Origin of the sequence: Jeotgalibacillus alimentarius (genome assembly GCF_000829445.1) — a bacterium.
Classification (GTDB): Bacteria; Bacillota; Bacilli; order Bacillales; family Jeotgalibacillaceae; genus Jeotgalibacillus; species Jeotgalibacillus alimentarius.
In genome coordinates, this window is sequence record NZ_JXRQ01000018.1 from 1 (window position 1) to 56074 (window position 56074).

Consider the following 56074-nt stretch of genomic DNA (forward strand, 5'->3'; position numbering starts at 1 on the left):
CTAAAATTTACGTTCATTATAAAAAAATGTCCGTGGGAAGGTTGCACCTTCCCGCGGACATTTTCAATTATTCACTGGTTTTGTCCCAGCCTCTTTTTTAAAACCAATATTACTTGTAACCCATCAGAATAGTATGATACGATCAAAAACGTGTTTTCAAAAGCTTGTTGAGGGTATATATGTATAGTCCCTAGTTACCAGGCAACTATTTCCCTATTTTTTGTAAATACATGTACAGGGACAATAAAAAAATGGAAGGAGAGTAAAATGAAAAAGATATCGAGTGTTTTTTGGATTACATTAGCAATTGTATTAGCAGCAGTCATTTATGCAATCGCAGCACCATCAAGTTTTGAAGAGGCTACTGCTAATTTACAGGCATTTATTTCATCAACCTTTGGTTGGTACTACTTAATTATCGTTACTGGTATGGTTATATTTTGCATTATTTTAGCTGTTACACCAATTGGACAGATCAGACTTGGGAAACCTGATGAGCGTCCTGAATATTCAACAGGTACATGGTTTGCAATGTTATTTAGTGCAGGAATGGGGATTGGACTTGTTTTCTGGGGGGCAGCTGAACCAATGCTGCACTTTGCAGGAAACCCTCCATTAGCAGAAGCTGGCAGTGACCAGGCGCTTAAAGATTCAATGCAGTACACATTCTTTCACTGGGGATTGCATGCATGGGCTATTTACGCTGTAGTGGCGCTTGCTCTTGCATACTTTAAATTCCGTAAAGGTGAACCAGGGCTGGTTTCAGCAACTCTGGTACCGCTATTTGGTGATAAAATGCGTGGTGGCTGGGGTACTGTCGTTGATGTTCTTGCCGTGTTTGCTACCGTAGTTGGTGTGGCGACAACATTAGGGTTCGGAGCCATTCAAATTAATGGCGGTCTGGCTTATTTAACAGGTATTGAAATCAGTTTCCCGGTACAAGTAGCAATCATTGCGGTTGTTACAGTTCTGTTTATGATTTCAGCATGGAGCGGTATCAGTAAAGGGATCAGATACTTATCTAACACAAATATGGTTTTGGCACTCGCGTTAATGATCATTATGTTAATCATTGGTCCAACAATGCTGATTTTGAATTTATTTACTAATTCTCTTGGGGCATATGCCCAAAATTTACTTGAAATGAGCTTTAGAATTGCACCACTTGACCAGGGGAATCGTGACTGGATTAATGCCTGGACAATTTTTTATTGGGCATGGTGGATTTCATGGTCACCATTCGTAGGTATCTTTATCGCCCGGGTATCCCGTGGACGTACAATCAGAGAATTTATGGCAGGTGTTCTTGTACTGCCATCGCTCGTAAGTTTCTTCTGGTTTGCTGTGTTTGGTTCAAGTTCGATCAATGTTCAGCAACAGGGTAATGTTGACCTCACAGGACTGCTGACAGAAGAAGTATTGTTTGCGGTATTTAATGAATACCAGCTTGGAATTGTTTTATCAGTAATTGCGATTTTACTGATCAGCACTTTCTTTATTACTTCAGCCGACTCAGCTACTTTTGTATTAGGAATGCAGACAACAAATGGTTCATTAACTCCTCCTAATACTGTTAAGCTTACATGGGGGCTTGCCCAGTCAGCTGTGGCAGTTATTCTATTATCAGCGGATGGCCTGCAGGCACTTCAAAACGCATTAATTGTAGCAGCCTTTCCATTCTCCTTTATTATGATATTAATGATGATTTCAACCTATAAAGCGTTGAATCAGGAGAGAAAAGAGCTTGGATTAATGATTAAACCGAAGAGACAGAAAAAAGAAGAAAAACAAGTGAATGAATAAGCGAAAATCCCCCTTTGCGATATTACGCAAAGGGGATTTTTCATTTTTAGCACAGCTGTAAATAGTAGCAAAAGCGAATGAGTCCGTTTAAGGAAGCAGGACAGGTGAGACACGCAGAAAAAAGGGCGAGGAGGTGGGCTGGAGCCTTAACTAAGCGACCCAATGCAAATAACGTTTATTTGGTGCGGATACTATCAGGAGAGTGTAACTGTGGGATCTAGTTTACATTTATTTTAGTTATAATCAGACATAGCATCAGAAATTATGTTTGAAAATAGATAAATTTGTCGCTATAGTTAAGTTAAGTTCACTTAACTATTTAGGAGAATTCCATGACAACTACACACTTTGATATAAAAAGACTACATGCAACAATTGACGAAATGAGCGACTTGCTTTCAAGGGAATTGGACACGTTGGAACAGTTTAACCTTACAGATCAGCAGGAAAACTACTTAATGTATTGTGTTACAAATGCACCCTTAACAGCTAAAGAACTGGTAGAGGAATTTCAGGTTTCAAAAAGCGCAATCAGTCAGGTAGTAGCAAAGTTAGAAAAAGAAAGATTTATTGAGAGAGAAAAAAACCCTGAAAATTTAAGAGAAACTTTAATATATCTTGGACCAAAAGGCAGAATGTTTGCAAGAAGACTGGAAGAGTTTAATAGTAAAATCCAAAATGAATATTACGTTCATCTGACAAGTGATGAGATCAAACAGATGATTTCTTCAATTGAAAAGCTGAACAAAGTGATAAAAGAAAATCAATCCGGCTCATGATTCATTACAGTCGCTTGTAATTTCTGTTCAGCAAGAGTCCGATCCGTTACAATAGAGAAGTGACTGAAGATGAAAGAGGTTAACAGGTTGAGTACAAAAAAGAAAAGAAAAGTTTTGAAGTGGAAAAGAGTTGCTGCTTTATTTTTTGCAGTATGTTCGATTATTATATTTTCCGCTGCTTTTGTATTGTTGAGTGATGACAGCTATATGGGAAAGACACTGGATCTTTTAGAAGAAAATGGAATGCCGATGGAACTTGAAATACCAGATGAAAATATTAGTATTTATAAAAAAGCCGGTGAGGAGTACAACATGGATTGGAGGCTTTTAGCTGCACATCATCGTGTGGAAACTCGTTTTTCAACTATGGATACACTCGTTTCACCAGTTGGTGCAGAAGGGCATATGCAGTTTATGCCATGTACGTTTATCGGATGGACACACCCGAGTTGTGAAGGACTCGGAGAAGGAAATATTCCACAGGAGGAATTAACCGATCCGGCAGCTATCGAAATGTACGGCGGTTATGGTGTGGATGCAAACAATGACGGTGTGGCAGACCCTTACGATCTTGAAGATGCCGTTTTTAGTGCAGCTAATTACCTCTCACAGAATGGGGCTTCAGATGGTGAGCTAGAAAAAGCAATATTTCTATATAACCGGAGTGACGAATATGTAGAGGATGTACTCGGTTTTTATGAGGATTATAAAAATAAACACCCTTAAGCAGGAGGCACTATGAAAAGGTTTATTTTTTTAGTCATGATTCTGCTGTTATCCGGGTGTCAGGAAAGCAGTCTCACAGGAGAAATTATTTACGTTGTTGATGGGGACACGCTCGACGTTCAGTTTGAAGATGGCACTGAAGAGAGAATCAGACTTCTGCTAATTGACACACCCGAGACCAAACACCCGACCATTGGAGTTGAACCCTTCGGACCTGAGGCTTCTGAGTTTACTTCACAATTTGAAGGTGACCAGGTGGAGCTTGAACTTGATGTGTCCGAAAGAGATCGATATGGCAGATTACTAGCTTATGTGTGGCTTGATGATCAAATGCTGAATGAAATGATATTAAAAGAAGGTCTGGCAAGAGTGTCTGTTTATCCGCCTAATACAAAATACGTTGATGAATTCAGGGATATCGAGCGCAAAGCAAAGACTGATGAAAAAGGTATATGGTCAGTTGAAAATTATCAACATGCAGACAAAGGTTCATCTGAAAAATCTGATGAAAGCTGTAATATAAAAGGAAATATTAATTCGCGCGGAGATAAAATTTACCACACCGAATCTTCTGCATACTATGAGCAGACAATACCTGAAGAATGGTTTTGTACTGAAGCAGATGCAATAGAGGCAGGATTCAGAGCGCCAAGATAGGAGTGAAACCTTCTTATGAAACCTAAAGAGTATACCCGCTTAGATGCAAGTGAACTTGCAGGTTTAATTAAATCAGGTGAAATAACCTCAACAGAAGCTGTTGAAGCAGCTGTAAAGATCATTGAAAAAACAAACCCGGACCTGAATGCTATTACAAACCTAAGAATTGAAAAGGCTTTTGAAGAAGCAAAAAATCCGGATCTCGACGCACCATTCAGCGGAGTCCCAATCTTACTAAAGGATATGTCGCAGCAAGTGAAAGGTTCTCCTGCAACCGCCGGGTCAAAGCTGCTTAAAAATGTTGTTGCACAACGTGACAGCTTTTTTACTGAGTCTGTAAGAAAATCCGGTTTTATCATTCTGGGACATACGAATGCTCCGGAATTCGGTTTGAAGAATATTACTGAACCGGAATTGCATGGACCATCAAGGAATCCTCATCATAAAGATTTTTCTCCCGGCGGTTCGAGTGGAGGAGCAGCTTCAGCAGTTGGATCCGGTATGGTTCCACTGGGCGGGGCAAGTGATGGCGGAGGTTCTATTAGAATACCTGCCTCATTTACAGGATTGATCGGGTTAAAACCTACCAGAGGCAGAATGCCGGTTGGACCAGGCACAGGCAGGCAATGGCAGGGAGCTGCTATAGACTTTTTTCTAACAAAGTCTATTAGAGATACTGCTGAATTACTTGAAAGTATGCAGGTTTATCAAAGGGAAGCTGCTTTTCATACACCTTTATATGAAGAAGGATACATAAAATCACTTAACTCTAAGCATTCATTTACAATTGCCTATTCCACTGTTTCGCCTGTTGGTACGCCGGTAAGTCCCGAGGCTGAGCAGGCGGTCATGAAAACTGTTGCAGCGCTTGAAGCGATGGGGTTTTCATGTGAAGAAGCAAAGCCTGATATTGATGGCATTGAGCTTATGAGACAATATTATCTGATGAACTCAGGTGAAATGGCATCTATGATTTACCAGCTCGAAAGGTCATTGGAGAGGGAACTGACAGTTTACGATATGGAAATTGAATCCTGGGCGCTGTATCAGGCCGGATTAAAGTGTTCAGCAGGTGAGTTCAGCAGAAGCCTCAGTGTATGGGATCAGGCTTCTGCAATGATGCATCATTTTCATCAGAAATATGATTTGTATATCACACCGGCAACAGCACACACAGCTCCTGAAATAGGTGCGCTTGCACACGACGGCGAGATGGTGAAACAGCTTGAAGGAATAGGAAGTTATTCTGCTGAAAAACAGCAGGAGCTGATCTACCAGATGTTTGAGCCGAGCTTAACGTTGACGCCTTTTACTCAGCTGGCTAATTTAACAGGGCAACCGGCGATCAGTCTACCGGTGTACAATGCAGGTATGCCGATTGGTGTACAGATCATGGCCCCTAAAGGCTGTGAACACTGGCTGCTTAATATCAGTCATTTATTAATGGAAGCTCGCTGATAACATTATGCTGATAAAGCACTTATTTGACATGTGAACAATTAAATAAAAATATAATCCGCTTAAAATCAGGTTTTTTTAACAGAACGAATCGTAAAGTTATTTATTGATAAGTTTTAGTTATCAAACAACATAACTTTATTGATATTTACTTATGAAGCCAGTTGTATTAAGATTGAATTGTGCGAAAAAAGTTACATAACGTCGCTTTACTAATTATTCAGAGGGGGAAAAAAGATGGCTAATCAGGATATTTTTCAATCGAAAAAATCTTTTGAACTTGAAGGTAAACGCTATCATTATTATGAATTAAAAGCACTTGAACAAGAGGGTCTGACAAACATCTCCAAGCTGCCATATTCGATTCGTGTACTTTTAGAATCTGTATTACGTCAGTATGATGGCCGCGTAATTAAAGAAGATCATATTAAAAACCTAGCAAACTGGGGATCAGAGGACGTAAAGGATTCTGAAGTTCCTTTTAAACCGTCCCGCGTTATTCTTCAGGACTTTACCGGTGTGCCGGCGGTTGTTGACCTTGCTTCACTGCGAGATGCTATGTCTAAAATGGGTGGTTCTCCGGATAAAATCAATCCTGAAATCCCGGTGGATCTTGTTATTGACCACTCTGTACAGGTAGATAAGTACGGTACACCTGATGCTCTTCAGGTAAATATGGATCTTGAATTTGAAAGAAACGCTGAGCGTTACCAGTTCCTTTCATGGGCACAGAAAGCATTTGATAATTATCGTGCTGTACCACCTGCAACAGGTATCGTTCACCAGGTTAACCTTGAGTACCTTGCCAATGTAGTTCATGCAATTGAAAACGCTGAAGGCGAGACAATCGCTTTCCCTGATACGCTTGTTGGTACTGATTCTCATACAACAATGATCAACGGTATTGGCGTACTTGGCTGGGGTGTTGGCGGAATTGAAGCTGAAGCAGGAATGCTTGGCCAGCCTTCATATTTCCCGATTCCTGAAGTAATTGGCGTACGTTTGACGAATGAGTTGCCTCAAGGTGCTACAGCAACTGACCTTGCACTGAAAGTAACTCAGGTGCTACGTCAAAAAGGTGTTGTTGGTAAATTTGTTGAATTCTTTGGCGACGGGGTTGCGAACCTTCCGCTTGCTGACCGAGCAACAATTGCCAATATGGCACCTGAATACGGCGCAACTTGCGGATTCTTCCCGGTAGATGAAGAATCTCTTAACTACATGCGCCTGACTGGCCGCGACGATCGTGATATTGCAGTCGTAAAAGAATACCTTCAGTTAAACGATATGTTCTTTACGACTGATAAAGAAGATCCGACTTATACAGACGTTGTTGAGCTTGATTTATCTAAAGTTGAACCGAATCTTTCAGGACCTAAGCGTCCTCAGGATTTGATTCCATTATCAGCAATGCAAAAAGAATTCCATAAAGCGCTGACAGCTAAAGAAGGCGTTCAGGGATTCGGACTTGAAAAAGAAGAAATCAATAAAGAAGCAGTTGTTGAATTCAGCAATGGTGATGTTGCACCTATGAAGACAGGTGCAATTGCAATCGCTGCAATTACAAGCTGTACGAATACATCAAACCCTTATGTTATGCTGGGTGCAGGTTTAGTTGCGCAAAAAGCAGTTGAGCTTGGCATGGAGGTTCCTAAATATGTGAAAACTTCATTAGCACCTGGATCTAAAGTTGTATCAGGATATCTGCGCGATGCGAACCTTCTTGACCCACTGGCTAGTCTTGGCTTTGACCTGGTAGGTTACGGATGTACAACGTGTATCGGTAACTCGGGTCCGCTTCTCCCTGAAATTGAAAAAACAATTTCAGAAAGTGACCTTCTTGTGTCATCAGTCCTGTCAGGTAACCGTAACTTTGAAGGACGTATCCACCCATTAGTACGTGCTAACTACCTGGCATCTCCACCGCTGGTTGTTGCTTATGCACTTGCAGGTACAGTAGATATCGATCTTCAGAAAGATCCGATCGGTAAGGGTAAAGACGGACAGGACATCTTCCTGAAAGATATCTGGCCGACTACTGAAGAAGTAAATGAAATTGTTAAATCAACTGTAACACCTGAACTCTTCCGTGAAGAGTATGAGCGTGTGTTTGATAATAACGAAAGATGGAATGAAATTGAGACAAATGATGATGCACTGTATGCATTCTCAAATGACTCTACTTATATTCAGAATCCTCCTTTCTTTGAAGGGTTGACTGAACACCCATCTGCAATTGAAAAGCTTGCCGGTCTGCGTGTAGTGGGTAAATTTGGAGACTCAGTAACAACGGACCATATTTCTCCGGCAGGTGCAATTGGTAAAGACACACCGGCAGGAAAATACCTTCGTGAAAACGGAGTTGAAATCCGTGACTTCAACTCATATGGTTCACGACGCGGTAACCATGAAGTGATGATGCGTGGTACGTTTGCCAATATTCGTATTCGTAATCAGATTGCTCCTGGAACTGAGGGCGGTTACACGACGTACTGGCCAACAGGCGAAGTCATGGCGATCTATGATGCATGTATGAAATATCAGGAAGATAATACCGGACTGGTCGTACTTGCAGGAAAAGACTATGGAATGGGTTCATCCCGTGACTGGGCTGCAAAAGGTACTAACCTTCTTGGAATTAAGACTGTTATCGCAGAAAGCTATGAGCGTATTCACCGTTCAAACCTTGTGTTTATGGGCGTTCTTCCGCTTCAATTCAAAAAGGGTGATAGTGCTGAATCACTTGGATTGACTGGTAAAGAAACAATTTCTGTTAACATTACCGATGACGTTAAACCACGTGATATTCTGACAGTTACTGCAACTGATGAAAATGGAAAAGTAACTGAATTTGAAGTGCTTGCACGTTTTGATTCAGATGTAGAAGTTGATTATTACCGTCACGGTGGAATCCTGAGAATGGTTCTTCGTGATAAGTTAACTGTATAAAAACGCAATCCGACAGTGTAACAGCTGTCGGATTTTTTTAATGCGAAATAATTATAAAATTTAAATAATTCAGTTTAAACACAGTCATATTGTGACATACTGATAATAGGAGGTGAAGATGAATGAGAGTAAAAGGAAAGTCCTTTCAGGAATTGCTGGCAGAGAATCGATCTGACATTAAAAGAGATCCGGTAAAAATGGATCGGATTGAGGAAAGACTGGAGAAAAGGTGGATTACATGGACTGAAAAAAGTTAATCAGATCGCATTCTGTCCAGTTAGGATAGGGTGCTTTTATTTTTGATCTACTCATTTTTTCGTTATAATATAAGAACATTCAGATGAAATGAGGGTTATACATGCTCGTTGCACAAAAAGATATAGAAGTACGCTATGCTGAAACAGATCAAATGGGTGTCGTCTATCATGCAAATTATTTAGTGTGGATGGAAATTGGACGGACATCGTTAATTGAAGAAATGGGTTTTAAATACACTGATATGGAAGAAGAAGGGATTCTGGCCCCCGTGATGGATATCAATATTTCCTACAAGAGTCCTGCAAAATATGGTGATGCTGTCACTGTACATACATGGATTGATCATTATGATGGATTGCGGACACATTACGGATATGAAATTCTGCTGGCAGATGGAAAAATTGCTGCTACCGGATTGAGTAAACACGTCTGTGTTAAAAAAGATAATTTCAGACCCGTATTGATTAGAAAACATTTTCCTGAGTGGCATGAAGCATGTGAAAAATATAAAAAACTGTCTGATATGCAGGAGACCAGATCTTAATGGCATTCGGGCTTAAAAGACAGGAGCTTCTTCAATGGAAGAGGGATATTGATAGGGGTAAGGTTGCTTTCATTACACACTACTGGCTGGATGAACGTTTTGATGAGATGAAGACAGTAACAAAGGTTGGAGCTAAAGATCTCGGTAAACTCTATGATTGGGGCAGGCAGTATGGTCTGAAAAAGGATTGGATCCACATGCGGGAAGATGGCTACTCCCATTATGACCTGATTGGCAGCGTGCAAGTTGAGATATTAAAGGCTGAAGGGATGCAGGAGCAGATGGATCGGTTTAATATAAAATAAAAACCGCATTTCTGCGGTTTAGGACTTTTTATACTCATATTCAGGCCCATCAAGCTTTGCATTATAAGATACATGAAGATCATGACCGTCAAAATACCATAAGTCGCTTTCTTCAACAAAAAAATGTATACCGTCTTTTTCAGCTTCGGCAGCAGGTTCGCCAGGTTCATCTTTGGATACGCCCAGTGAGAACCCTTCCTGTACAGCGCTGGATCCGCCGTATTTTGCGAAGAACCTGACATGTGCACCTTCTTCAATCAGCATTTCATTTTTAAACCATTCAAGTGCATCATCTGTTACGATTATATTCATCAGAAAATTCTCCTTTCGATGCTGTTAACACTCAACAGCTGTTAGGTTAGTCCCTATTATAGATCAGAAAATTTACTGTGACAAAGAAAGGGTGTTATCGTGGAAAAAAAACTTTTTACGTGGATTGGATTGTTTATCTTTGGAGGGCTCTTATTACAGGTTTTTATTCAGCTTGAAACCAAATATTATATGGAGGCCCTAATTTCCATTGCTGCAGGTGCTATTATTTACACCGGACTTATCATATTAAGTCGAAAGAATCGCAATGCCTGGTTATTGAGTACAGGGGTACTTGCCGGAGCAGCAATCGTCATGATTTTCTTATCTCCTCATTTATTTGCGCATTAATAAAACCGCGACAGGATTGTCGCGGTTTTTATTACATCCACTTTATTTTAGGTTCAGTTTTATTTTTGATCCGTGCAATATTGTCTTTATGTCTTATAACAATAAAAATCGACATAACGCCAACAATGAGGGTTAAAAATAGGTCATTAGTAAAGATCAGACAATAAATAATTCCAAATAATGCAGCTGACATGGATGAAAGTGAAACGTATTTTGAAAGCTTCAGGACGACTAAAAATACGAGTACTACCAGTACAAACAAAATTGGGGCATATCCAAGGACCACACCTGAAGAAGTAGCTACAGCTTTACCGCCTTTAAAACCGGCGAATATGGGAAAGATATGACCAATGACTGCAGCAACCCCGGCAATCAGCATCAAATCCGGCATGTCTGCTAATAGAGGAATAAGAGTGGCTGCTGTTCCTTTTAAAATGTCAATCACTGTGACCACAATACCGGCTTTTTTACCTAATGTTCTGAAAGTATTGGTTGCACCAAGGTTTCCACTGCCGTAGTTTCTGATATCTTTTTTATAAAACATTTTCCCAATCCACAGACCGGACGGAATAGAACCGAGTATGTAAGCAGCAATAAGTATAAGACCAATTTCCATAATAAATTCTCCTTATAATATGTATGAATACTATTATATTATCATGAAAAGACATTGAGAAAATAAACTTTTCGTCATTCTCAGATTTTGACTGCAAATAATTCGACATATCCTGACGCAAATGTGTTTATGAAATTTGGACCAGGGAATGTAATAATAGATATAGGAAGGGGTAGATCTATGATAGTTTTTAAGAATGTATCTAAAACATTTCCGGACGGAACGGAAGCAATTAAAGACATGAACTTACATATTAAAGAAGGTCAGCTCGTTGCACTTATCGGTCCAAGCGGATGCGGTAAGACAACAACGATGAAAATGATTAACAGACTGATCAGCATCACATCAGGTACGATTGAGATAGATGGTAAAGATACGGCTGGTGTAAAGGAAGTTGAACTCAGAAGAAACATAGGTTATGTCATACAGCGCATCGGGTTGTTTCCGCATATGACAATTGAAGAAAACGTAGGGCTGATCCCAAAGCTGAAAGGTAAAAAGAAAGCTGAATATCAGGACAGAGTCAATGAGCTGTTAAACCTTGTAGGGCTGGATCCGGATACTTATAAGAAGAGATATCCACTTGAGTTAAGCGGAGGCCAGCAGCAGCGTGTAGGAGTTGTCAGGGCACTTGCTGACGAACCGCCGATTATCCTGATGGATGAACCATTCAGTGCACTCGACCCGATCAGCCGTGAGCAGCTGCAGGATGAATTAAAACAGCTTCAGATGAAAATCAAAAAGACCATTGTTTTTGTTACACATGATATGGATGAGGCGCTTAAAATCGCTGATGAAATTGTTTTATTAAAAGACGGTGTGATTCAGCAGATTGCTTCACCCGAACAACTGCTGCGTGAACCTGCAAACGATTTTGTCAGATCATTCATCGGGGAAGAACGGATACAGACATACCTCAACGATCATTCCAGACAAAGTATCCACGCTTACATTGATAAGGCTGCAAAACCTCACCATAATGAGTATACGATTGATGCTTCTACATCGATTAAAGAAACTGTCAGATATCTGATTGCCAATAAAACAGATTCAGCTGTTGTTATTGAAAACGATAAAGTTACCGGTTCTGTTCATAAAGATCGATTGCTTGCTGTACTCGCCGGAATCGATGAAGAGGAGGCGCTGAAGTGAATTTCTTTCAGACATTTATTGACACAGTGACTTCACGCCAGGATTTGATTGTAGAAGCAACGCTTGAGCATTTATATTTATCGTTTACCGCGATTTTCATAGCAATTATTATTAGTCTTCCACTTGGAATATTTATTTCGAGAAAGCAGAAAGTTGCAGAATTCTATATTGGGGTAACAGCAGTATTTCAAACCATACCTAGTCTGGCATTGTTTGGATTTTTAGTGCCAATTATGGGGATTGGATTTGAAACGGCTCTGATTGCACTGATTATTTACGCTTTATTACCGATCCTGCGGAATACTTATACAGGCATTACAGGAGTAGATCAGGCAATCATAGAAGCAGGCAAAGGAATGGGAATGACGGACCGTCAGATACTATTTAAAATAGAACTGCCATTGTCATTACCATTTCTGATGGCTGGTATCAGAACTGCAACGGTTCTTACTGTTGGTGTGGCTACACTCGCAACTTTCGTTGGTGCTGGCGGACTTGGTGATGTAATTTGGAGAGGCCTTCAGTCATATAACAACAGCCTTGTACTGGCTGGTGCGATACCGGTAGCACTGCTGGCACTGCTTTTTGACTTTATTTTAAAAATGTTAGAGAAAAAAACTACACCTAAAGGATTAAAATCATAATGAGGAGTGACAAAATGAGACAGAAAAAAATAATCGCAGGAGCATCATTCATTGCCCTGTCAGGAATACTTGGTGCATGTGGAAGCGACAGTGGTTCAGGAGACAGCAGCGACCCGATTATCGTTGCCGGAAAACCCTGGACAGAACAATATATACTTCCACACATTATGGAACTTTATATTGAGGGGAATTCTGATTATGAGGTTGAACTTGAAGAAGGGCTCGGGGAAGTATCAATTCTTACACCATCATTAGAAAATGGTGACATCGATATGTACGTTGAATATACTGGTACCGGGCTTGAAGCGGTATTAAACGAAAAAGCTGAGCAGGGGGAAAGCAGTGACTCTGTTCTTGAACGGGTAAGAGAAGGATATGAAGAACGTTTTGATGTAACTTGGCTTGAGCCATTGGGGTTTGAAAACAGTTACACAATGGCATACAGAAAGAACGAGGGTATAGATGCATCGACATACAGTGAATTAGCTGAAATCAGCAGTGACCTGACTTTTGGAGCTCCCCACCCATTTTATGAAAGAGAAGCTGACGGTTACGATGCGCTCGTAGAAGCATACGGCTTTGAATTTGAATCTGCTGAAAGTTTTGATCCAAGTATCATGTATGATGCTGTCAGAACAGGTGAAATTGATGTTATTCCGGCATTTACTACTGATGGCCGTATTGAACGATTTGATCTGGCCACTACAGAAGATGATAAAGGCTTCTTCCCTAAATATGATGCTGTACCGGTTGTACGACAGGAAATTCTTGATAATTACCCTGAACTTGAAGAGGTACTAAGTGGACTATATGGACAAATTTCTGCAGTAGAAATGCAGGAAATGAATGCAAAAGTGGACATTGATGGAGAAGATTACAGAACTGTAGCAGAAGAATTCCTAACAGAAAAAGGACTTATTGAAGAATAAGGAGTGTTTATAATGGAAAATCCTGATCGCAATGAAATCAGATCGATTTTGCAGCAGTCAAAAAAGATTGCTGTCGTAGGTCTCAGTGATAATCCGGCAAGAACGTCATATAGCGTGTCAAAAGCAATGCAGGATGCTGGCTATGAAATTATCCCTGTAAATCCTATGATCAAAGAAGCATTAGGTGTTCAGGCTGTTCCAAGCCTTAAAGATTTGCCTGAGTCAGTGGATATTGTTAATGTATTCAGACGTTCAGAATTTCTAAAAGAGCTCGCCGATGATTATCTTGAGACAGATGCACCGGTATTCTGGACACAGCTTGATGTGATTGATGAGGAAGTTTATCAGAAGTTGACTGATAAAGGTAGAAAAGTGATTATGGACCGCTGTATTAAAGTAGAACATAGCATTACCCGTCCCTGATGATGGAAAGCACTGCTTAGTTGCAGTGCTTTTTTCTGTTTTTTAACAAATAAATTTAAAAATAATACGGGTTGACACAATGAATTTATCTGATTGCATTTGAAAAGCCTGATAAAATAAGTATAGAATATGATGGGTACAGTATTTATATGATATAATAAAGAAAAACGAACACCTGTTTGTATAGTTGGAAGGGGAATTTTAGTGGCTAAAAAAGCAATGATGGAATATAACGATGATGCCATCCAGGTGTTAGAGGGCTTAGAAGCAGTCCGGAAAAGACCTGGTATGTACATTGGCTCTACTGATGCACGTGGTCTTCATCACCTTGTTTATGAAATTGTCGATAACTCTGTAGATGAAGCGCTTGGCGGATATGGCAGACGGATCGATGTGAAAATACATGAAGATGACAGTATTTCTGTGCGCGATTACGGACGGGGTATGCCTACAGGGATGCACAGATCCGGTAAGCCTACACCTGAAGTGATCTTTACAGTCCTGCATGCCGGCGGTAAATTCGGTCAGGGAGGCTATAAGACGAGTGGAGGCCTGCACGGCGTTGGGGCATCTGTTGTCAATGCACTGTCACAGTGGCTTGATGTAACCATTTACCGTGATGGCTCTGTTTTCAAACAGCGCTTTGAAAATGGAGGCAAACCGGTAACAACGCTTGAAAAGGAAGGGTCAACAAGAGAAACAGGGACACTGATTCATTTCAAACCGGATCCTTCTATATTTAGCACAACTCATTTTAATTATGAGACATTGAGCGAAAGGCTGAGAGAAAGTGCTTTTTTATTAAAAGGCTTTGCGATTGAAATCGCAGATCTCCGTGATGATAAAAAAGAAGTGTTTCAATTTGACACAGGCATTGAAGCCTTTGTTTCGTACTTAAACGAAGAAAAAGATACTCTTCATCCGGTCGTATCATTTGAAGGGGAACAGTCTGATATAGAAGTCGAGTTTGCATTCCAATTTAATGACGGATTCTCTGAAACCATTCTTTCTTTTGTTAATAACGTCAGAACGAAAGATGGCGGCACGCATGAGGCAGGGGCAAAATCCGCTGTAACCCGTGTTTTTAATGAGTATGCAAGAAAAGTCAGTCTGTTAAAAGATAAAGATAAAAACCTTGAAGGCAGCGATATCCGGGAAGGTTTTGCAAGTATTGTTTCCATCAGGGTTCCTGAACAGATCCTTCAGTTTGAAGGACAGACAAAAGGGAAACTTGGTACATCGGAAGCACGTTCTGCTGTTGATGCAGTCGTTACAGGAAAACTGCTCTATTTCTTAGAAGAGAACCCTGATATCAGCTCAATGCTGATAAAAAAAGCGATCAGAGCACAACAGGCAAGAGAAGCAGCAAGAAAAGCAAGGGAAGATGCCAGAAACGGAAAGAAGAGAAAAAAATCTGATACGATTCTGTCAGGAAAACTGACCCCTGCCCAATCAAAAAATGCTGCAAAAAATGAACTCTACCTTGTTGAGGGAGATTCAGCAGGTGGTTCAGCCAAGCAGGGACGTGACCGTAAATTCCAGGCAGTTTTGCCGCTGAGGGGTAAAGTTGTTAACACTGAAAAAGCTAAACTTGCGGATATCTTTAAAAATGAAGAGATCAATACAATCATTCACGCAATTGGTGCAGGAGTGGGACCAGACTTTAATCTTGATGATGTACAATATGACAAAATCGTGATTATGACTGATGCTGATACTGATGGAGCGCACATACAGGTACTTCTGCTGACTTTCTTTTACCGTTATATGAAGCCGCTTGTCGAGGCAGGCAGAGTGTATATTGCACTTCCTCCACTGTATAAAGTGAGTAAAGGCTCAGGGAAGAAGGAAGTCATTGAATACGCCTGGACTGATGATGAGCTGGGCAGTGTAACCAAAAAAGTGGGCAAAGGATATACGCTTCAGCGTTACAAAGGTTTGGGTGAGATGAATCCTTCACAACTCTGGGAAACAACAATGGACCCTGAAACCAGAACATTAATCAGAGTCCGGATTGATGACGGGGCACGAGCGGAACGAAGAGTAACTACACTGATGGGTGATAAGGTAGAGCCCAGAAGAAAATGGATTGAAACTCACGTACAGTTTGGCCTTGAAGAGAATGAAAATATTCTTGAAAATGAACAAATGATGACATCAGAGGAGGAATAATTAATGACAGCGACAGAACGCTTTCAGGATCTTCCTCTTGAAGAAGTGTTAGGGGACAGATTTGGCCGTTACAGTAAGTATATTATTCAGGAAAGAGCATTGCCTGATGCGCGGGACGGTCTAAAACCCGTTCAGCGCAGAATTCTTTATGCGATGCATATGGAAGGTAATACACATTTAAAAGGTTTTAGAAAATCTGCAAAAACAGTCGGTAATGTGATTGGTAACTACCACCCTCATGGAGATTCCTCCGTTTATGAAGCCATGGTGAGAATGAGTCAGAGCTGGAAAGTAAGAAATCTTCTTGTTGAGATGCATGGTAATAATGGAAGTATTGATGGTGACCCGGCTGCAGCAATGAGATATACAGAGGCGAGACTTTCAGCAATATCAACTGAACTGTTAAGAGACATTGAATCAGATACAGTAGATCATATCCCAAACTTCGATGATACTTCTGAGGAGCCGGTTGTGCTTCCTGCAAGATATCCGAATCTGCTTGTAAACGGCTCTACTGGTATCTCAGCCGGTTATGCGACTGAAATCCCTCCACACCATCTGGGTGAAGTGATTGATGCTGCTGTGATGAGAATTGAAAAGCCTGAGTCGACAGTTGAAGAACTTATGACAGTCATCAAAGGTCCGGATTTCCCTGGAGGAGGTATTATTCAGGGTGTTGATGGAATTAAAAACGCCTATGAGACTGGCAAGGGTAAAATTGTTATTCGGGGAAAAGTAGATGTGGAAGACATCCGTGGTGCCAAGCAGCAGCTGGTGATTACAGAATTGCCTTATGAAGTAAATAAAGCTGTTCTTGTAAAGAAAATGGATGAATACCGTGCTGATAAAAAGGTGGAAGGTATTGCTGAAGTAAGAGATGAAACAGATCGCACAGGTCTTAGAATTGTAGTTGAGTTAAAAAAAGAAGCAGATTCAAATGGTGTCCTTAATTTTCTTTATAAAAATACAGATCTTCAGGTTCACTATAATTTCAATATGGTCGCTATCCACAAGAAACGTCCAATGTTAATGGGCCTTCGTGATCTCCTTGATGCATACATTGGACATCAGAAAGAAGTAGTTACGAGAAGAACGAAGTATGACTATGACAAAGCGATGAAGCGCAAGCATATTGTAGAGGGGCTAATTAAAGCACTTTCGATTCTTGATCAGGTGATCGATACGATCCGCGGTTCGAAAGATAAAAAAGATGCAAAAAATAATCTTGAACAGCAATATGCTTTTACTGAAGCGCAGGCAGAAGCGATCGTATCACTCCAGCTTTACCGTCTGACAAATACTGATGTGACTGCACTTCAAAAAGAATCAGATGAACTTGATAAAATGATCAGTCAGCTTGATGCCATTCTTACCAGTGACTCGAAACTGATGTCAGTCATCAAAAAAGAGCTTAAGGGTATCAAAAAGCAGTACGAAGATAACAGACGCTCTGTGATTGAAGACAAGATTGAAGAACTGAAAATTAATATGGAAGTCCTGGTTGCGAGTGAAGACGTAGTAGTCTCAGTCACAAAAGACGGTTATATTAAGCGTACTTCACAACGATCCTACGCAGCGTCTAACGGGCAGGACCTTGCAATGAAAGAAACTGACAAGCTTCTGTCACTGCTGAACATTAACACGACTGATTCGCTTCTTTTATTCACTAATAAAGGAAACTATATTCATTTTCCAGTGCATATGCTGCCTGAAATCAGGTGGAAAGATCTCGGTCAGCATTTCTCTTCAATTGTTTCTTCAGATAAGGATGAAGAAATTGTTCATGCTGAAGGCGTTAAAAGCTTTGAGCATGATTCACTGATTTTTATTACCAAAAAAGGTATGGTGAAAAAGTCAGAATTGAAACTGTACAATGCGCAAAGAACAGCGAGAGCACTTGTTGGTCTGAATGTGAAAAAAGACGATGAACTCATCGCCGTACACAGAACTGATGGGAATCGTACTTTGATGCTTGCCACGCATTTTGGTTACGGACTGCGCTTTAAGGAAGAAGAAGTGAGCATGGTTGGTCAGCGTGCTGCAGGCGTAAAGGGTATCAAACTAAAAGATGGTGATTATGTAGTATCGGCTTTTATTGCAGAAGTCGATGATCACCTTCTTGCGGTAACCCAGCGCGGAGCAGTAAAAAAGATGTCAGCTAAAGAGTTTGAGCTGGGATCTAGAGCAAACAGAGGACTGATAATGCTGAGAGAGCTGAAAAAAAATCCTCACCGACTTGTGCAGCTGTTTAAAATCGAGGCTGATGACGAATATATTCTTGAGACTGACAAGGAGATACGCACGTCTGTCACGCCAGTTAAGCTGCGTCCAAACGACAGATATTCAAATGGTTCATTTATTATTGATGAGGCAGAAAAGGGAACTGTGATAAAAGCATGGAAAACAGCCGCTGCCAAAGAGGTTTAGTATACGGTTAATATTGGGAATGGAAGAGGGAACTGCCTTCTTCCATTCCATTTTCATTTGTAATACTTTAGCTGTGTTAGAGGTAAAAGTTGTTTTCGCACAGCCTTAGCGGAATCAACAGCCTAATTTAATACAGGAACACTAAATTAAAGGGGGAATCCATTTGGTGACGCTTCAATTTGTTTCGATGATTGACAATGCAGCGACAGCGGTTAACGGCATTTTATGGGATTACATATTAATTATTGTATTGATTGGCTGTGGACTTTACTTTACGATCAGAGGGGGCTTCTTACAATTCACCTCCTTTGGTGACATGCTGAAATTGTTAACTGAAAAAACTACGATTTCATCTAAAGGAAGGAAAGGGATATCTTCCTTTAAAGCATTTACAATTTCGACTGCATCCCGTGTAGGTACAGGAAACCTGGCCGGGGTTGCAACTGCTATTGCTCTTGGAGGACCGGGAGCAGTGTTCTGGATGTGGATCATTGCCCTGGTTGGTTCCGCTACAGCATTTGTGGAATCGACTTTAGCTCAGGTTTACAAAGTCGATGATGAGAAGGACGGTTTTCGTGGCGGTCCGGCTTATTACATGGAAAAAGGACTCAATGCAAGATGGTTAGGTATTATATTTGCAATTATTATTTCCATCACATTCGGTCTGGTATTTAATTCAGTTCAGTCCAACACGATTTCGCTGGCTTTAGAAGGCTCATTTGGATGGGACAGACAGATCGTAGGACTTGTGCTTGTTGTACTAACTGCGGTTGTTATTTTCGGTGGTGTCAAACGTGTCGCTGCTGTAACAAGCATCGTTGTACCGGTTATGGCCATTCTTTATATATTATTGGCATTATTTGTCCTTGTTACTAACCTGGATCTTGTATTCCCGATGTTTCAGATTATTTTCAGTAATGCTTTTGGTTTTACTGAAATTGTCTCCGGTGGTATTGGTGCTGCAATTCTAAACGGAGTAAAGAGAGGACTTTTCTCTAATGAAGCAGGTATGGGTAGTGCGCCGAACGCTGCTGCTACAGCAGGGGTTACACATCCTGCCAAGCAGGGACTGATTCAGGCACTTGGTGTGTTTGTTGATACAATTATCATTTGTACAGCTACAGCTTTAATTATCATTATGTCCAACGAATATCTGAATGGAAGTGATGGGATCCAGTTAACTCAGGATGCACTTGCTTACCATGTAGGGGACTGGGCGGCTGGATTCATTAGTATTGCAATTTTCCTTTTTGCGTTCAGTTCAATTGTAGGGAACTATTATTACGGTGAAACAAATATTGAATTTATCCGTAATAATATGCTTTACGTTAATATCTATCGATTCATCGTGGTCGGTATGGTCTATTTTGGAGCGGTTCAGGAGTTTGGGGTTGTATGGAATCTTGCTGACGTATCGATGGGTACGATGGCGCTGATTAACTTAATCGCGATTTCACTTATGGCACCGCTGGCTTTCAAAGTATTGCAGGATTATAAAAAGCAAAAGAAACAGGGGCTCGATCCGGTATTTTATAAAAACAGCATTCCTAATTTGAAAAATACTGAATGCTGGGATGACGGTCCTGAAAAAGAATAAGGCTAAATCGGCCCGACCTTCGCTTGAGATGAAGGTCGGGCCGATTTTATAGCTATAAAAGTAAAGTATTAATGAATTAAAATTTACTTGATTCCTGATTTATCGTAAACTCATCTGCAAGAGCTTCATTGACTGAGTGTTCAAAGCTCTGAAGGTCACTGCGGTCTACAACAGGATCAAGTTGATTCCAATCAACATATCTTACAAAATATTTTTTGCGGATTCGTGAGAGGTACACGACGGAGTGAGGAAATTCTTCAAAATATGCTCTTACTCTTCCGCGCCCCGCATAACTCCAGCGTATTAGATTCATTATCATCACCATTCATAGTGTAGCACGAACAAGTGTGCGAATGAAGTGGAAATGTAAAGGAGCGTTTTTTATGAGTGAATTATTTTTTGTGTATGGTACGTTAAGAAAACACGGAAGCAGAGATATTGTTTTGAAAGATGAACAGATGATTGCTTCCCAGGCATGGACGAAAGGAAAATTGTTTTTAGCCGGTAATCTCGATCCAATTTTGAAGTTGGAAGAAGATGAACGGTCTTATGGGGAATTATATGAAGTCAGCTCACAAAAGAGTGAAGAATTAAAAAAATTATTCTCACTGAATGGTGATCTGATGAAAATTACAGTATATACTGACCACCTAGGTGAGCAGACTGCATATGCCCATATAGCAAATGATCAGACTGAACTGAAAGACGAAATCCGTTTTAATGACTGGCTGATACACATGGAGATGGACCGTCCGATTCAGTATTATTTTGCCTATGGCTCATGCATGGATGATGAACGGTTCCGGCTTGCGAAGGTAGATCACCTGTTTTTAAATAAAATAGGAGGCGGGAAAGTAGACAGACTCGAAATGAATTATTCATTAAGTGTTCATGATGGCGGCAGAGCAAACATTATTGAAACAGGCGGCCAGGGTGAAGGTGTCTTATATAAAGTAAACCAGAATGCTGTTGAATATTTATTTGAACGTGAGGGAGTCGACAGTGGCATGTACCGTCCTGCGATGGTTGATGTAACTGTAGATGGCATACACTATCACAAATGTATTACCTTTATTGTGCTCGATCCTGTTGATGAGTCTGCACCGCCGCTACATTACGCGACTGAAATTATTAGAGGTTCAAAAGGTGTAGTCAGTGATGAATATCATAGTAAGCTGATGAAAGACCTGATGGAAAAGTTTAATCTTGAAATTGACTTAGATAAAAATTAAGCCTAACCCCCTGTGTATGCTTATCACATACAAAGGGGGTTTAATTATAGTTCTCATATATGTAGGAACTTAACACTTAAAATTAAATATCCCGATATTCAGTGTTCTGCTGCGTTGAGAAGGCAAAATTCGGATTTATACGAAATCTCACCCCTTTGATAACGCTTTCACTCCCTTTATCTGCTTCTAACTCACTACCTTCAAGTTTTGCCTTGCGTGTATCTCTCTACGTGTTACGATAATACCCGTGATTAAAAAAGCGAACAAAAAACCGAACAATACATTTGAAAATAAACGTGAAAACAAAGGAGATGGGCATATTGAGTAAAGATTTAAGAGTCGCATTTATTGGAGCAGGAAATATGGCAGAGGCAATGATTTCAGGGATTGTTAAAACTGGAACATTAGAGCCGCGTCAGGTAACTGCAACAAATAGAAGTAATGCTGACCGTTTACTTGAACTCCATAATGAATACGGTATTCAGGGAATTATGAGAGATAAATTACAGCTTTCTTCATATGATTTGATCTTTATGGCTATGAAACCAAAGGATGCAGAAACTTCATTAAGAGCAATTAAAGATCATATTAGACCTGATCAGGTTGTAATGAGTGTACTTGCCGGTATCTCTACTGAATTTATGGAAGAGAATCTGAACGAGGGGCAGCAGGTCATCCGCGTTATGCCGAATACGTCAAGTATGCTGAGAGAATCTGCTACAGCGATCTCACCGGGACAAAATGTAACGATGAAAAACGTAAAGCTGGCTAAAAGCTTACTTTCAGCAATCGGTGAAGTATATGTGATTGAAGAAGATCAGATGGATCTGTTCACAGGAATCGCAGGTAGCGGACCGGCTTATTTCTATTATCTTATGGAGCATATCGAAAAAACTGCTGAAGAGAACGGAATGGATGTAAAGCAGGCCCGTGAAATTGGTGCACAGACGATTCTTGGTGCAGCAAAAATGATGATTGAACGCGAAGAAACACCAACACAACTAAGACAAAATGTAACATCTCCAAACGGTACAACTGCTGCTGGCCTGGATGCACTGAATGAAAATGGCGGTGGCAATGCGATTAAAGCGGCAATCGAAGGTGCAATGAACCGTTCAAAAGAAATAACAGAACAAATGGCTAAAGTAACAGTACAGTAAATATATAAACCAAATAGACAGAGATCGAAATCTTTAAATCAGGAGTGATAGCATGACATCGGATAATCAAAAGAGAGTCGTAATTAAAATTGGAAGCAGTTCATTGACAAGTTCATCAGGTGATATCAGCCGCAGAAAGATTCAGCGTATTACAGATCAGGTGGCTGAACTGAAAGATGACGGGCATGAAGTTGTATTAGTATCTTCAGGTGCAGTCGCAGCGGGATACAGAACACTTGGATTTGTAAACCGCCCATCATCATTACCTGAAAAACAAGCAGCGGCAGCAATCGGACAGGGCCGTCTGATTGAAACGTATTCTGAGTTGTTTACTTCTCATGGATACGCAGCTTCACAAATCTTAATTACACGCAGTGATTTCTCCGATGAAACACGCTATAACAATGTCAGAAACACCATTAACGTTCTGCTCGAGCGTGGTATTGTACCGATTGTAAATGAAAATGACACTGTGACAACTGACAGATTAAGATTTGGAGATAATGATACGTTATCGGCAAAAGTTGCAGGTCTTGTGGATTCAGATCAGTTAGTGATTTTATCTGATATTGACGGACTTTATAACGATGATCCACGTAAAAATCCTGATGCTGAATTGCTGAAAGAAGTAACTGAAATCACACCTCAAATTGAGGATATGGCTGGTGAACCAGGTTCAGCTGTCGGTACTGGCGGTATGCGATCTAAAATTGACGCATTTAAAATCTCTATGGCTTCAGGAATTCCATCATTCCTGGGTAAAGCCGGTGTGAAAAACATCATCGTGGAAGCAGTTAATGAAACTGCACGCGGAACGTATTTTGAACTTGAAAAGATCGATATCAATCTTGACCGTAAACGCCAGTGGATTGCATTTAATTCAGGGCCTGAAGGTGAAATTCTGATTGACAAAAATGCTAAGGATGTAATTGTGAATGAAAAAGGCAATCTGCAGCCTAGTCAGATCTATCAGATCAACGGATATTTTAAAAAGGGAAGCGTCGTACGCATCCTTGATACTGACAATAATAAACTTGGTCTTGGAGTAGTAAATTATTCATCGAAAGACCTTGAACAATTCCAGCTTGAACAGACGAATCAAAACGCTGAAGCAGCTATTAACAGTGAATCCTTTGTATGTGAACTTGATGTAGCGATTCCACTTGGCGTCTAAAATGAATCAGATAAATCGAAATAAAAACTCACAAGGAGTGGTTAGATGACTACAATGACAAAAGTGAATGTAAAACAACAGGCACAGGCAGCTCAGAAAGCATCTAAGGAACTTGGATTACTATCTACTGAAACAAAAAATAAAGCGATTCTCACTATTGCAGACCATCTTGAAAATCATACAGCTGCAATTCTAGAAGCAAATGAAAAAGATCTTTCTAACGGTCGTGAAGCCGGATATGATGCAGCTTACATGGACCGTCTCGCACTTGATAAGGATCGTGTGAAAGACTTTGCTGAAGGGCTGCGCCAGGTAGCGAAGCTTGAAGACCCTTCAGGTGAAGTGACAGATGAGTGGACGCTTGAAAACGGTCTGAACGTACAGACAATACGCGTACCCCTTGGTGTGATTGGAATGATTTATGAAGCTCGCCCAAATGTAACTGCTGATGCCACTGGTCTGGCACTTAAATCAGGTAATGCTATCGTGTTAAAAGGTGGTTCTTCTGCAATCAATTCAAACCGTCAGATCGTCAGTGTAATGAAAAAAGCACTTGAAGAAACTGAGATTTCTTCTGATGCTGTTCAATTTATCGATAGCACTGACCGCTCTGCTACAGAAGAATTGTTTACAATGAAAGAACACATTGATGTATTAATCCCACGCGGAGGCGGGAAACTGATCTCAGCAGTAGTCAATAATGCGACAGTACCTGTACTTGAAACAGGCGTAGGTAACTGCCACATTTATATTGATAAGGATGCAGATGCTGATAAAGCTATGGCCATTCTGGTGAATGCGAAAACTGACCGCCCTGCAGTATGTAATGCAGCAGAAACAGTCATTATTCATGAAGCATTCTTAAAAGCTAATCAAAATTTAATTGTTGATACGTTAAACGAAAATCAAATCAGTGTATATGGTGATGATGCAGCTGTTGCAGCTGTACCAGGCGCTAAAAAAGCTGAGCATGACCAGTGGGCGAATGAATTTTTAAGTCTTGATATCGCGATGAAAATCGTTTCAGATGTAGATGGGGCAATTGCTCATATCGATGAATACGGCACAAAGCATTCTGAAGCCATTGTCACTGAGAATGAGGAAACAGCTAAGCGATTTAAAGGCATGGTGGATGCTGCAGCAATTTATCAAAATGCATCTACACGTTTTACTGATGGAAGTGCACTTGGATTTGGTGCAGAAATCGGTATATCAACTCAGAAGCTTCACGCGCGCGGACCAATGGGACTGCCTGCATTAACAACGATAAAATATGTTATGACTGGTAACGGTCAAATCCGATAATACTAATAAAAAAGCAGCCATAGCGGCTGCTTTTTTTAATGCTCGTATTGTTCTTCCTGTTTACCGGAATTCGTCAATTTGTATTTCAGTTCGAACAGCTTTTTCGTCAGCTTAGGAACCGGGCCATCAAATAACTTTTCTCTCCAGTAGACGTCAGCTGCTTTTTGAACTGCGCCGGCTTTAACAGGGTAGGTATAGACCATTCTGGATAAAGTACCGACTTTCATCTTATTCTTCTTCGCAAATACAGCGAGCTGCATCCATTCACCAGCATCTGTACCAGCAGCGTGGGCTCCTAAAATATACCCCTTTTTATCAGTAATGAACTTTACAAATCCTCTAGTTTCGTGCGCTGTTATAAAACGGTCAACTTCATTCAGGTGAGCTCTGAACACTTTATAATCAATATTCTGCTCGTTTGCTTCCTGTTCTGTTATACCCAGATGAAATACTTCCGGAACAGTAAAGGTTACCCATGGTGTATTGCTGTGATCAAGTTTATTCCGCAGACCAAACAGTACGTTAGATACAACTGTTTTAGCTTCTTCACCTGCAGCATGAGTGAATGGAAGTGTATTAATCGTGTCTCCAACTGCAAAAATATGCGGTCTGGAAGTTCTGAAGGTAGCATCGGTCTGAATGAATCCTTTTACTTTTTCAACTCCCGCGTTTTCCAGGTTAAGAGAATCAATCGCAGGTTTTCTGCCGGCAGCAACCAGGATCACATCAAATTCGTAATCTGTATTCTGACCTTTTTGTTCTACTGTAAGAACAGATTTTTCATTCTGGTAAGCTGCAGTAACAACTTTCGCATTTAATTTGATTTCAAGTTCTTTTGATATTTCATTTTCCATGAACCTCGAAATATCCTGATCTTCCTTTGAAAACAGCTTATCTGCTCCTTCAAAGACAGTGACCTCAGAACCAAGTCTTGAGAATGCCTGAGCCATTTCAAGTCCAACTGTACCGCCGCCAATAACGCCAAGTTTACGTGGCAGGGAGGGTAACTCAAAAATCGATTCATTTGTGACATAAGGAATAGTCTCAATCCCATCGATAGGGGGAATAACTGGTTTTGATCCAGTAGCGATGACTACTTTATCTGCGTAAATAGATGTTTCTCCAGCAACATTAATAATATGATCTGACTCAAAAGAAGCCTCTCCGAAATATACGTCAGCTCCAAGTTCAGTAAAACGGTCACTGCTGTCATGAGACTGTATGGTGTCTCTGGCGTCATTAATACGCTTCTTTACTTTTTCGAAGCTTAGCTCTCCGCTGATTGACAGTCCTAGCAGATCAGCTGCTTCATACATATCGTGACTCATGTTGGCTGTTTTAATTAATGCTTTTGACGGGACACAGCCAAAGTGTAGACAGTCTCCTCCTAGTGAATCTCTTTTTTCAATTAATGCTACTTTTGCACCGAGTGATGCCATACCGGAAGCTGCAGTCATTCCTGCAGATCCTCCTCCTATAATAACTGCCTGATATCTTTCCATTAAATCTCCTCCATATACAATTCACGAATTGTGTTCATCCGCTTTTTATTTACACCCATATCAGAATAGCCCACACGTGAAGCTGAGCGGTAGTGAATGACCTGTTCTTCATCAGAAAACAGAAAATCAATATCATCCTTAAACTTAAAAAATGATGAAGTGGCGATCGCATAGACCATTTGATCATTTTCGTTTTTAATTACGATATTGTTCATTGACTCAAGTATGGATTTGATTCTCTTTTTTGATTCTTCTTTAGAGCCTCTGTAAGGAAAGGGCTCCATGCGTTTGTCGTCATGATCTGTCTGTGTTGATACATTGTTTGGTTTGTCTTTCAGGGGTAAAAGCTTCCCGTTTTCTAATCTTTCATTCAGGTTCATTTGTCTCTCTCCTTGTACGATGATTTTGACCTAAAAAGAAGTAGCCTCTCTGATGAACAATCGGCAGGTCATAGATTGAAAATGCGGCCCCGTTTAATTGTTTTGGAATCTGAAAATGTAAAAGCTCTTTTCGATTACCACTTGTAATTTCAAATGTATAGGTTAAATCCCCTATAAATCCGTTTTTCGGGACATGTTCAATTTCCACTACATACTTAGGGTTTAATTCTCCCAATGTTCTGGTCTCCTCAGCTGATATGGGCTGGTTATAAGCTTCTATCTGTCCTGAGACAGTATAAGAAAGCTGGTCAATTTTAATATCAGACTGATTGATAAAGCAGACGCTGTAACGATATCCTTCATAGTTGCTCGGCCTTGTGTCGAGTACAGCCATGAACCATGGCTCATTGACCATTATTATGTCCTCCTTGCGTGCGCTCCTAACCTGCTATACCCTGTAAGAATCAAACAAAAACAGCACATTAGGTAATGTGCTGTTTTTATCATATTAAATATTCGTAGTATGCAGCAAATATAGTTGCAAGTGAAAGTGCAGTATAGACAAGACTGGTCCCTTCGATCAATTTTGGATAAAGATATTTTGTCTTATCTCCAAACTGAACAGTCGATAAAGATGACTGAGTAGGCTGCCGGTTCGCCTTGGCGTAATTACCGGGTGAAGTAAAGAACCTGATCACAACGATACTCACTATTCCTGCGAAAAATGATACTTCAATAAAACCGGCGTTTAAAATAAACATAAAGACTACATTCACTAATATGATACTGATAGCTGTAATAGCCAGGTTTAAAAATTTGATCAACTTGTTCACTCCCAGACAATTCTAGTATTAGTTTCTCATATTAAACTGCTATCTTCCACAGTAATATGACAGATGTAAGCGTTTGCTTTTCAGATAAGTGAAAAAGTTCAGATTAATGGGTTGTCAGCTACTGATCTCACAGCTATAATTGTCCGTATATCAAAAACAAATGTCTTTTTATCTCGTACAATGTATTGAAAGCAGGTGCTTATTTATGGAGAAACAAATTAATGTAGGAATGCTTGGATTCGGAACAGTCGGCAGCGGAGTTGCAACGATTATTAAAGAAAACGAAAAACAGCTGTCTCAGAAACTTGGAGCTGACGTTAGAATAAAGACAATTGCAGTGAGAGATACGGAAAAATACCGTGATATCGATACAAATGGCAGTGAACTGACCACAGTAGTAGATGACGTGATCAATGATGAATCAATTAAAGTCATTGTAGAAGTAATGGGTGGGATTGAAGAAGCGCATCAGGCAATCGAGCAATCACTCAGAGCAGGTAAAGCGGTCATCACTGCCAATAAGGATCTGATGGCACTGCACGGTCATTCTTTATTGAAGTTAGCGGAAAAACATCATGCTGACCTTTATTATGAAGCAAGTGTAGCCGGCGGGATTCCAATTATTCGTACACTTGAAGACGGACTGGCGTCGGATCGCATTTCTACTATTATGGGTATCGTAAATGGCACAACGAACTATATTCTCACAAAAATGAAAGAAGAAGGCTGGAGTTATGAAGATGCACTAACAGAAGCGCAGGCGCTCGGGTTTGCTGAAAGTGATCCTACTTCAGATGTGGAAGGGCTCGATGCTGCACGGAAAATGGCTATTCTTGCAACGCTTGCTTTCTCCATGGAAGTTTATCTGGATGATGTCGAAGTGACCGGTATGACGAATATTACAGCTGAAGATATGTCACTTGCTGAACAATTCGGATACAGCGTAAAAATGCTTGGATTCGCAGAGAAGGATGAAGAAGGCGTTGACGTTGCAGTAGAACCGGTATTCCTGAAATCCTCACACCCGCTTGCTGCTGTTAGAAACGAATATAATGCGGTATATGTATATGGAGATGCAGTAGGAGAGACGATGTTTTATGGACCGGGTGCCGGATCAATGCCTACCGCTACATCAGTCGTGTCAGATGTCATTGCTGCATGCCGTAACATTTTACTGGGTGTTGCAGGAGCTCGGCATATCGATTATGTAAATGAACGGAAAATTAAACAGGAAGATCAGCAGCATGCACAATTCTTCCACCGCTTACTTGTAAAAGATAAGATAGGTGTATTTTCAGCCCTGACTGATATTTACGGTAAGTACGAAGCGAGCTTAAGTTCTATCATTCAGCGTCCAGGAGAACAGGAAGGAGAAGCTGAAGTCATTTTAATCACTCATCCTGTCTCAAGAAAAAATCACCATAAGATAGTAGAAGAATTGAAACAGTCTGATGTCGTGAAAAATATCATCAGTCAATATAGAGTGGAAGGGGGAGACCGTTAATGAGATGGCTTGGATTAATTGAACAATATAAAGAATGGCTCCCTGTAACAGATCAAACACCAAAGCTGAGCCTGAATGAAGGTAATACACCACTGATCTTTATGGAAAATCTTTCTGAAGAATGGGGTATTAACTTATACGTAAAGACTGAAGGAACAAATCCTACAGGTTCTTTTAAAGACCGTGGCATGGTGATGGCTGTAGCTAAAGCAAAGGAAGAAGGAAGCAAAGCGATCATCTGTGCTTCTACAGGTAATACCTCAGCAGCTGCAGCAGCGTATGGAGCGAGAGCGGGTCTGAGAACAATTGTTGTTATACCTGAAGGGAAAATCGCTCTTGGAAAACTGGCTCAGGCACGTATGTACGGTGCTGAAATTATTTCGATAGAAGGAAATTTTGATGAAGCATTGAATCTTGTGAGAAGAATCAGTGAAGAAGAGGACATTACGTTAGTTAACTCAGTAAATCCATATAGACTTGAAGGGCAAAAAACAGCTGCGCTTGAACTCATTGATCAGTTAGGACAGGCTCCGGATATTCTTGCACTGCCGGTTGGGAATGCAGGTAATATCTCCGCTTACTGGAAAGGATTCAGTGAGTATCATGAAAAGCACGGTGGTAACAAACCAAAACTTCTTGGTGCCCAGGCTTCAGGAGCGGCACCGATCGTGCATGGCCGCGTGTTTGACAAGCCTGAAACTGTTGCTACAGCAATCCGTATCGGACATCCGGCAAGCTGGAAACTCGCTCTGAATGCATTAGAAGAGTCTAATGGTCATATTTTAGAGGTTACAGATGAAGAAATTCTGGAGGCTTATCAATTAATTGCAAAACGTGAGGGTGTATTTGCTGAACCTGCATCCTGCGCGCCAATTGCTGCAATCATCAAGCGTCTAAAAGCTGGAGAAATTAAGAAAGGATCAACTGTCACTGCTGTACTGACAGGCAACGGTTTAAAAGATCCCGAAACAGCCATTAATGTCTCTGACCTTGAACCACTTGTGATTAAGCCTGACATTGAAGCGCTTCGAAGTGAATTGAAGGGGGAAGTGAAGTTGTGACTTTCTCGCCTTTTACTGTAAAAACACCAGCTTCGACTGCAAACCTTGGACCGGGTTTTGATTCTATCGGTCTTGCGCTCCCGATCTATCAGAAAATTGATGTACAACCATATCAGCAATGGAAAGTTTCATATGAGCATGAGGACTTTCAGGACCTTCCAACTGACCAGTCAAACCTGATTTTACAGACGATTAATAAAGTAGCAGCAGCTGCCGGGACCGAGTGTCCCTGTGCTGCTTTAACTGTCAGTTCTGAAATTCCACTTTCTAAGGGATTAGGAAGCAGTGCAGCCGCTATATCAGCAGGCGTATCGATAGCGAACAGACTGATGGATCTCGGCTTAACAGAAGATGAACAGATCAGGCTTGCTTCAGATATAGAAGGACACCCTGATAATGTCTCTGCTTCGATCGCAGGAGGGCTGACTGTTTCCCGGTATGCTGATCGTGAAGTGACAACAGTTTCTATTCCTGTTGGAGGATTTTCTGTTGTGATTATGGCTCCCGAAGCTGAGCTTGCCACCAAGAAGTCACGTGGTGTACTTCCTGATCAGCTTCCATATAGAGATGCTGTATTATCAAGTGCAGCGGCTAATGTGATGGTTGCCGCTTTTGCTGCGAAAGACTTCTATAAAGCCGGTCAGGTCATGATGAAAGACAGTTTCCATGAACCTTTCAGAGAAAACTTTTTTCCGGATCTTACTGATATTAAAAAAGATGCGTGTCACGCAGGGGCTTTTGCTGTAACAATCAGTGGAGCAGGTCCGTGTATATCAATTTTCACAGAGGATACTCACATATCTACAGTAGTTGATCGATTATCAGAAAAATATAGCAGCTATCAATTACTAACATTAAAACCCGTTAATCAGGGAACACTTATAACTGAACATCAATCAAACCGCCTGTCAGTATAGCAGGCGGTTTTCATTTGGCACCAGGTTTCAGCTGGTGTCTTTTGGTTAATACATGTACTAGAAGAAGATACAGAATGATGGAAAAGGAGTAGATACAATGGAATTTTCAAATATACAGAAAAATGGCCAGCCGGCCCAGCATCAGGATAAACAGCCCGGTGAAATTCCTGCTATGAACCCTGAACCAATACATGACGACAGGAATTACAAAGGGAGCGGTAAGCTTGAAGGGAAAACAGCACTGATCACAGGTGGTGACAGCGGCATTGGAAAAGCAGCTGCGATTGCTTATGCAAAAGAAGGTGCGAATGTAGCAATTGTTTATCTCGATGAACATGATGATGCCAAAAAAACAAAAGAAGAAGTTCAGGCTTATGGTGCAAGGTGCCTGATTTTAAGCGGAGACGTTGGAAATGAAGAGTTCTGCAAACTGGCCGTTTCTTCAACTGTAAAAGAATTTGAAGGGCTTGATATCCTGGTTAATAATGCAGCGGAACAGCATCCGCAAGATTCAATTGAAGATATTTCAGCTGCACAGCTTGAAAAAACATTTAAAACAAACATCTTTTCAATGTTTCATCTCGTGAAAGCAGCTTTACCACATTTAAAAGAGGGCAGCTCCATTATTAATACGAGTTCTGTTACTGCTTATGCCGGTAATGAGCAGTTAATTGATTACTCGGCAACAAAAGGTGCAATCACAAGTTTCACTAGATCTTTGGCCAAATCTCTTACGAAACAAAAGATCAGAGTAAACGCAATTGCGCCAGGACCAATCTGGACGCCGCTAATACCTTCAACTTTTGAAAGTGACCAGGTGGCTCAGTTTGGTGCTGAAAATCCTCAGGAAAGACCCGGTCAACCGGCAGAACTTGCACCTGCATATGTCATGCTGGCATCAAACGACAGCTCCTACATGACAGGCCAGACTATTCATATTAATGGTGGAACATTTGTATCAAGCTAAAAAAATCGACTCAGTCAATGAAGACTGAGTCGATTTTTTATTATTCTTCGTCTACATACTCCCAGCCATCCTGCCGGTATTCATAAATTTCCTGAACTTCATCTTCACGCAAGCCTGTATATAATAACTGATCCGCTTCTACGTGTACTGTTTCCTCCGGCTGATCGACTCTTAAAAGTTCATCTCGGTTTCGCTTCATTATTAAGCCACCTCCATGAAAAATATTTTCATCAATTGACTAGAGGAATCCTGTAAATGTAGTTTAACACAGTTCAGATAATTTATTCAAAGGTCATTTTTCTGTATCAAGCAGACCTTCAGAAGAGGAGTCAGACTGTGTATTACGTTTCTTTTTCTCATTTTTCTGATCAATTTTCTGATCTTCTACCGGCACAGGATCAGTGTGCTTCTCATCTTCATGCTTATCTAAAATGTTTTCATTATTACTCTTAACGCGATCAGGCTGGTCCTGACGTTTTTTATTGTCAGCCATGATGATACCTCCTTAAGCTTTGTACTTATCAATTCCCTTTATTTACAATAACAAAACTTACTTAGTAGCAACTCCAAATATAAAATGTTTTAAAATAATAAAAGAAGGTAATAACTAAAATATGAACAAATAGGAGGTTTTTTATCATGGGACTAAAACGTTTTGCATTACTTGGATTAGGTGCAGCAGGTGCTGCATATTTTAAGAAAAAAGAAAACCGGGACAAAGCAAGAGCAGCTTTTGAAGATTCAAAAGTAAAAGTGAGCCAGATGGTAGATGACGCAAAGAAATCTTATGATAATTATAAGACAGGTGAGAAAACAACTGATTATTCTCATGAAGATGATAAAATGATGTCTGAAGGTGCTCAGACTTCTGTTCAATACTATAACGAACAGCAGGAAGATCAGGAAGGCAAGCCCCCGCGTCCGGGTACACCTGAATAATTACTGACACAGTTTAAGAATAAATCAACTTAACTATAATGAATCGTTAGCTTTGAAAGCTATGATGTCGTTTTATAAAGACTGAGACAATAGAAATTGTCCGGTCTTTTTTTATGAGTACAAACGTTTATTCATGCTTTAAGCAAAGAATTAAAAAATAGTGTATAATAGTAAATGTATAATGATATACTGTAAGATAAAACATTACAAGATCCCTTTTTATCTGGGAACAGATAAAACCGATTTTGTAACCTAAGGGGGACAATCAGTGATGTTTCAAAGAAAACCGACTGAAGAAATTCAGAAAGAACAGACTGACGTATGGGAATGTTCATCTGAAAGCTGCAATGTATGGATGCGTGATAATTTCTCTGTAAGAGGGCAGGAAGATCATAAATGCCCGATCTGTGGCAGCGAAATGGTAAAAGGAACCAGAAATATTGAAGTCGTACCAAACCCTCAAAGTTTTTAATAACTGAGCCGCAAGTACACTTGCGGCTTTTAAGAGGTACGTACGTGTGGTACACTTACTATACAGTATGAATAGGTAAAGAGGTTCGCGACCATCCCTCTATAAAAAACTAGGACATATGCAGGGGAAACCTGTTTTTTAGTGATCTCGTGAACACTCTTGCTTCTTTCATGAACAGCATGAAAAGGAGAGGAGCTTTTTTTATGGATAAAAATAAAGCAATAGTAGTTTTCAGTGGTGGACAAGATAGTACCACCTGTTTATTTTGGGCAATGAAAAATTTTGATTCAGTTGAAGCTGTGACGTTTTCGTATGGTCAGCGACATGCTACAGAGATCGAAGCTGCTAAAGAAATTGCATCTGAACTTGGGATCAGACATCATATTCTCGATATGAGCCTGCTTAACCAGCTTTCTCCGTCAGCTTTAACCCGTGATGAGGAAATCGTTGAAAAAGAAGGGGAATTACCTTCAACATTTGTTCCGGGAAGGAATCTGATGTTCTTATCTTTTGCATCCGTTCTGGCTCACCAGAGAGGTGCAAAGCATATTGTTACCGGCGTTTGTGAGACGGATTTCAGTGGCTACCCTGATTGCCGGGATGCATTTGTGAAATCGCTCAATGTCTCAGTTAATCTATCCATGGATAAGGATTTTGTCTTCCATACGCCATTAATGTGGCTCGATAAGAAAGAAACGTGGGCACTTGCAGATCAGCTGAACCAGTTTGATTTTGTCAGAAACCGTACAATAACATGTTACAACGGTGTAAAAGGAGACGGCTGCGGTGAATGCCCGGCATGCAGGTTACGTCTTAAAGGAATGAATGAATATTTAAGTGAAAGGGAGGGGTCTTAAATGATGCAGCAAATCTATCCCGCTCCCGCACACGATTTTTCTTATGAATTGAATAAAGATTTTCATTTCTCTGCTGCACACGCCATCCCTTCAGAAGATGCGGGGAAGTGCCGTTATGTTCATGGTCACACGTATTATGTAAATATTACTGTGGCCGGTGATGAACTGGACCATGCAGGATTTTTAATTAACTTTAAGAAAATTAAAGAGCTGATCCATGACCGTTTTGATCATTCTCTTTTGAACGATGATCAGCTTTTTTCACAAGTTGACCCGGATTATTTCCCAACAACAGAAGTTGTAGCGAGATCAATCTGGGAGATTATTGAACAACATCTAGAGCAGACTGATAACAAGCCGACCTGCCTTCAGGTGTTTTTACGTGAGACACCAACTAGCTATGTGCTGTACCGGCCTAAGGGGAATCGTCATGGAAAAAGCTAATAAAAAGTTTCCGGTACTTGAGATCTTTGGTCCGACAGTTCAGGGTGAAGGAATGGTGATAGGACAGAAAACAATGTTTGTCAGAACTGCGGGGTGTGATTACAGCTGCTCCTGGTGTGATTCTGCATTTACCTGGGATGGAAGTGCAAAGGATGAGATCCGCCGGCTGACTGCAGAAGAAATTCTGGATGAGTTAAAGGCTGCGGGAGGAAACTTATTCGAACATGTGACAATCTCAGGAGGTAATCCTGCTCTCTTGAAAAACCTCTCTGAACTTGTTGATCTGCTTCACTCTGAAGGGATCAAAGTTGCGCTTGAAACACAGGGCAGCATCTGGCAGGACTGGTTTATGGATATTGATGATCTGACGCTCTCCCCAAAACCGCCGAGTTCCGGAATGAAACCGAATATGGGTATTCTTGATGACATTATTGAAAAACTCAGTAAAAGTCAGTATGATCATTCCCTTAAAGTCGTGATTTTTGATAAAGAGGATTTAAAATTTGCAGAAGATCTGCATACTAGATATCCAAAAGTGCCATTTTATCTTCAGACGGGCAATGATCAGGTGCATGAGGAAAAAGACGAACGTCTAATACCGAATCTGATTGCCCGATATGAGTGGCTGATTGATCAGGTGATGGAAAATAGCAGACTGAACCAGGTGCGCGTATTGCCTCAGCTTCACACGTATGTGTGGGGGAACAAAAGAGGGGTGTAACGATGTTGACAGGTTTCATTCTGTTGATTATTTTCAGTTCTTTATTCGTCTTACAAATGAAGAAGCAGCACGCTGAGAGGAACGTTGTGATATTATTCTTTTCACTCGCTGGTATCATCACAGGTCTCTGGTTTGTTTTTGATTCTTTAGTAGTCAGTTTTCTGTGATGAAAGTAATAAAAAAGTGAAGGCGTTTTGTCGCCTTCACTTTTTTATTTGTGGTTCCAGTGTGCATCAATGAACTCATCTCTGCCTGATTGTGATCTGTCTTCTTTATAAGCGTCAGGGTCTTTTTTATAAAAATCCTGATGATACTCTTCAGCATCATAAAATTCAGAAGCAGGCTCAATTGGTGTGATGACAGGCTTTTTGAAACGTCCTGATTCAGCCAGCTTCTGTTTGGATTGTTCTGCTTTGACTCTCTGATCCTCGTTATGATAAAAGATCGTCGCGCGGTAAGATTCTCCCCGGTCCTGGAACTGTCCTTCATCATCAGTCGGATCTACCTGCTGCCAGTAAATCTCAAGCAGCTGATCATATGAAAAAACTTCAGGGTTAAAAGTAATCTGTACAGCTTCTCTATGTCCGGAAGTACCGGATTTTACATCTTCATAAGATGGATTTTCTACATGTCCACCCGTATATCCTGAAACGACTTTTTCAATTCCATCAAACTGATCAAATGGCTTAACCATGCACCAGAAACATCCGCCTGCAAAAGTTGCTTTTTCTAATCTCATCTATAAAACCTCCAATAATGAATAATTCATTTTACCATTCTATTAGCTGATTTTCCCGAAATATGGTTTGATTTTCCCGAAATATGGTTTGATTTTTATAAAAAGAGGGTTTACAGTGTAACGGACGGTTACACAAAACGTCTAATTATGTATACTTTAAAGTTAGTAAGTGTGAAGGCACTTAGGAGGCATTATGGAAACAAGAATGAAAAGAAGAAAAAAGAAACTTAGAAAAGGCAGAGCTTTTCTTACATTGATGATCATAATCTTTCTTGCTGTTGCCGGTTACGCAGGCAGCCAATACTGGTCAGGCTATCAGTCAGCAAAGGGTTCCGCGCAGGAGATGCACCAGGGGGAAGAGTTTGAACGCTCTACGCCTGAAAATGGAAAGAGAAACATTTTGTTAATTGGTGTAGACAGCAGAGGAGAAGAACAGTCAAGGTCTGATACAATGATGATTGCGCAGTGGGATCATGAGACGGATACGATTAAACTCGTCTCTTTAATGCGTGATATCTATGCAGAAATTCCTGGTTACGGGCCGTATAAATTAAACACGGCTTTTTATCTTGATGGTCCGGAACTTTTAAGGAAAACAATTGATACTAATTTTGATATTCCTATTCATGATTATATGATCGTAGATTTCAAGGCGTTTGAAACGGCTGTAGATACGATCGCGCCAGATGGTGTTCCGATCAATGTTGAAAAAGCAATGTCTGAGAAAATCGGTGTATCTTTAGAGGCTGGAGAACAGAAGTTAAACGGCCAGGAGCTTTTGGGTTATGCGAGATTCAGAGCTGACAGTGAGGGTGACTTTGGAAGAGTGGACCGTCAGCAGCAGGTCATAGAAGCTCTGATTGATCACTCTCTCAGTGTATCTTCTATTACAAGAGCACCAAAAACAATCGGTTCAGTACAGCCTTATCTTGAAACCAGTTTGTCAGAGACAGCAAAATTAAAGTTGTTCTCAAGCGTGCTTTTCAGTGGCGGAGGGGAAGTTGAGAGATTAACAGTTCCTGTTGAAGGCTCGTACTCAACACCAAGATACGAAGGAGCCGGTGCAGTACTTGAACTGGACTGGGCGGCGAATCAGGAAGCCATCAAAAACTTTCTTAAGTAATGAAAAACGCAGTGCCATCATGAAGGCACTGCGTTTTTATCTATAACTTTTTCCTGCCGGTAATAAGATTGTAGATGATTAAGATGATTGCGATAATAATTAATACATGTATAATACCACCTGCGATATCCAATAGCAGTCCAACAAGCCATACTACGATTAAAATAACGATAATCCACCATAATATTCTCATCATGTGCTGTCACCCCTTTCATATGCTAATCGTTTATAATCATTATTTACCCTGAGAGTGTGATACTAATCCAACATGTGAAAAAAAATTAAAATATGCGGTTTTATGGCAGTAAGATCATATGTTCGGTATAATGGATTGATACTGAAATAGAGAAAAGGATGAAACGTTATGAAGGGTGCATCACATGCGCTGGTTGGTACAGCAATCGGCCTTGGAACTGCTGTTTATTATAATATGGAGCCGGCAGCAACCGGTCTTGCTATGCTGCTTGGCAGTACAGCAGCTCTTGCGCCGGATCTCGATACAAATGGAAGATTGTCGAACAGGATTTCACTGCACCGCAAGTGGCTGTGGTATACACTGTCTGCAATCGGTGTGTTAATTGGGATATACAGTCTGATTTCACTTGCAGGGTTATATAAAGCTGGAGGAATCATTACCGCACTGACATTAATCATTGCGCCGAGATACTTAATTAAGCAGCGATTTATGGTGATGCTGTCTGGTATGACAGTAGGCTTACTTGGATGGTTTTACACAGAGTACTGGCTGATTTATTTCGGGCTGTTTACAATCGCCAGTTCTTTGCTGCCACACAGAGGGCTGACACACTCCGCTGCAGGTCTGCTGGTATTTACATATATTGCGCATACACTGGAAGGAAGGCTTCAGATAGAAGGTATCACTGCAGTCTGCGCACTGGCTTATTTGAGTCATTTACTACTGGATATGAAAGTGCTTCCCTTTAATAAAAAAGGGGTAAAATGGCTGCTGCCGTTTTACAGCAGGGAGTTTTAACGTTTATAAAAGTGGTATGCAGTGGTAAACTGTTACCATAAACCGTTTCAGGTCGAAGCGCTTTGGGTATGAACATTAATACTCGCATGTTAAAAGGAGTTTGATTATGACACTATCTCAGGAAAAAAGAATACAACTGCATGAATTTAACAATTTAACAAAGTCATTGAGCTTTAATATGTATGACGTATGCTACACAAAGTCAAAACAGGAAAGAGAAGCATACATTGCCTATATTGATGAACAATATAATGCAGACAGACTGACAAAAATACTGACAAATGTAGCAGATATTATAGGTGCACACGTACTGAACGTCGCAAAACAGGATTATGTTCCACAGGGAGCCAGTGTGACCATTCTGGTTTCAGAAGGACCAATCGTTGAAGTGCCTACAGAGAATTTTGAGGAATCACCGGGTCCGCTGCCATCAACAGCAGCACTGCACTTAGATAAAAGTCACATTACTGTCCATACGTATCCTGAATATCATCCGCACGAGGGGATCAGTACGTTCAGAGCTGACATTGACGTATCAACATGCGGTGAAATTTCGCCGTTAAAAGCGTTGAATTACCTGATTCATTCATTTGATACTGATATTATGACAATGGACTACAGAGTACGCGGCTTTACACGGGACGTTGACGGCCATAAGCTGTTTATTGACCATGATATCAATTCGATTCAAAACTTTATTCCAGCAGGGATTAAAGAAGATTATGACATGATTGATGTAAATGTATATCCGGAAAACATTTTCCATACGAAGTGTAAATTGAAAGATTTTGATCTGAACAATTATTTGTTCGGGTATAAAAAAGATTCATTAACTGAAGATGAAGCTTCAGATATTACTGATAAACTGAAAATAGAAATGGATGAAATCTTTTACGGTAAAAATATGCGCGCGCATCCGAGAGATCCGTCCAGAAATGAATAACCCGCGATATGCGGGTTATTTTTTGCAAAGGGGAGGATATTTAACATTGTCCATCTTATTTTTATTTTTAGTTTACATAATATATATTATAGGAAGTTAAGTGAAAATAGATAAAGCTGTCTCATATCTTAAGTTTACTATTAATAGTGAGACAGAATAGAAAAAATAAAAAGTGCGCAGACACTTTTTATTTTGTTTCTTCATGCATTCGTGCAATCTTATATCTGCGCAGTGCAATAAAACCATTTACCGCGCTGATGATAATTAAAAATATACCCAAAGCAAAATCACTTTCCAGAAATCTTCTTATACTCCATACTGCGAAAAATACTGCGAAAATCAGGTTTAGTGCAATCATTGCCGGCTGTACCCTCATCAAAAGCATTTCCCCCTTTATTTAACAGTAAGCGCAGAAAGTCCTTTTTCATGAATAAGCTGATGGTATTTTTCTTCCAGCTGAATTAATATGTCAATTGCTTCATTCTCAGACACAGTCCCGCTCATGATTTCTTTTTCAAGATCGTTTCTTGCAAGTACTGCTGCGATCTGATCCTCCAAAATTGCATTTTCATAATTTCTGAGGTGTATTGATTCCTCTGACTCCATCTTTAGCGTTGGCATAAATACCCCGTCATGCTGTTCGATCAGGTCCTCTGATTCAAATGCCTGGTGATAAGAATATAACTTCTGTTCAGCATCTATAAAAGACTTGCTGTGATCTTTTGTTTCTTTCATGGAATGCTTAACCATATCTGCAAGATAAACTGCCCTAAGAAGCTCACGGTATTGTTCTTTTGTCAGATCCAGCTTCATGATCTTTGATCTCCATTATGCTGAACAAGATAAGTTTCCCCGTCTTTTTGAACGATTTTCTTTTCTTTATAAAGCCTTCCGAGTGCACGTTTGAAAGATGCTTTACTCATATTAAAAATCATTTTGATCTCATCCGGTGTGCTTTTATCTCCAAAAGGCATGCTGCCGCCGCGGCTAAGCAGGTAATCGAAAATCACTTCTGAATCTTCATCCATCTTGTCCTGTTTACGGGGAAGCAGTGACCCGTTTAGCGTACCATCGTCTTTCACGCCGATTATGCGTACCGTAATATCCTGACCAAGTCTCGGCTCGCTTTTTCTTTCGCTTTCATGTATAAAACAGCGATAGCCTTCTTCAGTCAGTACAAACGTACCGACTCTAAGCAAACGATATGGTCTGCCTTTCAGTTCCTTGTTATGAAGATCCTCATCAGCACGCTCTGACAGTACCTGCACTACTTCTTCAGTAGCAAGTCTTCCAAACATTTGGCCGGATAGATCAGTTCTCAATGTGATATAGAGATAATCTCCCGCTTCAGGCCAGACGTGTTCAACTGCCGGAAGATCTTCAGGCAGCACGGTTACTTCACGGGAAATGCCGATATCAAGCGCCGCTCCATCACGTTCATTCACTTTAATCACTCTTGCCCATCCATATACGCCTTTTCGGATTTCCGGAATCATTGTTGATGCTGTTAATCTTCCTCTTCTGTCAGGGTATACAAAAAACTCTCTCGTATCGCCTTCTTGAATGTCTTCATGAATCTCTGAATCATTGATTGGAATTTCTTCATCGCCACGCAGCAGATAAAAACCAAATGATGTTTGACTGCCTACTGTTAATTTCTGTACTGTTCCGCCTATTGATTGTTCACTCATATAAAATGCCTCCTGAAATCTAAAATAACTGATTAACTGTACCACAAATGTTAGTCCTGTTACAGGTAAGTATAGCGTTGTTAGATTATTTTTAACAGAAAGAACTCAAAAAAACACCGGCAATTCACCGGTGTCACTTAAACACTGTATTCAGGATATTCTGTATAATCCGCTTCTGTTCTTCAAATAACGGAAGAAATTGCTTTTTCATAACTTCAAAAGCGTCTTTTCCCTGGTCAGTAAGTGTATACCAGTATACTTTCTGACGTTTGCGCTCATGGGATTTGTAATCTTCACGTCTATTCAGGAGACCTTCTTCAGCCATATCATGCAGTGCGTCTAACAGCGTACTTGGTGCAGGTTCCCAGTTACCACCGATCTTTCTGAATTCCGCTTTGAAATGTTCACTGATCATACCGGAGTGTCTGATGGATAACAGGTGTAATATGTAGAACTTGGTAAACTGTGAAGCACTCATATTTAATGCAAACTTTTTAGGGTTATGCTTACTCATCCAATTCCTCCTGTCTCTTGTGTGAAAATGCCCTTTTCAGCACTTGCGATCATATGTTTGCTTTTATTATACAATAAAAGCCTGCACGATTGCAGGCTTTTACCAGGACTATAACGATTCATACCACTTTTTAGCATCATTTACTTCTTCTTCAATCAGCTGGTGCCCGCGGTTATACCATTTAGTCTCCACGTGAGCATCTGCTCCTTTAAGCAGGTCAGTTAAATCTTTCGTTTCCTCCGGCGGACAAATCGGATCGTTTTCTCCCGCTCCGATAAATACGCTGATCTTACTTAAGTCAGGCAGTTCTTTATCTCTTAACGGAACCATCGGATGATGCAGGCTCGCAGCTTTAAGAGAATCACTGTAATGAAACAGCAGGCTACCTGCGATATTAGCACCGTTGGAATAGCCGATTGCGATTACGTTTTCACGATCAAATGAATATTTTACTGCCGCATCATTTAAAAACTCATGCAGCTCTTGTGTTCTGTGCTTCAGGTCTTCTATATCAAAAACACCTTCACTTAACCTTTTGAAGAAGCGCGGCATCCCGTTTTCACTAACGTTTCCCCGTACGCTGAGAATACTTGCTTCAGGATCAATCATGTCAGCGATCGGTAACAGGTCCTGCTCCGTACCTCCAGTGCCGTGTAATAAGAGTAATACAGGTTTTCCTGGCTTTCCTTCATGATAAATATGATGCATAATCATCTCCGCCTTTCAATTTATTGCTTATGGTCCATTCTATCTCACATGAAAAGATTATTTCAAATTTAAGACTCTTGAACTGAGTGTAATTCGGATATGCATTTCCAAGCAGGTCAAGAAGTGCTATAATGTATTGATATGTTTTCTTGGAGGGATTATTAAATGATACAAGTATCAGATGTCAGTCTTCGTTTTGGAGACCGCAAACTGTTTGAAGATGTGAATATTAAATTTAACCCGGGTAACTGCTACGGATTAATTGGTGCAAACGGCGCCGGAAAATCAACATTCCTGAAAATTCTTTCAGGTGAGCTCGAAGCGCAGACAGGTCACGTGTCTATGGGACCTGATGAGCGTCTTGCAGTGCTGAAGCAGAACCATTTCGAATATGAAGAAGAAGAAGTATTGAATGTCGTGCTTATGGGACATACACGCCTGTATGAAGTGATGCAGGAAAAAAATGCGATCTATATGAAAGAAGATTTTTCAGATGAAGATGGCATTAAAGCTGCTGAGCTTGAAGGTGAATTCGGTGAAATGAACGGTTGGGAAGCTGAGTCTGATGCTGCAATCTTACTTCAGGGACTTGGACTAGGAGAAGACTATTTCCATAAGAAAATGTCTGAACTGACAGGCTCTGAAAAAATTAAAGTGCTGCTTGCACAGGCCCTGTTTGGCAAGCCGGATGTTCTTTTACTCGATGAGCCGACTAACGGCCTTGATATTCAGGCAATACAGTGGCTTGAAGACTTTCTGATTAATTTCGAGAACACTGTCATCGTTGTCTCGCATGACCGTCATTTCCTGAATACAGTATGTACGCACATTGCAGACCTTGATTTCAGTAAAATTCAGATCTATGTGGGTAACTATGATTTCTGGTATGAGTCAAGTCAGCTTGCACAAAGACTTGTTTCTGATCAAAACCGTAAGAAAGAAGAAAAAATCAAAGAACTTCAGGCTTTCGTAGCGAGATTCAGTGCAAATGCCTCTAAATCAAAACAGGCAACATCACGTAAAAAAATGCTTGAGAAAATTACACTCGATGATATTAAACCATCATCACGTAAATATCCTTTTGTGCAATTCGAATTGGAACGTGAAATCGGTAATGATGTACTGCAGGTTAAAGACATCTCTAAAACAATTGATGGTGTTAAAGTACTCGATAACGTCAGCTTTACAATGAATAAAGATGATAAAATCGCACTTGCCGGTACTGATGAGATTGCTAAAACGACGCTGATGCGTATTCTGATGGGCGAAATTGAGCCTGACAGTGGCAGCTTCAAGTGGGGCGTGACAACGACACAGTCGTATTTCCCTCATGATAACTCTTCATACTTTGAAGGTCAGGAATCAGACCTAGTTGACTGGTTAAGACAATACAGTCCTGAAGATGAAAGTGAAACGTTCCTGAGAGGCTTCCTAGGACGTATGCTATTCTCCGGTGAAGAAGTGAAGAAAAAGCCTTCTGTCCTTTCAGGTGGAGAAAAGGTACGCTGTATGCTGTCAAGAATGATGCTGAAAAAGGCCAATGTCCTGCTTCTTGATGAGCCGACGAATCACCTAGACCTTGAATCAATTACAGCATTGAACAATGGCCTGATTAATTATAAAGGCGCGATGATCTTTACTTCTCATGACCATCAGTTCGTTCAGACAATTGCTAACCGTATTATTGACATTACAGATGGTCATATTACGGACAAGCAGCTGACTTATGATGAATTTTTAGAGTGGAATAAAGAACGCGTATCATCATGATCAGACAAAAAAACTGCCGGATAGCCGGCAGTTTTTATTTTTGAAATTTTTTAAGCAGTGCAGGCAGAGTGCCATTTTTCAATACTTTATCTGAAAGCCCTGCAATCTTATTGATGACGCTGAGGCCGTCTTCGTCACCTGCCCAATGATCTCTGATAATATCAGGTGAAAGATTATTAACAATCGTCTGCAGCACAAAAGATGCAACCACCAGATCATCTATATATCCACCAGGACCAATCAGCCCTTCAGGAATTAAATCCAGCGGCAGGATAAAATAACTGATCGCACCTGCAACCATCGCTTTATCCTTCCCTGATACTCTCTTATCTCTGACTACCTGAATCAGCAGGTAAAAGATATCCGGTGCAAATAACAGGTACTTTGCATACTTATGATTTCTGCCTGTTTTATCTTTTAAAAAGTTGTCAATCTTGTTTCTTAGCTTAAAATAAAAGTTTTCCTGTTCTTCACGGGTTTGATCCAAAGCTGACTCCTCCTTTTGCACGGCAAATGTTCTATGTAACCGGCTCTTATTTCTATCATAAGACAGCCGGTATATAAATTACCACCAATATGGTTTTGACTTCGACTCTTCTTTCTTCCCGCTGCGTTCTGATTTTTTCCTCTGGAATTCCCAGAAAGAATCAAAAGGATGCGGCTTTGTGGACTTGACAGGCTCTTTATCTTTCATTACCATTCCCCCCTGCTATTAGATTATGCCTGGTCAGACGAAACGTATGGGCACATATCTCAGCTCGATGGACTTAGATAATGGAATATGAAAAAAACCGCTCTCAGTTAAGAGAGCGGTTTTTATATCAACAATTACAGTTTTACAACGTTAGCTGCTTGTGGTCCGCGGTTACCTTCAACCACTTCGAATTCAACCTGCTGGCCTTCGTCAAGAGACTTGAAGCCTTCGCCTGTGATAGCTGAGAAGTGTACGAATACGTCGTTTTCTCCTTCAACTTCGATAAATCCGAAACCTTTTTCTGCGTTAAACCATTTTACTGTACCAGTTTTCATAATGAAAAACCTCCAAAAAATAAATTGACAATATGCAACTTTCCGTAAATAGAAAAATTCACATATTACAAAAAGTACCGTGCTTTCCGATCACTCTTTGTAATATGTGAATCTTGTCATGCAGGTATCATTGCTTATTGACTTGTTACCCTTATTATACAGCCTTTAAGTTGAATGTCAAATTAATTAGTTAAAATTTTGCTGAAAATTATTTAATGTGCAGCTGATGCTTCTCTGCAAGCTCAGGGGGAGCCATCTTCACAGCCAGCTGCAGCATAAAAGCTGTAAATGCAATATCATCTGTTATCCCGATTAAAAACAAATAATCAGGCAGTATATCTGCAGGCATGACAGCATAGGCAACAATTAATCCTGCGGTCATAAATTTTTTTAACGGGTGTACAGCTGATGAAGTAAAAAAATCTTTAATAAACGGCAGTGACTTTCTAAAATGAAAAACGAATTGAATTCTCTTGATCAATTTCATCAAACGACTCCTTCGGTTTTGAATATTTTGTTAGCATAATGGTGCTGTGTAGGTTATGATATTGTCAATTATACATACATATGGAGGGAAAAGTATTGAATGAATTAGCAAAGTCAAAATGGTTCCGTTTCGGTTTTGGCTTAATTACCATTTTGATTATTATTTATCTATTGTCACTGGTGGACTATATTTTCACACCAATAGTCATTATCGTGACAACCCTTTTTGCACCAATTGCAATTGCCGGGGTACTTTATTATTTGCTGAGGCCAATTGTAAATTTTGCTGCAAAATATCTGCCCAGAGGTATATCAATATTACTGATCTACCTTGCAGGAATCGGACTGATTACAGGTCTTATATTCTTAGTAGGACCTCCACTATCGCGCCAGTTTAATGCTTTAGTTGAAAACATTCCGACTATATTCAACGAGCTTTCTGCAATGACTTTGAATTTAGTTCAGTCTGACTGGTTTAAAAGTATTCAGCAACAGCAGGACTTCTCCATTCAGGATATCACTGAACGAGTCGCAAGTACGCTGCAGGGATCACTTGATTCAATTGGCTCTAATCTGATGTCTATTATTGGCGTCATCACAAATATTGCGATCGTGATTGTCACAATCCCGTTTGTTTTATTTTATATGTTAAAAGACGGCCAGAAACTGCCTGAGCAATTTCTCCGATTTACACCCGAAGAGTTCCGTCCTGAGGGCAGAAAAGTTCTTCAGGATATGGACGTTGCACTTAGTTCCTATATTCAGGGACAGCTGATTGTCAGCTTTTGTGTAGGTGTGCTTCTTTATATCGGGTATCTGATCATTGGTTTGGAATATTCGATTGTTCTGGCACTGGTTGCAATGCTGACAAATGTCATTCCTTTTGTCGGACCTTTTATCGGCACGATTCCAGCTCTGGTTGTTGGATTTATACAGTCGCCTTTAATTGCGCTGCTGGTTATTGTTGTTGTCATTGTGGCTCAGCAAATTGAAAGTAACCTGATCTCTCCTCAGGTAATGGGTAAAAAACTTCAGGTTCATCCACTGACAATTATTTTCCTGCTGCTTGTGGCCGGAAGTTTTGGAGGATTGCTCGGTCTGATTATGGCTGTTCCGACTTATGCAGTCGGTAAAGCGATCGTAGTAAATGCGTATCGTTTTATTACAATTCGCAAGCGGTATGATGATCAGCGTATGAAAAAGAGTAAAATGGTATAAAAAAGAGGCCTCTGATCAGGCCTCTTTTTGTTGTGTGAAAATAGAGTCAAAAAATCTCTTTTCATCATCTGTCATATGATTTTTCGTAAATGGCATCTGCTGCTGAAACAAGATAAAGCCGTGGTATACCTGCAGGTCTTCATCACAATCATCACAAAAGAAAAATTCATCCGCATTCCAAAAGGCAGATTGTGTCCCTCTTTTCACGCGTACTTTTTCATATTTCAGCAACTGTTCTTCCATCAGTTCTTTATAAAAAGTAAAGCTATCTTTTTTTGTCTCAAAAGTCCATTCTTTCACGATGTCTGATTCCCATCCGTCTAAAAACCACCATGGTTCTGCATCACTTTTCAGCTGTACAATACGCCACAAAAGCAGCACCGCCTTTCTTTAGTGTGCTGCTTATAGTGTACTGGACAACTGTATGAAATGAAAAGAATCTGCTCAGTTGCTATACATTTACAGTTTCATAATTCATCGCTTTTTCCGCGTCTTTTACTTTCAGCGGAGCGATGATTTTCAGTACGAGGTCATAATTCTCAGCCTGTTCATTCAATTTGTATAAAATTCTTTTACCCTGACGCTGCTCGGTAATTAAATCTGCAGTTTTCAGTTTTTTTATATGCTGACTGACAAGAGGCTGACTGATGCTGAATAATTGGACGAATTCAGACACTGTCCATTCTTCTTCTGACATCTTCTTTGCCATGATTAATCTTGTCCGGTCGCCAAATAATCGATATAGATCTGCTAATTCATGTGAGTACTCAATCTGTTGACTCATCTCTAGCCCCTCGCTTCCAAAAAATAAACCTAATGGCTCATAAATAGTACCTTCGAATTATATTATACCCTGATAGATTTATAAAAAGCTACTCATAATGGTATTTATTTCGTTTTAAATAGTCTTTAAGTCTATCGGGTTTATATGGCGCCGCTTTGCTTGCTTACTGGTGATGAATATTAGACAATAGATAGAGAATAATTAAATGAAACTAATTAACGTCTCAGCCGTATAAGATACTATAAGTCCTATAAGGAGAAGATGGCTATGAAACAGATCTTGAACTTTCTCACCCGTCTTGGTGTATCACTGCCAATTGCTGTGATTACATGGATTACAGCCCTGTTTATGATGGACATGTCCTTCATCACCTCTCTATTAACAGGTGTAGCCGGAGGAATACTTCCTTTTTACGCGATTAAGTGGTTCCAGAAAGGGTCATTAATTAAATCATATGGATTAACAAAAAGTGAATTTCAGTATATCCAAAGCAACTTAAAAGAAGCCCAGCAAAAGCTGTCACGGCTTCAGGCTAAACAATTTCAAATCAGATCAATTTCTGCGATGAGACAGCTGAACGATATGATCAAGTTTTCCAGAAGAATTTTTACGATTGTTAAAAAAGACCCGAAACGGTTTTATGCTTCAGAAAGATTTTTCTTCTATCATCTTGATCATGCAGTGGAACTGACTGAAAAATACACAATGCTTGTGACTCAGCCGGTAAAAAATAAAGAAGTCCTTGTCTCTCTTGAAGATACAAGACAAACACTTCATGAGCTGAACCGGTCGCTCGAAGAAGATCTGATGAAAGTACTTTCGAACGATCTTGATACATTGCGCATTGAATTGGATATGGCAAAAAATACGATAGAGCATAAATAGCGGGAGGTTACATGTATGCAGGACAATCAATATGTTAAAACGGACACGCAGTCATCAAAATTGGATGACTTACTCGCCAACCCATTTGGTGAAAATGAAATGACAACGATACAGCAGGATCAGACCACATCCACTACTAAGCGCCTGGTGGATGTTATTCCTGAAGAAGACCGCAAACAGGCTGAGCAGTTATCAAAACAGATTGATCCCGCTGATCATCAGTCTATTTTGCAATATGGAACAGCTGCACAGTCTAAGCTTTCGAACTTTTCACATGCGATGCTCGATCACGTTCAGCGGAAAGATGTAGGCCCGATCGGTGATATATTAAAAGAGCTGATGAACCGATTAGAGCAGATTGATCCTGATGAGCTGTCTGATCAGAAGAAAAACGTAATATCCAAGCTCTTCAGCAGAGTAAACCGTTCAGTGAATGAAATTTTATCAAAGTATCAAAAGGTCGGCGCACAGGTTGACAGAATCAGCGTGAAGCTGGATCACTCAAAAAAATCATTACTGGATGATATTCATATGCTCGACCAGTTATACAACGAAAATAAAGAATATTTCCAGGCGTTAAATATTTATATTGCAGCTGCTGAACTGAAACGTGAAGATCTTGAGAGTAATGTGATCCCTGCTCTTCGCGAAAAAGCGGAAAAAAGCAGTGACCAGATGGCTTATCAGGAAGTAAATGATATGATGCAGTTTTTAGATAGACTGGATAAAAGAATTCATGACTTGCAGTTAAGCAGACAGATTACCATTCAGAGTGCACCTCAGATCAGAATGATTCAGAATATTAACCAAGCTTTGGCTGAAAAAATTCAGGCGTCTATCCTGACAGCGATCCCGCTTTGGAAGAATCAGATTGCGATCGCCCTCACACTATTTAGACAGCAGCGTGCAGTTGAGGCACAAAAGCAGGTTACAAAAACAACAAATGAGCTTCTGCTGAAAAATTCTGAAATGCTGAAGACAAACAGCATTGAAACCGCAAAAGAAAATGAGCGGGGAATCGTGGATATCGAAACGTTAAAAACAACTCAGTCGAATTTGGTATCAACGCTTGAAGAAACACTACGTATTCAGGAAGAAGGCCGTCAAAAGAGAAGACAGGCTGAAGGTGAGATTCAGGCGATGGAAGCTGAATTGAAACAGCAATTACTTCAGCTGAAGAATAAACGGGGATAAAAAAAGCCGCTGTGGTCACACACACAGCGGCTTTTAGATTTTTCTCATCCAATTGAATGCTTTTCGTTTTGATGCTTTCCATTGGTTTTTATTCACTTTTTCGTTATGACGGCTGAATTCCTCCAACCGTGCCTGATGATTTATATTCATGTTTTCATCTCCTCTTTATTTGCTACTCTTAGTGTAGTCAATTAAAAAGAATCAGAAACGGTAACAGAGCATGAAATTTGCTCCGTCTGGAGGATGATATGATGTTCAGCCTTTATATACTTTTATGAAGCAGCCTTTTTAAAAGTGGGAATAAGACATCCGGAAGCTCATCAATATCCTGAACGAACAAACTGAACCGTCCGTATATATTTTGAATGACTTCCTTTTGACTTTCAGGGATCTCAGTAGTGGATAGAAACACATTCATCACTTCGATTCCCCTTTTCCTTGCTTCGAGTACAGCATCATGAGTATCAACAATTCCATTCTGCTCATAATCTGCTGCAGCCGGTTCACCATCAGAAAATACAAGTAGAAACTTCTGCTTTTCACTTCTTCTTTCAAGTCTTTCCGTCATATGTCTGATCGCATAGCCGTCTCTATTATCTTCTTCAGGTTCGAGCTGCATAATTTCTGCTGCATCCTGCTGATACAGGCTGCTGTCAAATGTGATCACGGTTTTAAAATGATTAGGCTGTCCGTTCTGCCCGGCTTGCGGAGCATTTTCCCAAAAACCGGTTATTTCGTGTGGCACCTGAACTGACTTTAAAGCTTCATGGAATAGTACCAGGCCTTTCTTCGTTTCATCCATTTTGTCGTACATAGAAGCAGAGCAATCGAGCAGTAGTTCGAATGCAGCATCAATTTTCGGAGACTCTTCATCTTTTTTATAGAAAACTCTCGGCTTTTCATCAGTAAAAAACGGCATCAGATTTTTACTGAGTCTCCCCTTCATAAGATGTGTTCTCGGACTGGTTTTTTTATGATCAAGCGTTTTTTCGATTATTTTCTGAAGCTTTTTCTGATAAAGAGACACTTCTTTTTTATATTGATCATACAGATTTTTTTCTTCCGGCTTAACTGGCTTGATATCTTCGAATACAGGAAAGGCATCTGCATTTTCTTTGCCGTACTTCGAGCTGCCGCCTTTATTCTCTTCATCTGATCTTCTATCTGTGTCTTCCTGATCAAAATCACTTCTGTTTGTTTTTTTAGAGCTCCCCTGTACGCTTGCAAGTGCCTGTTCCTGCTCGTCCCCTTCTCGGGCTGCTTCTGTATCTATAGAGGTTTTTGTGCCGGCCTCAAGCTCAAATTGAAGGAATGACTCACCTTTTTCTTCTGACTCGCGGTGCCAGGCTTTAAGCTCCTCATCTTCAACCTCTTCATCGCCTGATTTTTCTTTTTCCGTATCATCGTTAATCAGGGAATCTTTTCTCTTCAGATCTTCAAACGTCAAACCTTCCGCCCAGTTTTCAACTGTTTTCTCAGGAAGATGAAAGTATTCGTTCAGCATATCTTTTTTAAACAGCTCATCCGTTACATCACACAAAGCTTTACAGATCTTTACGGAGTCTGCCGTTGAGGATGTTTCATGTGCTTTTTCAATCTGCTGTGTGATAAACGGCTTTGCGAGATTCAGTTCTGGCTGAATCTGAGGCCAGTCATCTATCGGTGATTTGGCAAAGATCAGTAAATAGATCAGATTAAAAAAGGCATCAGTTGTTACCCCTTTTACCTGATGAACATTTAATTGAGACTCAAAATACTTTTCATAAACGTTTCTTCTCGTATTAAAAGCGCTTTTAGTCCCCGGTCTCTTTTTCTTAACAATTTCCTCAAGCCTTGCATCCTCTATCAGCATAAATAACTGTTTTGCGAATGATGGATGTTCAAGTGTATGCGTATATCGGATAAATTGTCTGATGACGTCAGGGTCTGAATGCTTAAATGCGCCTTCAGCTCTTAAAAAGATATCAGTAATCAGTCCATGCCATTCTTCGAGTTCAGGACGATGATCCCAGAAATGACTGACAAATACCGTATTTTCAGGAACGTCCAGGTAATTCATCGGACTGTATTCAACGTTCATTTCTTTCTGTCCGGTAAGAGTCTTGGCCAGATCGATCAATTGCATTAAGCGGAATGAGTTTACCTGCTCATCATTGAATTGAATAAAGCGCTGCATATCATCACCTCACTCAAAAATAGTTTCAGCGATATTTTTAACGGCAGATTTTTCTCTATCGTCTTCAAGTTTATCAATAATACCTCTTTGTATGGCGCGTTTAGGAGGCAGATAGACTGACAGGTCACAAGTGTCGAGCAGTGCCCGGATCGATGCGGCTTCTTCTGATACCTGTCCATTTTGTACCTGTGTAAAAAGATCAGCTGACAACTGTACAAACTGGTCAATCAGACGCTCATCCTGAAGAGTACTTTGAGATTGTAAAACTGTTTTCAGCGTTTCCCCTTTAATATAAGGAACATCTACAACGATGAATCTGTTTTTTAAGGCCTCATTTAAAGGTACGGTACCGATATAACCTTCATTGATAGCTGCAACTACTTTGAAGCCTTCAGCAGCAGTAATGACCTCATTTGTGAACGGGTTCGTAATGGTACGGCGGTAATCTAGTACGCCGTTTAAGATAGGCAGTGTCTCAGGCTTTGCCATATTGATTTCATCAATATAAAGAATATGCCCTTTTTTCATTGCCTGAATGACAGGCCCTTCAACAAAGGTGATTGACGATTTGCCTTCAATTTGCTCAATTGTTTTAAATCCAAGCATCGCTTCAGTGTCAAGGTCAACAGAACAGTTAATACTGTACATGGGCTGATTAAATGTATGACTGACACTTTCTGCGAGTTTTGTTTTTCCTGATCCTGTCGGTCCTTTTAACAGAATATTTTTTTGCAGTGACAGACTGACCAGTACATCATGAAAAACGGACGGGTCATCAGCAGTGTAGCCCCCCGTGCCGATTCTGCCTGCAGGATCTGACTCTCCCTTAGGACTATTTTCAATTAATTCCCTGATCTTTTCAGGCAGTGTATTTAATTTCATTTCAATCATCCTTTACATTTAACATCAATGACTTATTGTACCGTTCTTTAGGCTGAATGTTCAACTGCTGGGGTTAGACAGCGCTGAAAAGAATCGTTAAAATGAAGATTGGACTGAAAGGAGATATACATAGATGGATCGTTTGAAAAAACAGCTGGTGATGATAGCAGAGCACAGTTTATTTAACCGTGTGATTATCGGCTTAATCTTGTTGAATGCTTTACTAATCGGGCTTGAAACTTATCCAATTCTATATGATCAGTATGGTGACCTCTTTGTTGCAGCTGACCGCATTCTGTTGTGGATATTCACAGTTGAAATTGTCATCAGGCTGATTGCATCAACTTCAGTGAAAAGTTTCTTTAAAGAGCCATGGAACGTATTTGACTTTGTGATTGTCTTAAGTGGCCACTTAATTACTGGCGGACACTATGTAACTGTACTGCGGATATTAAGGGTGCTCCGGGTGCTGAGAACGATATCAGTTATTCCATCACTGAGGAAAATGGTCAATGCGCTATTAATGACGATCCCTTCAATGGGCACTATCTTACTTCTGCTCAGCATACTCTTTTACATATACGGGGTTATTGGTACGATGCTTTATAGTGAGATCGCTCCTGAATATTTCGGCAGTCTGCACAGCTCCTTACTCACCTTATTTCAGGTTGTGACACTTGAGTCCTGGGCAAGCGGAGTGATGAGACCGATCCTCGCAGAAGACCCGACATCGTGGTGGTATTTCGTTACATTTGTTCTGATTGGCACGTTCGTATTCTTCAATTTATTTGTAGGTGTAATTGTTAATAATGTTGAAGAAGCTGATAAAGAAAACAGGCCTTCACCTGAAGAGGTGAAACTTTCACAGGTTCAAAAGGAGCTTGAGGAAATTAAAGCAATGATTAAAAACCAAAAAGAGTAAGGGGGATGTCCCTTACTCTTTTTCATATATATACAATCCGCGGTCAAGCTTTCTGACCTGAGGGAAATGACGCTGTATGGTTTTCATAAAGGTTGTAATATTGGCTATGCGGAATCCTGTTGCTTCTTCTACGTATGACTGAATATCTGTACCTTTTACCGGTTCTAGTTTCTTTTTCAGAACTTCGATCGCAGCAGCGTGCATTTTTTTTGATTTTCCGGTATTAGTGGGTTTAGGTTGCTGAGCGCCGGTTTCAGGAGAAGCGTTTTCCGAGGCTTCAGACTGATCTAATTCCCGTAATCTTTGAAGAATTTTTTCCCGCTCATTCCTGAATTCCTGCAAAATCCTGATCTCTGAATCTTCCATTTGTTCAAGACGGATTTTTAAAGCTGCACGTTCATTAAACATGTTTAGCTCCTATACCTCTTCAAAGTAGTCTTTATAGAACCCGCCTACTTTACCTGAATTATCAATAATAAAAATAAATTCATCAGTTTCATTTTTTACATCATACGTCTTACCAACAGTTAATACATTGTTTACTACATATTTTGCTGCATTGTCGTGTATACACTTAACCTGTTTAATTGTTTCCCGGTTTTCCCAATCTAAGTGAAGCATGGATCAAAACCCCTTTCATTAATCTCTATCGTTAGTATATCGTTTATTTCAGTGAATGTTAATAGCCTGTATTCACATGACTGAATTGTTCTCCCGTGTCAACTTCACCAAAAATCCTTGTGACCGGATACCTTTGTCCTGAGAGCCAGTCTTTGAAATTTATATGGAGCGGGACGGCATTCTCGCCTGCACCAAAAAGTACAGACAGGTCTTCAGGGTTATAGACAACTGTATGAATAGTTCCTGACCAGCTGCCGTAATTCTTTTTGAAAATTCCGTATGATGGGTCATTGAACAGATAAAATGCATTGAGTGGGTCAGTAGTTGCTGCAGCCTGCTCATTTATTGTGCTGAGTCTTGATTTTGACTCTTTCAGTTGATAGCGGTTTTCAGAAAGTTTTTCAGGCGTTTCAAAATGATTGGTACACGCGATATCATTTTTCTGCAGTCTTTCAGACACTCCGAGAGCAGATGCTTCGACGATAGCATGTTGACCTGAAGCATCGTAAAGCGTGTAATTAAATGCGTGTCTATGCGGAATGGCTTTTAGCATTGTGACTGCTTCCCTTACAGTAGCACAGCTATCAAGTAAGAATCGTGCGATCACTGAACAGGTGAACCCTTCTCCAGGATTTTTTCTGTTCACAAAATGAAAGCCGACACACAACCCTTTTTCATTCATGCCGTCAATTCTGCCTATCATCCGGCCGGCTACACCGATTGACGCATAAGCGTTGTCAGGCTGCCAGATCATGAGTCTGCCTTCATATGTCTTTGGATGAAAATCATAGTTTCTAACGAAAAAATTCTCTTTCATCAATACTGAGCATCCTGATTTTTTCCAATCCTGCTGCCAGCCTGAATATTCATGTACAGTATTTTCAAGTCCCCATCCGAGCTCAGTACTCAGACCATTTAATTCATCCCATATTCCCGGGGCAAAAGATTTTATATGAGTTTCTGCTTTTTTCATATCCAGCTGATAGGATTTTTTGGATTTTTCTCGTCTTTTTACATGTGTATGATACAAAGGAGTCTGTTTGAAAAGCGCCCCTGCCTTTTGTCCAAGATCATAATAAGACCCTTTTCCTTTAATCACGTCTATATGAAACCGCTGCATAGCACCATGTCCTTTTTCATTCATTATGATTCAAATTTGCGCTTCTTTCCACTTTTAATACGGTTATATAACAATTAGATAACAACCTGAATTACCGGTTGAAGACAAGGTATCTTCATCGTATAATGACGTTAATGGAAAGTTAAGAATATTCCATTAACAATCACTAAGGAGGTTCTATCCATTGAAAATCTTAAGTAATGAACAGCTTTTATCTGCTTACCGCGACGCAGAGAAACATGGAGAACACGATACACAGGTGATTTTAAAAAAGGAAATTCAAAAAAGAGGTATTCACGCCGGCCGACATCGAAAATAATGTTAAAAAAGCACGCAGTGATCTACTGTGTGCTTTTATTATGCAACGAAACAGGGCCAGTCCAATAAATGGACTGGCCCTGTGTGGTTATAATTAACCTTCAAGTAATAGATCTTCAGGATTTTCAAGCAGCTCTTTGACCATTTTAAGGAATCCTACTGCTTCTTTTCCATCAATGATTCTATGATCATAAGACATAGCGATATACATCATAGGACGGTTTTCACTTCTTTCAGCATCAATTGCTACCGGACGCAGCTGAATGGTATGCATACCAAGAATACCAACCTGTGGTCCGTTTAAAATTGGAGTAGAAAGCAATGAGCCGAATACACCACCGTTAGTGATTGTGAATGATCCACCCTGCAGATCACTCAATTGCAGCTTCT

The 56074-nt window shown here is 40.3% G+C and carries 67 protein-coding genes and 1 riboswitch (1 of these 68 cut by a window edge); of the genes, 40 read left to right on the forward strand and 27 right to left on the reverse strand.

Translation table 11 applies throughout. From position 1 onward, the window contains the following. Positions 1 to 267: 267 nt before the first annotated feature. The 9 genes from KP77_RS09770 (at position 268) to KP77_RS09805 (ending at position 9479) form a co-directional block, all read left to right on the forward strand. Positions 268 to 1803, forward strand: a complete 1536-nt coding sequence (locus KP77_RS09770) for a glycine betaine uptake BCCT transporter (RefSeq protein ID WP_041122553.1) — start codon at positions 268 to 270, stop codon at positions 1801 to 1803. A gap of 332 nt (positions 1804 to 2135) precedes the next feature. After that, on the forward strand, positions 2136 to 2582 hold the full coding sequence (locus tag KP77_RS09775; RefSeq protein ID WP_041122554.1) for a MarR family winged helix-turn-helix transcriptional regulator: 447 nt from the start codon (positions 2136 to 2138) through the stop codon (positions 2580 to 2582). Positions 2583 to 2669: 87 nt separating this feature from the next. Next, complete coding sequence (locus KP77_RS09780; protein WP_235420706.1) at positions 2670 to 3308, forward strand: lytic transglycosylase domain-containing protein; 639 nt, start codon at positions 2670 to 2672, stop codon at positions 3306 to 3308. A 12-nt stretch (positions 3309 to 3320) separates the two neighbouring features. After that, a complete protein-coding gene (locus KP77_RS09785; RefSeq protein ID WP_041122556.1) occupies positions 3321 to 3965 on the forward strand; it encodes a thermonuclease family protein in 645 nt (214 codons plus the stop codon). A gap of 15 nt (positions 3966 to 3980) precedes the next feature. Next, a complete protein-coding gene (locus KP77_RS09790; RefSeq protein ID WP_041122557.1) occupies positions 3981 to 5423 on the forward strand; it encodes an amidase in 1443 nt (480 codons plus the stop codon). 237 nt (positions 5424 to 5660) lie between these two features. Beyond that, entirely contained in the window at positions 5661 to 8372 is a 2712-nt protein-coding gene (acnA, locus tag KP77_RS09795; protein ID WP_041122558.1) for an aconitate hydratase AcnA, read from the forward strand. 122 nt (positions 8373 to 8494) lie between these two features. After that, complete coding sequence (locus tag KP77_RS17845) at positions 8495 to 8629, forward strand: FbpB family small basic protein (RefSeq protein WP_084218659.1); 135 nt, start codon at positions 8495 to 8497, stop codon at positions 8627 to 8629. A 101-nt stretch (positions 8630 to 8730) separates the two neighbouring features. Next, a complete protein-coding gene (locus tag KP77_RS09800; RefSeq protein WP_041122559.1) occupies positions 8731 to 9174 on the forward strand; it encodes an acyl-CoA thioesterase in 444 nt (147 codons plus the stop codon). Next, positions 9174 to 9479 carry a hypothetical protein gene (locus tag KP77_RS09805; protein ID WP_041122560.1) on the forward strand — a complete coding sequence of 102 codons (306 nt, stop codon included), beginning with the start codon at positions 9174 to 9176 and terminating at the stop codon, positions 9477 to 9479. Before KP77_RS09800 ends, KP77_RS09805 begins: the two co-directional genes overlap by 1 nt. Positions 9480 to 9497: 18 nt before the next feature. Here KP77_RS09805 and KP77_RS09810 read toward each other — a convergent pair whose 3' ends face one another. Then, positions 9498 to 9791 carry a HesB/YadR/YfhF family protein gene (locus KP77_RS09810; RefSeq protein WP_041122561.1) on the reverse strand — a complete coding sequence of 98 codons (294 nt, stop codon included), beginning with the start codon at positions 9789 to 9791 and terminating at the stop codon, positions 9498 to 9500. 99 nt (positions 9792 to 9890) lie between these two features. Here KP77_RS09810 and KP77_RS09815 point away from each other — a divergent pair, with 99 nt between their 5' ends. Then, positions 9891 to 10139 (forward strand): hypothetical protein, encoded by a 249-nt coding sequence (locus KP77_RS09815; protein WP_041122562.1) that lies wholly within the window; start codon positions 9891 to 9893, stop codon positions 10137 to 10139. Between the two features lie 31 nt (positions 10140 to 10170). On the opposite strand, the gene plsY is transcribed toward KP77_RS09815, so the two are convergent. Next, complete coding sequence (gene plsY / locus KP77_RS09820) at positions 10171 to 10755, reverse strand: glycerol-3-phosphate 1-O-acyltransferase PlsY (protein ID WP_041122563.1); 585 nt, start codon at positions 10753 to 10755, stop codon at positions 10171 to 10173. A gap of 180 nt (positions 10756 to 10935) precedes the next feature. Here plsY and KP77_RS09825 point away from each other — a divergent pair, with 180 nt between their 5' ends. The 11 genes from KP77_RS09825 (at position 10936) to KP77_RS09880 (ending at position 24970) form a co-directional block, all read left to right on the forward strand. Further along, complete coding sequence (locus KP77_RS09825) at positions 10936 to 11907, forward strand: ABC transporter ATP-binding protein (RefSeq protein ID WP_041122564.1); 972 nt, start codon at positions 10936 to 10938, stop codon at positions 11905 to 11907. Then, entirely contained in the window at positions 11904 to 12551 is a 648-nt protein-coding gene (locus tag KP77_RS09830; protein WP_041122565.1) for an ABC transporter permease, read from the forward strand. Before KP77_RS09825 ends, KP77_RS09830 begins: the two co-directional genes overlap by 4 nt. A gap of 14 nt (positions 12552 to 12565) precedes the next feature. Further along, positions 12566 to 13480, forward strand: a complete 915-nt coding sequence (locus tag KP77_RS09835) for a glycine betaine ABC transporter substrate-binding protein (protein ID WP_052474064.1) — start codon at positions 12566 to 12568, stop codon at positions 13478 to 13480. Positions 13481 to 13492: 12 nt separating this feature from the next. Continuing rightward, entirely contained in the window at positions 13493 to 13903 is a 411-nt protein-coding gene (locus KP77_RS09840) for a CoA-binding protein (RefSeq protein WP_041122566.1), read from the forward strand. 219 nt (positions 13904 to 14122) lie between these two features. After that, on the forward strand, positions 14123 to 16075 hold the full coding sequence (gene parE, locus KP77_RS09845; protein ID WP_200889065.1) for a DNA topoisomerase IV subunit B: 1953 nt from the start codon (positions 14123 to 14125) through the stop codon (positions 16073 to 16075). A 3-nt stretch (positions 16076 to 16078) separates the two neighbouring features. After that, positions 16079 to 18502: a DNA topoisomerase IV subunit A gene (parC, locus tag KP77_RS09850; protein ID WP_041122568.1), complete on the forward strand. Its 2424-nt coding sequence runs from the start codon at positions 16079 to 16081 to the stop codon at positions 18500 to 18502. 187 nt (positions 18503 to 18689) lie between these two features. Beyond that, positions 18690 to 20099, forward strand: a complete 1410-nt coding sequence (locus KP77_RS09855; RefSeq protein ID WP_041122802.1) for an alanine/glycine:cation symporter family protein — start codon at positions 18690 to 18692, stop codon at positions 20097 to 20099. A gap of 383 nt (positions 20100 to 20482) precedes the next feature. After that, on the forward strand, positions 20483 to 21331 hold the full coding sequence (locus KP77_RS09865; protein ID WP_041122570.1) for a gamma-glutamylcyclotransferase: 849 nt from the start codon (positions 20483 to 20485) through the stop codon (positions 21329 to 21331). Between the two features lie 311 nt (positions 21332 to 21642). Continuing rightward, positions 21643 to 22491 carry a pyrroline-5-carboxylate reductase gene (gene proC / locus KP77_RS09870; RefSeq protein ID WP_200889066.1) on the forward strand — a complete coding sequence of 283 codons (849 nt, stop codon included), beginning with the start codon at positions 21643 to 21645 and terminating at the stop codon, positions 22489 to 22491. A 52-nt stretch (positions 22492 to 22543) separates the two neighbouring features. Further along, a complete protein-coding gene (proB, locus tag KP77_RS09875; RefSeq protein WP_041122572.1) occupies positions 22544 to 23665 on the forward strand; it encodes a glutamate 5-kinase in 1122 nt (373 codons plus the stop codon). Between the two features lie 45 nt (positions 23666 to 23710). Next, positions 23711 to 24970 (forward strand): glutamate-5-semialdehyde dehydrogenase, encoded by a 1260-nt coding sequence (locus KP77_RS09880; protein ID WP_041122573.1) that lies wholly within the window; start codon positions 23711 to 23713, stop codon positions 24968 to 24970. 35 nt (positions 24971 to 25005) lie between these two features. On the opposite strand, the gene KP77_RS09885 is transcribed toward KP77_RS09880, so the two are convergent. The 4 genes from KP77_RS09885 to KP77_RS09900 form a co-directional block, all read right to left on the reverse strand. Continuing rightward, on the reverse strand, positions 25006 to 26472 hold the full coding sequence (locus tag KP77_RS09885; protein ID WP_052474065.1) for a dihydrolipoyl dehydrogenase family protein: 1467 nt from the start codon (positions 26470 to 26472) through the stop codon (positions 25006 to 25008). Next, positions 26472 to 26852 carry a DUF1499 domain-containing protein gene (locus KP77_RS09890; protein ID WP_041122574.1) on the reverse strand — a complete coding sequence of 127 codons (381 nt, stop codon included), beginning with the start codon at positions 26850 to 26852 and terminating at the stop codon, positions 26472 to 26474. The genes KP77_RS09885 and KP77_RS09890 overlap by 1 nt, the downstream gene beginning before the upstream one ends. Continuing rightward, positions 26839 to 27267: a hypothetical protein gene (locus KP77_RS09895; RefSeq protein WP_041122575.1), complete on the reverse strand. Its 429-nt coding sequence runs from the start codon at positions 27265 to 27267 to the stop codon at positions 26839 to 26841. The genes KP77_RS09890 and KP77_RS09895 overlap by 14 nt, the downstream gene beginning before the upstream one ends. 88 nt (positions 27268 to 27355) lie before the next feature. Beyond that, positions 27356 to 27676: a hypothetical protein gene (locus KP77_RS09900; RefSeq protein WP_041122576.1), complete on the reverse strand. Its 321-nt coding sequence runs from the start codon at positions 27674 to 27676 to the stop codon at positions 27356 to 27358. A gap of 214 nt (positions 27677 to 27890) precedes the next feature. On the opposite strand from KP77_RS09900, the gene KP77_RS09905 reads away from it, so the two are divergent. The 4 genes from KP77_RS09905 to KP77_RS09920 all read left to right on the forward strand — a co-directional run bounded on the left by KP77_RS09905 (position 27891) and on the right by KP77_RS09920 (position 32134). Further along, positions 27891 to 29189 carry a homoserine dehydrogenase gene (locus KP77_RS09905; RefSeq protein ID WP_041122577.1) on the forward strand — a complete coding sequence of 433 codons (1299 nt, stop codon included), beginning with the start codon at positions 27891 to 27893 and terminating at the stop codon, positions 29187 to 29189. Then, the gene (thrC, locus tag KP77_RS09910; RefSeq protein WP_041122578.1) at positions 29189 to 30250 is read left to right on the forward strand and encodes a threonine synthase; all 1062 of its coding nucleotides are present in this window, start codon (positions 29189 to 29191) and stop codon (positions 30248 to 30250) included. The genes KP77_RS09905 and thrC overlap by 1 nt, the downstream gene beginning before the upstream one ends. Next, the gene (gene thrB, locus KP77_RS09915) at positions 30247 to 31167 is read left to right on the forward strand and encodes a homoserine kinase (RefSeq protein ID WP_041122579.1); all 921 of its coding nucleotides are present in this window, start codon (positions 30247 to 30249) and stop codon (positions 31165 to 31167) included. Before thrC ends, thrB begins: the two co-directional genes overlap by 4 nt. Before the next feature lie 97 nt (positions 31168 to 31264). Continuing rightward, the gene (locus KP77_RS09920; protein ID WP_041122580.1) at positions 31265 to 32134 is read left to right on the forward strand and encodes an SDR family oxidoreductase; all 870 of its coding nucleotides are present in this window, start codon (positions 31265 to 31267) and stop codon (positions 32132 to 32134) included. A gap of 40 nt (positions 32135 to 32174) precedes the next feature. Here the strand turns inward: KP77_RS09920 and KP77_RS18140 are convergent, their stop codons facing one another. Both KP77_RS18140 and KP77_RS09925 read right to left on the reverse strand, forming a co-directional pair. Then, positions 32175 to 32333, reverse strand: coding sequence for a hypothetical protein (locus KP77_RS18140; protein WP_160289516.1), 159 nt, complete (start codon positions 32331 to 32333; stop codon positions 32175 to 32177). A gap of 93 nt (positions 32334 to 32426) precedes the next feature. Next, complete coding sequence (locus KP77_RS09925) at positions 32427 to 32627, reverse strand: hypothetical protein (RefSeq protein WP_041122581.1); 201 nt, start codon at positions 32625 to 32627, stop codon at positions 32427 to 32429. Between the two features lie 146 nt (positions 32628 to 32773). Here KP77_RS09925 and KP77_RS09930 point away from each other — a divergent pair, with 146 nt between their 5' ends. The 6 genes from KP77_RS09930 to KP77_RS18145 all read left to right on the forward strand — a co-directional run bounded on the left by KP77_RS09930 (position 32774) and on the right by KP77_RS18145 (position 35734). Further along, positions 32774 to 33073 (forward strand): hypothetical protein, encoded by a 300-nt coding sequence (locus KP77_RS09930; protein ID WP_052474066.1) that lies wholly within the window; start codon positions 32774 to 32776, stop codon positions 33071 to 33073. 271 nt (positions 33074 to 33344) lie between these two features. Continuing rightward, a complete protein-coding gene (locus KP77_RS09935; protein WP_041122805.1) occupies positions 33345 to 33545 on the forward strand; it encodes a cold-inducible protein YdjO-related protein in 201 nt (66 codons plus the stop codon). A 74-nt stretch (positions 33546 to 33619) separates the two neighbouring features. Continuing rightward, positions 33620 to 33664: riboswitch (PreQ1 riboswitch) on the forward strand. An 84-nt stretch (positions 33665 to 33748) separates the two neighbouring features. Continuing rightward, positions 33749 to 34402, forward strand: coding sequence for a 7-cyano-7-deazaguanine synthase QueC (gene queC / locus KP77_RS09940; RefSeq protein WP_041122582.1), 654 nt, complete (start codon positions 33749 to 33751; stop codon positions 34400 to 34402). Then, a complete protein-coding gene (queD, locus tag KP77_RS09945; RefSeq protein WP_041122583.1) occupies positions 34403 to 34846 on the forward strand; it encodes a 6-carboxytetrahydropterin synthase QueD in 444 nt (147 codons plus the stop codon). After that, entirely contained in the window at positions 34833 to 35567 is a 735-nt protein-coding gene (gene queE, locus KP77_RS09950) for a 7-carboxy-7-deazaguanine synthase QueE (protein WP_041122584.1), read from the forward strand. The genes queD and queE overlap by 14 nt, the downstream gene beginning before the upstream one ends. Positions 35568 to 35569: 2 nt before the next feature. Next, on the forward strand, positions 35570 to 35734 hold the full coding sequence (locus KP77_RS18145) for a hypothetical protein (protein ID WP_160289517.1): 165 nt from the start codon (positions 35570 to 35572) through the stop codon (positions 35732 to 35734). A 44-nt stretch (positions 35735 to 35778) separates the two neighbouring features. On the opposite strand, the gene msrA is transcribed toward KP77_RS18145, so the two are convergent. Continuing rightward, positions 35779 to 36306: a peptide-methionine (S)-S-oxide reductase MsrA gene (gene msrA / locus KP77_RS09955; protein WP_041122585.1), complete on the reverse strand. Its 528-nt coding sequence runs from the start codon at positions 36304 to 36306 to the stop codon at positions 35779 to 35781. Between the two features lie 193 nt (positions 36307 to 36499). Here msrA and KP77_RS09960 point away from each other — a divergent pair, with 193 nt between their 5' ends. Further along, positions 36500 to 37429: an LCP family protein gene (locus KP77_RS09960; protein WP_041122586.1), complete on the forward strand. Its 930-nt coding sequence runs from the start codon at positions 36500 to 36502 to the stop codon at positions 37427 to 37429. Between the two features lie 40 nt (positions 37430 to 37469). Here KP77_RS09960 and KP77_RS17965 read toward each other — a convergent pair whose 3' ends face one another. Beyond that, a complete protein-coding gene (locus KP77_RS17965; protein WP_152614712.1) occupies positions 37470 to 37625 on the reverse strand; it encodes a lmo0937 family membrane protein in 156 nt (51 codons plus the stop codon). A 168-nt stretch (positions 37626 to 37793) separates the two neighbouring features. On the opposite strand from KP77_RS17965, the gene KP77_RS09965 reads away from it, so the two are divergent. Both KP77_RS09965 and speD read left to right on the forward strand, forming a co-directional pair. After that, complete coding sequence (locus KP77_RS09965) at positions 37794 to 38423, forward strand: metal-dependent hydrolase (protein ID WP_041122587.1); 630 nt, start codon at positions 37794 to 37796, stop codon at positions 38421 to 38423. A gap of 106 nt (positions 38424 to 38529) precedes the next feature. Then, positions 38530 to 39366 carry an adenosylmethionine decarboxylase gene (gene speD / locus KP77_RS09970; protein WP_052474068.1) on the forward strand — a complete coding sequence of 279 codons (837 nt, stop codon included), beginning with the start codon at positions 38530 to 38532 and terminating at the stop codon, positions 39364 to 39366. Between the two features lie 187 nt (positions 39367 to 39553). On the opposite strand, the gene KP77_RS09975 is transcribed toward speD, so the two are convergent. From KP77_RS09975 to KP77_RS09995, 5 genes are all read right to left on the reverse strand, one after another. Further along, positions 39554 to 39742, reverse strand: coding sequence for a hypothetical protein (locus KP77_RS09975; protein ID WP_152614713.1), 189 nt, complete (start codon positions 39740 to 39742; stop codon positions 39554 to 39556). Positions 39743 to 39759: 17 nt separating this feature from the next. After that, positions 39760 to 40179: a hypothetical protein gene (locus KP77_RS09980; protein WP_041122589.1), complete on the reverse strand. Its 420-nt coding sequence runs from the start codon at positions 40177 to 40179 to the stop codon at positions 39760 to 39762. Beyond that, complete coding sequence (locus tag KP77_RS09985; protein WP_041122590.1) at positions 40176 to 41057, reverse strand: CvfB family protein; 882 nt, start codon at positions 41055 to 41057, stop codon at positions 40176 to 40178. Before KP77_RS09985 ends, KP77_RS09980 begins: the two co-directional genes overlap by 4 nt. A gap of 133 nt (positions 41058 to 41190) precedes the next feature. Beyond that, positions 41191 to 41571: a PadR family transcriptional regulator gene (locus tag KP77_RS09990; RefSeq protein ID WP_041122591.1), complete on the reverse strand. Its 381-nt coding sequence runs from the start codon at positions 41569 to 41571 to the stop codon at positions 41191 to 41193. A gap of 108 nt (positions 41572 to 41679) precedes the next feature. Next, positions 41680 to 42279 carry an alpha/beta hydrolase gene (locus KP77_RS09995; protein WP_041122592.1) on the reverse strand — a complete coding sequence of 200 codons (600 nt, stop codon included), beginning with the start codon at positions 42277 to 42279 and terminating at the stop codon, positions 41680 to 41682. Positions 42280 to 42444: 165 nt separating this feature from the next. Here KP77_RS09995 and KP77_RS10000 point away from each other — a divergent pair, with 165 nt between their 5' ends. After that, entirely contained in the window at positions 42445 to 44049 is a 1605-nt protein-coding gene (locus tag KP77_RS10000) for an ABC-F family ATP-binding cassette domain-containing protein (protein WP_041122593.1), read from the forward strand. 34 nt (positions 44050 to 44083) lie between these two features. Here the strand turns inward: KP77_RS10000 and KP77_RS10005 are convergent, their stop codons facing one another. The 4 genes from KP77_RS10005 to KP77_RS10015 form a co-directional block, all read right to left on the reverse strand. Then, positions 44084 to 44536, reverse strand: coding sequence for a YkvA family protein (locus tag KP77_RS10005; protein ID WP_041122594.1), 453 nt, complete (start codon positions 44534 to 44536; stop codon positions 44084 to 44086). 78 nt (positions 44537 to 44614) lie between these two features. Further along, positions 44615 to 44743, reverse strand: a complete 129-nt coding sequence (locus KP77_RS18525; protein ID WP_268747464.1) for a hypothetical protein — start codon at positions 44741 to 44743, stop codon at positions 44615 to 44617. A gap of 134 nt (positions 44744 to 44877) precedes the next feature. Further along, the gene (locus KP77_RS10010) at positions 44878 to 45078 is read right to left on the reverse strand and encodes a cold-shock protein (RefSeq protein WP_039809180.1); all 201 of its coding nucleotides are present in this window, start codon (positions 45076 to 45078) and stop codon (positions 44878 to 44880) included. 208 nt (positions 45079 to 45286) lie between these two features. Next, entirely contained in the window at positions 45287 to 45565 is a 279-nt protein-coding gene (locus KP77_RS10015; RefSeq protein WP_235420707.1) for a YkvA family protein, read from the reverse strand. Positions 45566 to 45660: 95 nt separating this feature from the next. Here KP77_RS10015 and KP77_RS10020 point away from each other — a divergent pair, with 95 nt between their 5' ends. Then, complete coding sequence (locus KP77_RS10020; protein WP_235420708.1) at positions 45661 to 46782, forward strand: AI-2E family transporter; 1122 nt, start codon at positions 45661 to 45663, stop codon at positions 46780 to 46782. Between the two features lie 15 nt (positions 46783 to 46797). Here KP77_RS10020 and KP77_RS10025 read toward each other — a convergent pair whose 3' ends face one another. Then, positions 46798 to 47154, reverse strand: coding sequence for a DUF1033 family protein (locus KP77_RS10025; RefSeq protein WP_052474070.1), 357 nt, complete (start codon positions 47152 to 47154; stop codon positions 46798 to 46800). A 79-nt stretch (positions 47155 to 47233) separates the two neighbouring features. Next, entirely contained in the window at positions 47234 to 47566 is a 333-nt protein-coding gene (locus tag KP77_RS10030; protein ID WP_041122597.1) for an ArsR/SmtB family transcription factor, read from the reverse strand. 267 nt (positions 47567 to 47833) lie between these two features. On the opposite strand from KP77_RS10030, the gene KP77_RS10035 reads away from it, so the two are divergent. Further along, positions 47834 to 48451: a 5-bromo-4-chloroindolyl phosphate hydrolysis family protein gene (locus tag KP77_RS10035; protein WP_041122598.1), complete on the forward strand. Its 618-nt coding sequence runs from the start codon at positions 47834 to 47836 to the stop codon at positions 48449 to 48451. Positions 48452 to 48466: 15 nt separating this feature from the next. After that, the gene (locus tag KP77_RS10040) at positions 48467 to 49645 is read left to right on the forward strand and encodes a toxic anion resistance protein (protein WP_041122599.1); all 1179 of its coding nucleotides are present in this window, start codon (positions 48467 to 48469) and stop codon (positions 49643 to 49645) included. Between the two features lie 262 nt (positions 49646 to 49907). On the opposite strand, the gene KP77_RS10045 is transcribed toward KP77_RS10040, so the two are convergent. Both KP77_RS10045 and KP77_RS10050 read right to left on the reverse strand, forming a co-directional pair. Next, a complete protein-coding gene (locus tag KP77_RS10045) occupies positions 49908 to 51821 on the reverse strand; it encodes a vWA domain-containing protein (RefSeq protein ID WP_041122600.1) in 1914 nt (637 codons plus the stop codon). A 9-nt stretch (positions 51822 to 51830) separates the two neighbouring features. Continuing rightward, positions 51831 to 52703, reverse strand: a complete 873-nt coding sequence (locus KP77_RS10050) for an ATP-binding protein (RefSeq protein ID WP_041122601.1) — start codon at positions 52701 to 52703, stop codon at positions 51831 to 51833. A 133-nt stretch (positions 52704 to 52836) separates the two neighbouring features. Between KP77_RS10050 and KP77_RS10055 the strand changes: the two genes are divergently transcribed. Next, entirely contained in the window at positions 52837 to 53625 is a 789-nt protein-coding gene (locus KP77_RS10055) for an ion transporter (RefSeq protein ID WP_041122602.1), read from the forward strand. 12 nt (positions 53626 to 53637) lie between these two features. Here KP77_RS10055 and KP77_RS10060 read toward each other — a convergent pair whose 3' ends face one another. Genes KP77_RS10060 through KP77_RS10070 form a run of 3 tightly spaced genes read right to left on the reverse strand, consistent with a single transcriptional unit; the run spans position 53638 to position 55366 of the window. Then, entirely contained in the window at positions 53638 to 54033 is a 396-nt protein-coding gene (locus KP77_RS10060; RefSeq protein ID WP_052474071.1) for a Rok-like winged helix domain-containing protein, read from the reverse strand. Positions 54034 to 54042: 9 nt separating this feature from the next. Then, positions 54043 to 54246, reverse strand: a complete 204-nt coding sequence (locus KP77_RS10065; protein WP_041122603.1) for a DUF6501 family protein — start codon at positions 54244 to 54246, stop codon at positions 54043 to 54045. A gap of 58 nt (positions 54247 to 54304) precedes the next feature. Beyond that, entirely contained in the window at positions 54305 to 55366 is a 1062-nt protein-coding gene (locus KP77_RS10070) for a C45 family autoproteolytic acyltransferase/hydolase (RefSeq protein ID WP_041122809.1), read from the reverse strand. A gap of 184 nt (positions 55367 to 55550) precedes the next feature. Between KP77_RS10070 and KP77_RS17970 the strand changes: the two genes are divergently transcribed. Next, the gene (locus KP77_RS17970; protein WP_152614714.1) at positions 55551 to 55685 is read left to right on the forward strand and encodes a sporulation histidine kinase inhibitor Sda; all 135 of its coding nucleotides are present in this window, start codon (positions 55551 to 55553) and stop codon (positions 55683 to 55685) included. A gap of 93 nt (positions 55686 to 55778) precedes the next feature. On the opposite strand, the gene odhB is transcribed toward KP77_RS17970, so the two are convergent. Beyond that, on the reverse strand, positions 55779 to 56074 hold the final stretch of the coding sequence (odhB, locus tag KP77_RS10075) for a 2-oxoglutarate dehydrogenase complex dihydrolipoyllysine-residue succinyltransferase (RefSeq protein WP_041122604.1). The gene runs 967 nt beyond the window's last position; only the last 296 of its 1263 coding nucleotides appear in the window; its start codon lies beyond the right edge, outside the window; its stop codon occupies positions 55779 to 55781.

What these genes read in the sequence shown, in the direction of transcription:
- KP77_RS09770 (WP_041122553.1), top strand. Translation starts at nt 268, where the DNA reads ATGAAAAAGATATCGAGTGTTTTTTGGATTACATTAGCAATTGTATTA.
- KP77_RS09775 (WP_041122554.1), top strand. Translation starts at nt 2,136, where the DNA reads ATGACAACTACACACTTTGATATAAAAAGACTACATGCAACAATTGAC.
- KP77_RS09785 (WP_041122556.1), top strand. Translation starts at nt 3,321, where the DNA reads ATGAAAAGGTTTATTTTTTTAGTCATGATTCTGCTGTTATCCGGGTGT.
- KP77_RS09790 (WP_041122557.1), top strand. Translation starts at nt 3,981, where the DNA reads ATGAAACCTAAAGAGTATACCCGCTTAGATGCAAGTGAACTTGCAGGT.
- acnA (WP_041122558.1), top strand. Translation starts at nt 5,661, where the DNA reads ATGGCTAATCAGGATATTTTTCAATCGAAAAAATCTTTTGAACTTGAA.
- KP77_RS17845 (WP_084218659.1), top strand. Translation starts at nt 8,495, where the DNA reads ATGAGAGTAAAAGGAAAGTCCTTTCAGGAATTGCTGGCAGAGAATCGA.
- KP77_RS09800 (WP_041122559.1), top strand. Translation starts at nt 8,731, where the DNA reads ATGCTCGTTGCACAAAAAGATATAGAAGTACGCTATGCTGAAACAGAT.
- KP77_RS09805 (WP_041122560.1), top strand. Translation starts at nt 9,174, where the DNA reads ATGGCATTCGGGCTTAAAAGACAGGAGCTTCTTCAATGGAAGAGGGAT.
- KP77_RS09810 (WP_041122561.1), bottom strand. Translation starts at nt 9,791, where the DNA reads ATGAATATAATCGTAACAGATGATGCACTTGAATGGTTTAAAAATGAA.
- plsY (WP_041122563.1), bottom strand. Translation starts at nt 10,755, where the DNA reads ATGGAAATTGGTCTTATACTTATTGCTGCTTACATACTCGGTTCTATT.
- KP77_RS09825 (WP_041122564.1), top strand. Translation starts at nt 10,936, where the DNA reads ATGATAGTTTTTAAGAATGTATCTAAAACATTTCCGGACGGAACGGAA.
- KP77_RS09835 (WP_052474064.1), top strand. Translation starts at nt 12,566, where the DNA reads ATGAGACAGAAAAAAATAATCGCAGGAGCATCATTCATTGCCCTGTCA.
- KP77_RS09840 (WP_041122566.1), top strand. Translation starts at nt 13,493, where the DNA reads ATGGAAAATCCTGATCGCAATGAAATCAGATCGATTTTGCAGCAGTCA.
- parE (WP_200889065.1), top strand. Translation starts at nt 14,123, where the DNA reads ATGATGGAATATAACGATGATGCCATCCAGGTGTTAGAGGGCTTAGAA.
- parC (WP_041122568.1), top strand. Translation starts at nt 16,079, where the DNA reads ATGACAGCGACAGAACGCTTTCAGGATCTTCCTCTTGAAGAAGTGTTA.
- KP77_RS09855 (WP_041122802.1), top strand. Translation starts at nt 18,690, where the DNA reads ATGATTGACAATGCAGCGACAGCGGTTAACGGCATTTTATGGGATTAC.
- KP77_RS09865 (WP_041122570.1), top strand. Translation starts at nt 20,483, where the DNA reads ATGAGTGAATTATTTTTTGTGTATGGTACGTTAAGAAAACACGGAAGC.
- proC (WP_200889066.1), top strand. Translation starts at nt 21,643, where the DNA reads ATGGGCATATTGAGTAAAGATTTAAGAGTCGCATTTATTGGAGCAGGA.
- proB (WP_041122572.1), top strand. Translation starts at nt 22,544, where the DNA reads ATGACATCGGATAATCAAAAGAGAGTCGTAATTAAAATTGGAAGCAGT.
- KP77_RS09880 (WP_041122573.1), top strand. Translation starts at nt 23,711, where the DNA reads ATGACTACAATGACAAAAGTGAATGTAAAACAACAGGCACAGGCAGCT.
- KP77_RS09885 (WP_052474065.1), bottom strand. Translation starts at nt 26,472, where the DNA reads ATGGAAAGATATCAGGCAGTTATTATAGGAGGAGGATCTGCAGGAATG.
- KP77_RS09890 (WP_041122574.1), bottom strand. Translation starts at nt 26,852, where the DNA reads ATGAACCTGAATGAAAGATTAGAAAACGGGAAGCTTTTACCCCTGAAA.
- KP77_RS09895 (WP_041122575.1), bottom strand. Translation starts at nt 27,267, where the DNA reads ATGGTCAATGAGCCATGGTTCATGGCTGTACTCGACACAAGGCCGAGC.
- KP77_RS09905 (WP_041122577.1), top strand. Translation starts at nt 27,891, where the DNA reads ATGGAGAAACAAATTAATGTAGGAATGCTTGGATTCGGAACAGTCGGC.
- thrC (WP_041122578.1), top strand. Translation starts at nt 29,189, where the DNA reads ATGAGATGGCTTGGATTAATTGAACAATATAAAGAATGGCTCCCTGTA.
- KP77_RS09920 (WP_041122580.1), top strand. Translation starts at nt 31,265, where the DNA reads ATGGAATTTTCAAATATACAGAAAAATGGCCAGCCGGCCCAGCATCAG.
- KP77_RS18140 (WP_160289516.1), bottom strand. Translation starts at nt 32,333, where the DNA reads ATGAAGCGAAACCGAGATGAACTTTTAAGAGTCGATCAGCCGGAGGAA.
- KP77_RS09925 (WP_041122581.1), bottom strand. Translation starts at nt 32,627, where the DNA reads ATGGCTGACAATAAAAAACGTCAGGACCAGCCTGATCGCGTTAAGAGT.
- KP77_RS09930 (WP_052474066.1), top strand. Translation starts at nt 32,774, where the DNA reads ATGGGACTAAAACGTTTTGCATTACTTGGATTAGGTGCAGCAGGTGCT.
- KP77_RS09935 (WP_041122805.1), top strand. Translation starts at nt 33,345, where the DNA reads ATGTTTCAAAGAAAACCGACTGAAGAAATTCAGAAAGAACAGACTGAC.
- queC (WP_041122582.1), top strand. Translation starts at nt 33,749, where the DNA reads ATGGATAAAAATAAAGCAATAGTAGTTTTCAGTGGTGGACAAGATAGT.
- queD (WP_041122583.1), top strand. Translation starts at nt 34,403, where the DNA reads ATGATGCAGCAAATCTATCCCGCTCCCGCACACGATTTTTCTTATGAA.
- queE (WP_041122584.1), top strand. Translation starts at nt 34,833, where the DNA reads ATGGAAAAAGCTAATAAAAAGTTTCCGGTACTTGAGATCTTTGGTCCG.
- KP77_RS18145 (WP_160289517.1), top strand. Translation starts at nt 35,570, where the DNA reads ATGTTGACAGGTTTCATTCTGTTGATTATTTTCAGTTCTTTATTCGTC.
- msrA (WP_041122585.1), bottom strand. Translation starts at nt 36,306, where the DNA reads ATGAGATTAGAAAAAGCAACTTTTGCAGGCGGATGTTTCTGGTGCATG.
- KP77_RS09960 (WP_041122586.1), top strand. Translation starts at nt 36,500, where the DNA reads ATGGAAACAAGAATGAAAAGAAGAAAAAAGAAACTTAGAAAAGGCAGA.
- KP77_RS17965 (WP_152614712.1), bottom strand. Translation starts at nt 37,625, where the DNA reads ATGATGAGAATATTATGGTGGATTATCGTTATTTTAATCGTAGTATGG.
- KP77_RS09965 (WP_041122587.1), top strand. Translation starts at nt 37,794, where the DNA reads ATGAAGGGTGCATCACATGCGCTGGTTGGTACAGCAATCGGCCTTGGA.
- speD (WP_052474068.1), top strand. Translation starts at nt 38,530, where the DNA reads ATGACACTATCTCAGGAAAAAAGAATACAACTGCATGAATTTAACAAT.
- KP77_RS09975 (WP_152614713.1), bottom strand. Translation starts at nt 39,742, where the DNA reads ATGAGGGTACAGCCGGCAATGATTGCACTAAACCTGATTTTCGCAGTA.
- KP77_RS09980 (WP_041122589.1), bottom strand. Translation starts at nt 40,179, where the DNA reads ATGAAGCTGGATCTGACAAAAGAACAATACCGTGAGCTTCTTAGGGCA.
- KP77_RS09985 (WP_041122590.1), bottom strand. Translation starts at nt 41,057, where the DNA reads ATGAGTGAACAATCAATAGGCGGAACAGTACAGAAATTAACAGTAGGC.
- KP77_RS09990 (WP_041122591.1), bottom strand. Translation starts at nt 41,571, where the DNA reads ATGAGTAAGCATAACCCTAAAAAGTTTGCATTAAATATGAGTGCTTCA.
- KP77_RS09995 (WP_041122592.1), bottom strand. Translation starts at nt 42,279, where the DNA reads ATGCATCATATTTATCATGAAGGAAAGCCAGGAAAACCTGTATTACTC.
- KP77_RS10000 (WP_041122593.1), top strand. Translation starts at nt 42,445, where the DNA reads ATGATACAAGTATCAGATGTCAGTCTTCGTTTTGGAGACCGCAAACTG.
- KP77_RS18525 (WP_268747464.1), bottom strand. Translation starts at nt 44,743, where the DNA reads ATGAAAGATAAAGAGCCTGTCAAGTCCACAAAGCCGCATCCTTTTGAT.
- KP77_RS10010 (WP_039809180.1), bottom strand. Translation starts at nt 45,078, where the DNA reads ATGAAAACTGGTACAGTAAAATGGTTTAACGCAGAAAAAGGTTTCGGA.
- KP77_RS10015 (WP_235420707.1), bottom strand. Translation starts at nt 45,565, where the DNA reads ATGAAATTGATCAAGAGAATTCAATTCGTTTTTCATTTTAGAAAGTCA.
- KP77_RS10030 (WP_041122597.1), bottom strand. Translation starts at nt 47,566, where the DNA reads ATGAGTCAACAGATTGAGTACTCACATGAATTAGCAGATCTATATCGA.
- KP77_RS10035 (WP_041122598.1), top strand. Translation starts at nt 47,834, where the DNA reads ATGAAACAGATCTTGAACTTTCTCACCCGTCTTGGTGTATCACTGCCA.
- KP77_RS10040 (WP_041122599.1), top strand. Translation starts at nt 48,467, where the DNA reads ATGCAGGACAATCAATATGTTAAAACGGACACGCAGTCATCAAAATTG.
- KP77_RS10045 (WP_041122600.1), bottom strand. Translation starts at nt 51,821, where the DNA reads ATGCAGCGCTTTATTCAATTCAATGATGAGCAGGTAAACTCATTCCGC.
- KP77_RS10050 (WP_041122601.1), bottom strand. Translation starts at nt 52,703, where the DNA reads ATGAAATTAAATACACTGCCTGAAAAGATCAGGGAATTAATTGAAAAT.
- KP77_RS10055 (WP_041122602.1), top strand. Translation starts at nt 52,837, where the DNA reads ATGGATCGTTTGAAAAAACAGCTGGTGATGATAGCAGAGCACAGTTTA.
- KP77_RS10060 (WP_052474071.1), bottom strand. Translation starts at nt 54,033, where the DNA reads ATGTTTAATGAACGTGCAGCTTTAAAAATCCGTCTTGAACAAATGGAA.
- KP77_RS10065 (WP_041122603.1), bottom strand. Translation starts at nt 54,246, where the DNA reads ATGCTTCACTTAGATTGGGAAAACCGGGAAACAATTAAACAGGTTAAG.
- KP77_RS10070 (WP_041122809.1), bottom strand. Translation starts at nt 55,366, where the DNA reads ATGCAGCGGTTTCATATAGACGTGATTAAAGGAAAAGGGTCTTATTAT.